A 57,671-nucleotide genomic window follows, 5' to 3' on the forward strand; every position below is an offset into this window, starting at 1 on the left:
TCTAAGGCCGGATACGGCGTCCGGACTGCAGGCAGAAATAACTGGCCGGTTCTTTCTGCACGAGAGGAATAATACAAGGCCGGATAAGCGTAGCGCCATCCGGCAATCACAACATAAACCGATACCCGATCCCGGTCTCCGTCAGAAGGTGTTTCGGCCTTGCCGGATCGACCTCCAGTTTTTGTCGTAAATGCCCCATGTAAATCCGCAGATAGTGGCTGTGCTCCACGGCGTTCGGCCCCCACACCTGGCTTAACAGTTGGCGCTGAGTGAGGACTTTTCCGTGATTATTCAGCAGTACTGCTAACAGGCGAAACTCAATGGGCGTCAGATGGATTTCTTCTCCGGCGCGTTGAATACGGCGGTTAGCGATATCCACCTGTATCTCTGAGAAGCTAAACAGCGGTTGATTCTGTTCCTGGCTGCCATGTCGACGCAGTGCCACGCGCAAACGCGCCTGCAGCTCACCAATGCCGAAAGGTTTACTGAGATAGTCATCCGCACCGGCGTCGAGCGCGGTGATTTTATCTGTTTCTTCGGCGCGGGCTGAGAGCACCAGAATGGGCACCTGGCTCCACTGACGAAAATCGCGGATGAACTCTATGCCGTCGCCATCGGGCAACCCCAAATCGAGGATCACCAGGTCCGGTTTACGCGTTGCCGCTTCAAGGAGCCCGCGTTGCAGCGTGTCGGCTTCATGCACGCGCAGGCCGTCGCCTTCCAGCGCACTGCGCAGAAAACGGCGAATAGCGTGTTCATCTTCGATAATCAGTACGTTAATCACAGTTCCTCAGCGAGTTCATCCAGCTCCGGTGGGGCTTGCAACGGTAAGGTGACCACAAATGCCGCCCCGCCTTGCGGACGGTTATGGGCATGCAGTTCGCCGCCGTGCACTTCAACAATAGCCTGACAAATTGCCAGACCCAAACCGACGCCCGGAATAGCCGATTCTTTATGTCCACGCGAGAATTTAGCAAAGATTGCTTGTTCCTGACCAGCAGGGATACCGGGGCCGGAATCCCAGACTTCCAGCGTTAGCCTTTGTGGCTGACATTCTGCGGCAATCCCTATCGTGGCTGAAGAACCTGCGTATTTCACTGCATTCTCCAGCAGGTTGATCAGAACCCGCTCAAACAGTGGGCCGTCGACATGGATAAGCGTCAACGGGTCACCCAGATCAAGCTGAATATGCCGACCGCCAAGGCCCATCTCCAGCGTGCGAATAGCGCTTCCGACCACTTCTTCCAGGGTCAGCCATTCTCTGCGCAAATTAAAGCCACCGGACTGAATACGTGCCATATCCAGCAGGTTGTTCACCAAGCGGGTGGTGTTGAGCACATGCTGACGAATTTCATTGGCCTGCGGCGCATGCTTAGACCCTTCCGTCGCCAGATCCAGTGTCAGAATTTCTGCTTGCCCAAACAGCACCGTCAGTGGCGTGCGCAAATCGTGAGAAAGGGCTGCCAGTAGCGAGTTACGAATACTCTCTCTTTCACTCGCTAAACGCGATTGCTCTTCGCTGGTGGTCAGCGCCAGGCGTTCAAGCGCACTGGCAACCAGCAACGTGCAGGTTTCCAGCAGGCGCTGCTGTTCCGGGATCATCAACTGGCGCAGATTCCCCGGTTCAACAATCAGCACGCCGTGCGTTTTCTCTGCGGTTTTCAACGGCAGAATAAGATACGGCACGCCTGGCAGCGTGTCGGTTCCCGCTCCGGCAGGCTGGCCTTTATCGTAGCTCCAGCGGGCGATGGCATCGTCCCAAGGCGTAATGTCGTTGCCTTCGGTTATTGCCGCCAGATATCCGTCTTCATTCGGCAGCAAAACCTGACTGCGAGCGTGGAAGGTTGAATGAATAAACTGTTCACTGGTACGGGCGATATCTTGCTGGTTGCGTCCGGTGGACAGGGCTTTCGACATCTCATAAAGATGGCGAGTTCGCTGTTCTCGATAGCGCGCAACTCGCGCCTGATAGCGCACACCGGCAGTAAGATTCCCGATAACCAGCCCGACGGTAAGCATGACGCCAAAGGTCAGAACGTACTGCACATCCGACACCGCAAGCGTGCCGCGAGGGGCGATAAAGAACAAATCAAAGCTGATGACGTTGATGACTGTGGCGAGCACTGACGGCCAACGACCATAGAAAAGCGCCACGATGACCACGCCAAGCAGGTAGAGCATTACCAGGTTAGCGGCATCGAAAGCCATCAAGAAATGGCTGGCGAACAGGGTAATAAAGGCACAAAGCGCCAGGGCAACGACGCAGCCTCGAAGCTGAACGCGCCAGCGATCCAGCCACGGACGGCTGTCAGCATTACGCGAAGGTATGCTGTTTTGATTCTCTTCCAGCGCGACAATCACCAGGTCAAGATCTGGCGCGCGGCGCGCGAGTTTGTCGGCGAAGGATTCGCGACTCCACCAGCGACGCTGACTGCGACGCCCAATAATGATTTTGCCAAGATTATGTTCACGGGCGTATCGCAGGATGGCTTTATCTTCGGCCGGTTCAGAGAGCGTGGCGGTTTCTGCGCCTAACTCTTGAGCCAGGCGCAGGGCTGCGAGAATACTACGGCGTTGATGTTCAGGCAGACGGTGCAGGTCTGGTGTTTCAACATAAACAGCATGCCAGACGCTGCCGAATTTTGCGGCCAGACGTGCGGCCGTGCGAACCAGTTTTTCATTGCCACCGCTATGGCCAACACAAAGCAGGATCGCATCTCGCGTGTGCCAGACTTTTTCTTCCCCTTGGCGATCGCGCCAGGCGCGCATCTGATCGTCGACCCGATCGGCTGTACGCCGCAGCGCCAGCTCACGTAAGGCAATCAGGTTGCCTTTACGGAAGAAATGTTCGATGGCCCGTTCTGCTTGCCCGGCAATATACACTTTGCCTTCATGCAGGCGCTGGCGCAGATCGTCTGGCGGCAGGTCAACCAGCACCACTTCATCGGCAGAATCGAAGAACGGGTCTGGCACCGTTTCACGGACTTTTATGCCTGTCACGCCGCTCACCACGTCGTTCAGGCTTTCCAGGTGCTGAACGTTGACGGTGGTGAAGACATCAATCCCGGCTTCGAGCAGCTCTTCAACGTCCTGCCAGCGTTTCGGGTGACGAGAACCGGGAGCGTTAGTGTGCGCCAGTTCATCCATCAGGATCAGTGCGGGGCGGCGGGCGAGGGCGGCATCGAGGTCAAACTCTTCGACCTGACGTCCGCGATAATGAATACGTTTACGCGGCTGAGTCGCCAGGCCTTTCAGTTGTGCAGCGGTTTCCTGTCGGCCGTGGGTTTCGACCACGCCGACCAGAATATCGAGCCCTTGCGCCCGCAGACGCTGTGCCTCGCTCAGCATCGCGTAGGTTTTGCCTACGCCAGCACAGGCGCCAAAGAAAACTTTTAGCTTTCCACGATGCCAGCCGGAGGACTGCTCCAGCAGGCGGTCGGGATCGGGACGAAAGGGCTCGTCGGTCATGCTCAATCCTTACGGTTTTTTCAGGCCGTCCAGCGCCATATTCAGTTCAACGATATTGACCACCGGCTGGCCGATAAAGCTTGCCAGCGGCTGCTGCGTATACTGCGACACGAGTTTCATTAACGTTTCTTCTGGCAGATTGCGGGCCTTTGCCACTCGCGGGATTTGCCAGATAACGGACTGCGGTAACAGGCTGTAATCCAGACCGCTTGCGGACGTTGTCACCAGTTCTACTGGCACTTTCTTGTCAGCCTGCGGATTATCCTTACGCAACTGCACAATACGCGCCGCCACTTCTTTATCCAGCTCCGGATTACTGCCCGCCAGGTTACTGCCGCCGGATGCTTCTGGATTATAGGGGCTATTGGCGGTGGCGGAAGGGCGGCCGTGAAAATATCCTGCGGCGGAAAATGACTGGCCAATCAGGCGTGAACCTCGAATTTCATTATTCTGTAAAATCAACGAACCGTTGGCCTGATCCTTAAACAGCCATTGTCCAAGCGCTGTCGTCAACAGAGGATAAACGCCCCCTGTTATCACCGTGAGAAAAAGCAGAACCAACAAAGCAGGGCGTAACGTCGCCATTTTTATATCCTCTTACACCAGACCAAACAGAGTCAGCAGCAGATCGATAACTTTGATGCCGATAAACGGCACCAGCAGACCGCCCAGACCATAAACCCACAGATTGCGACGTAACATTGCTGCCGCGGATAAGGGCTTGTAGCTCACGCCTTTCAATGCCAGTGGGATCAGGAACACGATGATCAGCGCGTTAAAAATCACGGCGCTGAGAATGGCTGAAGCAGGTGAGTGCAGATGCATCACATTCAGCGCATTCAGCTGCGGATAAGTTGCGGCGAACGCAGCCGGAATGATGGCGAAATACTTCGCGACGTCATTGGCGATACTGAAGGTGGTGAGCGAACCGCGCGTCATCAGCATTTGTTTACCGATATGCACCACTTCAATCAGCTTGGTCGGGTTGGAGTCGAGATCGACCATGTTCCCGGCTTCTTTCGCCGCCTGTGTCCCCGAGTTCATCGCCACGGCCACGTCAGCCTGCGCCAGGGCTGGTGCGTCGTTGGTGCCGTCACCGGTCATCGCCACCAGGCGACCTTCGGCCTGATACTGGCGAATCAGAGCCAGTTTTGCCTCTGGGGTGGCTTCGGCCAGGAAATCATCGACACCTGCTTCGGCTGCAATGGCCGCAGCGGTCAGACGGTTATCACCGGTGATCATTACTGTTTTGATGCCCATTTTGCGCAGTTGGGCGAAGCGTTCTTTAATGCCGCCTTTGACGATATCTTTCAGCGCGATGACCCCGAGCACCGTTGAGCCTTCAACCACCACCAGCGGTGTGCCACCCAAACGAGCGACACCTTCTACCAGCGTATCAACCTGCGGCGGGAAGTGGCCGTTGTTGGCTTCCACGTGACGACGAATAGCATCCACGGACCCTTTGCGGATCATGCGGTCATGGATGTTAATCCCGCTCATACGTGTTTGTGCGGTGAAGGGGACAAACGTGGCCTGCAATTCCTGCACATCACGAGTGCGGATATTGAAGCGCTGTTTAGCGAGGATAACGATACTGCGACCTTCGGGCGTTTCATCGGCCAGTGACGCGAGCTGCGCGGCATCGGCTAAGGTTTTCTCATCCACGCCGGGCGCTGGCAGGAATTCTGAAGCCTGGCGGTTGCCGAGCGTGATGGTGCCGGTTTTATCCAGCAACAGCACATCCACGTCACCGGCAGCTTCTACTGCACGTCCGCTGGTGGCTATCACGTTTGCGCCCAACATCCGGCTCATCCCGGCCACGCCAATGGCGGAAAGCAAACCGCCGATGGTGGTTGGGATCAGGCACACCAGCAGTGCAACCAGAACCGTCACGCTAACAGCCACACCACCATAAGCAGAGAACGGCCACAGTGTGGCGGTTGCCAGCAGGAACACGATGGTCAGGGCGACTAACAGGATTGTCAGCGCGATTTCGTTAGGCGTTTTACGACGTTGAGCACCTTCGACCATCGCAATCATGCGGTCGAGGAAGGTTTCGCCAGGGTTCACGCTACAGCGAATCACCAGCCAGTCAGAAAGAATGCGTGTCCCGCCGGTTACCGAGGCGAAGTCGCCGCCGGATTCACGAATAACGGGGGCCGATTCGCCCGTAATGGCGCTTTCGTCAACGGATGCTCCGCCTTCAATCACTTCCCCATCGCAGGGAATGATGTCACCCGCTTCGACCAACACGATATCGCCTTTGCGCAGGTCGTCTGCCGGAACGTGGTCCATTTGTGCATCATGCTGTGGCGCACGCAGTTTCCGGGCGAATGCCGTTTTTTGTACGCCTTTAAGGCTGTTGGCCTGGGCTTTACTGCGACCTTCCGCCAGTGCTTCCGCGAAGTTAGCGAACAGAACGGTAAACCACAGCCAAACGCTGATCGCCGCGGTAAAACCAGCATTTCCTGGCAGATGACGAGTCGCCATGGCGACCGCCAGCAGAGTGGTCAGCACGCTGCCCAGCCAGACGATAAACATCACCGGATTATGCCACTGTACCGCAGGGCTCAGTTTTTTGACGGCATCCATCAGCGCCCGGCGAACCAAAGCGGGTTCGAACAGGGCCAGTTGTTTACGACTCATAATACGTGTCTCCGGCAAACTTATAACGAAGAAAGATGTTCAGCCACCGGGCCTAAGGCCAGGGCAGGGATGAAGGTCAGGGCGCCCACCAGAATGACGGTGCCGATAAGCAGGCCGACAAACAGCGGGCCGCAGGTTGGCAAGGTGCCAGGGCTTGCAGGCTGGATTTTCTTACTGACCAGTGAACCTGCAATCGCCATTACCGGAATGATCACCCCGAAGCGACCCACGAACATGCAGAAGCCGAGCAGACAGTTCCAGAACGGTGAGTTGGCGCTGAGGCCTGCAAAGGCGCTCCCGTTGTTGTTGGCGGCGGAAGAAACGGCATACAGCACTTCACTGAAGCCGTGAATGCCCGGGTTGAACATCCCCGCGCGACCAGCTTGCGTCATCATGGCCAACGCGGTGCCGAGCAAGACCAGAGCAGGCGTTACCAGAATCGCCAGTGCTGTCATTTTCATTTCGCGCACGTCGATTTTTTTGCCGAGATATTCCGGCGTGCGGCCAATCATCAGGCCCGCGATAAAGACCGCCAGCAGAACAAACAGCAGCATGCCATACAGGCCGGAACCCACACCGCCGAACACCACTTCACCAATCTGCATCAGCCACATTGGCACCATCCCGCCGAGTGCGGTGAAGGAGTCATGCATGGCATTCACCGCACCGCAAGATGCCGCGGTAGTGATAACCGCAAACAGGCTGCTTTGCAGAATGCCGAAGCGGCTCTCTTTGCCTTCCATATTGGCGGCGCTGTCAGCACCCAGTTGCAGGAAGTGCGGGTTGCCTTTGAGTTCAGCCCACATCACCACCACTACACAAACCACGAAAATGAGGGTCATGGCCCACAGAATGGCGCGTCCCTGACGACCGTCGTTGACGGCTTCGCCAAAGGCAAAGCAGAGTGCGGTCGGGATCAGGAAAATAGCCAACATCTGGACGGCATTGGTCAAAGCCGTTGGGTTTTCAAACGGGTGGCTGGAGTTGGCGTTAAAGAAACCGCCGCCGTTGGTGCCCAGCATTTTAATGGCTTCCTGCGAAGCCACAGGTCCCATTGGTAATACGCCTTTCACGCCTTCCAACGAGGTGAAGTGCTGGTAAGGCAGAAAGTTTTGCAGAGTACCTTGCTGGATCATAAACAAAGCGATGATCAACGAGAGTGGCAGCAGGACCCAAAGCGTCACACGAATAATGTCTTTCCAGGCGTTACCGAGCGTGTCGGTGCTGTGGCGTGAAAAACCACGGATCAGCGCGAACACCACAGCGATGCCGGTGGCAGCTGACAGGAAGTTTTGCACTGCCAGGCCGGTCATCTGGCTGAAATAACTCAGGGTACTTTCGCCGCTATAAGCCTGCCAGTTGGTATTGCTGACAAAGCTGATGGCGGTATTCAGCGCCAGATCCCAGGAAAGTCCGGCGAAGTGTTGCGGATTCAGAGGCAACAGGTTTTGGAACATCAGCATCATAAACAGCAGCGCGACGCCTGCGATATTCAGCCAAAGAATGGCAAACAGATATTGCCGCCAGTTCATCTCCTGAGCAGATATGCCCAGCACTCGCCATAAACCTTGCTCAAGGGTTGCCGTACCCGGCAAAGAGGTATTGGCAATCAGCCGCGCCAGTACAGAACCAAGCGGGCGAGCCAGAAGGAAAAGTACCAGCAGGAAACTGGCTATCAGTAAAAACGCCTGCGCTGCCATCAGAAGGCCTCCGCATTGATCAGGGCATAAATGAGATAACCCAATAACAGGAAAACCAGCACGATGCCGGTTAGCACGCCTGCACTCACAGTCCACCTCCAGGTGTTTAATGATCTGCAGTAACGGTAGGATTTTCGGTGCAAAGATTTCGCAAAAAACGCGGCGGGGGGTGTAAAAAAAGTATAAAAATGCTTAAAAACCACGCGTTAACTCATGGTTAGTTTTAATTTAACACTTTTGTAACTAAGTTACGGCGTGAATGTAAAAAAGCATAAAATAACCAAAAATAAGTGGTCGGATGAGTAGTAAAATTACACGCAAACAGGTACTCTTTTAGCCAGATAACATTTTTACCGGCGCGTATTGCCGGCCATGAAAGGGGAGAGAAATGATGTACAAAGAGTTTCCTGCACATATCGTATTGATGCGCCGCACTTTCGCCGTCGTGGCGGGGGTCGTGGCCTTACCTGTGATGCTGTTCTGGAAAGATCGCGGGCGTTTTTACAGCTACCTGCACCGCGTGTGGTCAAAAACCAGCGACAAACCGGTGTGGATGGATCAAGCAGAAAAAGCGACCTGTGATTTTTACTGATTCGTAAGCAGGCATAAAAAAACCGCCAACGTTAAACGTGGCGGTTTTTTTATGCCCTCAGGATTCGCGGTCCGTTGGGGAAGACTTAAAGTTCCTGCCCAGGAGCGGTGATTTTGTGCCTCTTTTCGTGAATGGTCAAGGGTACCAACCTTGATGAATTCTTAAAAATCGGCTGCATGGTATTCATGGAAATAAAAAGCTCTATCATGACGGCGGCCCTTTCCGCCATCTCGCACATGGGCATCGGTATCTGGAAAGGCTTTCTTATGACCGTAAAGTTCCTGTCCAGGAACTTGCATTCACCGGTTTATCACCGGTGGTAATACGGTGAAGCGGCCCGCTGCAAGGACCGCATGATGACACGCTGGCTTTGTATCGCGTTCATTGTTTCCGGCTCGCTGATGCTGGCGGCAGACAAGCAAACCGTGCTTGATTCTGTCTCCGCGTCACAACCGGGCAAGTAGCTCTCAGGCCGCCTTGTGCGGCCTTTTTCGTTCTCTGGCGTCTACACTTCTTGTATGTGCCTGAGAGGAATTGCTATGAAAGAGAAAATCCCGGTTGGCATCAGCGCCTGTTTGTTGGGTGAAAACGTTCGTTTTGACGGCGGCCACAAACGCCTGACTTTTGCCGTTGAGGAGCTGAGTCCGTGGGTGGCGTTTGAGCCTGTTTGTCCGGAAATGGCCATCGGTCTTCCCGTTCCGCGTCCCGCATTACGGCTGGTAAAAGATGAGCAGGGTAGCCCGCATTTGCGCTTCAGCAATGGCAGCGAAGGTGATTTAACCGATGCCATGAACGAATTTACCCGAAATCGCATTGCTCGTTTTGAAAACCTGTGTGGCTACATCGTGTGCAAAAATTCGCCCAGTTGCGGGATGGAGCGGGTGCGTGTTTACGAAGCCGATGGCAAGAACAACCGCAAAGCGGGGCGAGGTATTTACACTAAGCTGCTGATGGAGGCCTGGCCCTGGCTACCGGTGGAAGAGGATGGCCGGTTACAGGACCCCGTTCTGCGTGAGAACTTTGTGGAACGTATTTACGCGCTGCACGAACTGCATGCTTTAAGAGCGCGCGGTCTGACTCGCGGCGATTTAATGGCTTTTCATAGCCGTTATAAATTACTGCTGTTGGCCCATTCTCAGCCGCTTTACCGCGAACTGGGGCGATTTGTTGCCGCGATGGGTGAGTGGTCTTCACTGGAAGCGTATTTCATCGAATATCGTCTGCGCCTTATGGCGCTGATGGCCCATCCCGCCACCCGCCGCAATCACACCAACGTATTGATGCACGTTCAGGGCTATTTCCGTAACCAGCTTAATAGCCGTCAGCGGCAAGAGCTGGCAAGCCTTATTGACAGGTATCGCCAGGGCACACAACCGCTGCTTGCGCCCGTGACGCTGTTAAAACACTATATGGCTGAATTTCCTGATGCTTACCTGGCCGGACAGCGTTACTTCGACCCGTGGCCGGAGGCTTTACGTTTACGTTACGGACATTAACTGGAGAGTTATGCCCACTCATCTGATCTGGTTTCGTACGGATTTACGTCTGCATGACAACCTGGCTCTCGCCGCCGCTTGCCGCGATAACAAGGCGAACGTTATCGCGCTGTTTATCTCCACGCCGCAACAATGGCATCAACATCACATGGCCTCGCGTCAGGCTGCGTTTATGCAGGCTCATTTGCGGGCGCTGCAAAGTGGCCTTGCTGAAAAAGGCATTCCTTTGTTGTTCCGTGAAGTCCCTGATTTTACGGCGACGGTTGATGAGCTAACCCGGTTCTGTGCTGAACAGGACGTGACACACCTTTTTTATAATTATCAGTATGAAATCAACGAACGTCAGCGTGATGCACTGGTCGAAAAAACGCTGAAAGAAGTGGTCTGCCAGGGCTTCGACGACAGCGTAATGCTGCCGCCGGGTAGCGTGATGACCGGCAATCATCAAATGTACAAAGTCTTCACGCCGTTCAAAAATGCGTATCTGAAGCGGTTAAAGGAAGGACTTCCTGAATGTGTTCGCGCACCTGCCGTGCGTGAGGCGAAGGAAGTCGCGGCAACGAACATCACGCTAAACTACCCGCAGCAAGCTTTTGTTCCGGAATACTTCCCGGCGGATGAAAAAAGTGCGCTCGCCAGATTGCGCCATTTTTGCCAACAACACGCTGCTCAATATGAGCAACAGCGTGATTTCCCGGCAATAGAGGGAACCAGTCGGCTTTCTGCCTGTTTGACGCTCGGTGTACTTTCCCCGCGTCAGTGTCTGCATCGTTTGCTAACGGAATGCCCTGATGCGCTGGAAGGTGGAGCAGGTGCGGTATGGCTCAACGAGCTGATCTGGCGTGAATTCTATCGACATCTGATGACCTTTCATCCTGAGCTATGCCGCCACAAACCGTTCATAAGCTGGACGGATAACGTCAAATGGCAAAACGATTCTCAGGCCTTAAAAGCCTGGCAGGAAGGTCATACAGGGTATCCGATAGTGGATGCAGCCATGCGCCAGTTGAATGAAACAGGCTGGATGCATAACCGTTTGCGGATGATTGTCGCCAGTTTTTTGGTCAAAGATTTACTGATTGACTGGCGGGAAGGCGAACGCTATTTCATCTCGCAACTGATTGATGGCGATTTGGCAGCCAACAATGGCGGCTGGCAGTGGGCTGCCTCAACCGGCACCGATGCCGCGCCGTACTTCCGGATTTTCAATCCAACCACGCAGGGCGAAAAATTCGATAAAGAAGGTGAATTTATCCGCCGCTGGTTGCCGGAGCTGAAAACAGTACCGGGTAAAGCGATTCATTCACCGTGGGAGTGGGCGCAGAAAGAGGGGATTGAGCTGAAGTATCCGCGCCCGATTGTCGATCACAAACAGGCGCGGTTGAACACGCTGGCGGCCTATGAAGCCGCAAGAATTGCTTAAGATTCCAGTGCCAGGCGGCGGGCTCTGACTTTCATCGCATGGCCCAGCCAAATGACCAGCACCATGCCGACACAGGCCAACGCTCCCCAGGTAATCTGGCTGAATACCTCGATGTAGGCGTTGATCGAATAGTTGATCGCGCCTGCGGCATCAAAGGAGCTTTGTGAAGTCTGATCGGCGATGATCCCTGCAACATAGTTGGCAATCGCACCGGAAAGCAGCATGTAGATCCCGGTGAGCACGCCTGTTACGCCTGGAATTTCGATGCGCGTGATTTGTGCCATAGCCACCGGGTCGATAAACAGTTCGGCAAAGCCCATCACCGCCATCCCCAGCACCATCAGCGGCAGGGAAGAGTGGCCGAAGCTTGCAGACCAGCGAGCGCTCAGGGTCAGAATACAGAAACCGGCGCTCATCAGGCCAAGACCCAGTGCGTATTTGCCCCAAATACGTACAGCACGGTTACCCGTCACTGATTCTTTGACTACCCAGGCAAGGAAGACACCGCACATCATGACGGCAAAGCCATTAACCGACTGGAACATCGCCGTTGGCACTTCGTAACCGAAGATATCGCGGTTAACGAAACGGTCGATATACAGGCTGATGGAACTGCCGCCCTGCTGGGCAAAGGCCCAGAACAGCAGGCTGAAGAAGGTCAGAACCACAATCAATCCGAGCTCTTTACGTTGTTTCTGGTTCTCGGCTTTCTTGTAGATTTTGCCGAGCATTGCGAGGCCAATAACGGTGGCGACAACCAGCGCATACAGAGACCACTCTTTCCAGAACAGCACCGCGATCACCACCGGCGACACCACCAGCAGCGCCAGCAACCAACCCCAGACAGGCAAGCCAGCTCTCTTACTGCGAAGCACCGGTTTGTTCACGCCAACGGTGTGGCTGAAATGGCGATTACCGCACAGGAAAATCACCAGACCTGCCAGCATGCCGACCGCCGCAAGCGCGAAGCCCATCGCCCAGCTGTACTCTTCCTGCACGTAGCCGCAGGCGATCGGAGCGATAATAGACCCGACGTTACCGGCAGCATAAAGCAGTGAGAAACCGCCATCGCGACGTGGATCGGTCGGTTCATACAGTTCACCCAGCAGGCAGCTGACGTTCGACTTAAACAAGCCGTAACCGCAAACAATAATTGCCAGTGATAGATAGAGGAACATCGGGGAGATTTCGCTGGCCCCGAGCACCAGATGCCCGACCGCCATCAAAAAGGCGCCAATCATTACCGCCATCCGGTTACCGAGCACTTTGTCGGCCAGCCAGCCGCCGAGGATCGGCGTGACATAGACCAGCGAGCAGTAAGCGCTGAACAAAGCGTAGGCGTGATTGTCGTTGTATTTCAGTTGATTAGTTAAATACAGAATCAGCAGGGCGCGCATGCCGTAAAAACTAAAGTATTCCCAAATTTGCAGTGCGACCACGTAGTAGATAGCGCGTGGTTGTGACGATGGTGTCTTCATGTTGCTCTCAGTCTTGCCAGAATTGCAGAAGATAATCATTCCGCATTATGCGTTTCTTTTATGCTATCCATGGATTTTAAGCATGAATGCTTAATTTATATGCTGTCCTAATGCATAAATATACACGATTGTGCTGGGCGACGTTAAGCGGTTTTTGCTGGGAAAAATCGGGAAGGGCCAAAAGCGTTGTAGACCTGCTATCGACGCGCGGCCCTCTGGCGGCTATGTTATCCCTCAGTATTGAACGTATGTCTGGAGTGACGATGAAAAACAGCGAACTGGAACACCTGATTAATGAAAAACTCAATAGCGCAACCTTCAGCGATTACGGCCCGAATGGGCTGCAGGTTGAAGGGCGTGAAGAGATCCGCAAAATCGTCACCGGCGTGACGGCAAGTCAGGCTCTGCTGGATGAAGCAGTGCGTCTGGAAGCTGATGCCGTCATTGTTCATCATGGTTATTTCTGGAAAGGTGAGTCTCCGGTGATTCGCGGCATGAAGCGCAATCGCCTGAAAACGTTGCTGGCACACGACATTAACCTCTTCGGCTGGCACCTGCCGCTCGATGCGCATCCCGAGCTTGGCAACAATGCGCAACTCGCAGCGCTGCTCGGCATTAATATTCGCGGCGCAATCGAACCGTTAGTGCCGTGGGGAGAGTTGTCTATGCCTGTTTCTGGCCTGGAACTCGCCTCATGGATTGAAGCTCGCCTGGGGCGCAAACCGTTGTGGTGCGGCGACACCGGGCCAGAGAAAGTGACCCGTGTGGCGTGGTGTACTGGCGGCGGTCAGAGCTTTATCGACAGTGCGGCTCGTTTCGGCGTGGACGCCTTTATTACCGGTGAAGTTTCCGAGCAAACTATTCACTCTGCCCGCGAGCAAGGTTTGCATTTTTATGCGGCAGGCCACCACGCGACGGAACGCGGGGGAATTCGTGCCCTCAGCGAGTGGCTGACGGAAACGACCGACCTGGATGTGACTTTTATTGATATCCCCAACCCAGCCTGATGAGAGAGAGTTAAAGTGCAGCGAGCGCGTTGTTATCTGTTAGGTGAAACGGCAGTCGTTCTGGAACTTGAACCGCCTGTGACGCTGGAAAGTCAAAAACGTATCTGGCGACTGACTCAGCGTCTGCCAGACTATCCGGAAGTGGTGGAAGCCATTCCTGGGATGAACAACATTACCGTCATTCTGCGTAACCCGCAGGCGCTGGCGCTGGATGCCATCGAGCGTTTGCAGCGCTGGTGGGAAGAGAGTGAAGTGCTGGAGCCAGATTCCCGCCGCGTCGATATTCCCGTTATTTACGGCGGAAAGCAGGGGCCGGATTTACCGCTGGTGGCGGAACATAGCGGGCTTTCGCCAAAGCAGGTTGTGGAGCTTCATGCTTCAGCGGATTACGTGGTCTGGTTCCTCGGTTTCCAGCCGGGTTTCGCTTATCTCGGCGGACTCTCTGCGAAGCTTGCGATGCCGCGCCGCGCTGAACCACGCGTGCAGGTTCCTGCTGGCAGCGTGGGGATCGGCGGTGAACTGACCGGTATTTATCCGCTGACTACGCCGGGTGGCTGGCAGTTAATTGGCCATACCTCGCTTGCCTTATTTGATGCCAGCCAGTCTGAGCCTGTTCTGTTACGGCCCGGCGATACCGTGCGCTTCGTGCCGCAAAAGGAGGGCGTATGCTGAAAATTCTTCGTGCCGGACTGTATACCTCTGTGCAGGATGGCGGGCGTAATGGGTTTCGTCAGTCTGGCGTAAGTCGCTGTGGCGCGCTGGATAAGCCTGCTCTGATCACCGCGAATTTGCTGGTGGGAAATGAGCCAGAAGCAGCTGCACTGGAAATCACGCTCGGGCAACTGACGGTTCAGTTCGAACAGGATGGCTGGTTTGCGCTTACGGGTGCAGGTTGTGAAGCCATGCTTGATGGCGAAGCTGTGTGGGCGGGTTGGCGGCTTCCTGTTTCGGCAGGGCAAACGCTGGTGCTTAAACGCCCATTACACGGCATTCGTAGCTATCTCGCGGTGGCTGGTGGCATTGATGTGCCTGAGATTTTGGGGTCGAGAAGTACCGATCTTAAAGTCGGTATTGGCGGTCTGGAAGGGCGGCGGTTGCAGGATGGCGATACGCTCAAACTGCTGCCAGCAACAAGAACCTTCACTGGCCCGCAAGGGGTCAAACAGCTGCTGCGCGGGAATCGCATCCGTGCGCTGCCGGGGCCGGAGTATCATGAGTTTGATACCGCCTCGCAGGAAAACTTCTGGCGTGCGCCGTGGAAGCTCAGCCCGCAGAGCAACCGCATGGGATATCGCCTGCAAGGACAACCGCTGGTGCGTACCACCGATCGCGAGCTGCTGTCGCATGGCCTGATACCCGGCGTGGTGCAGGTGCCGCATAACGGTCAGCCTATCGTGCTGATGAATGATGCGCAAACCACCGGAGGCTATCCGCGAATAGCCTGCATTATCGAAGCCGATATGTATCAACTGGCGCAAATTCCGCTAGGTCAGCCGATTCACTTTGTACCTTGCACCCTGGAAGAGGCGCTGAAGGCACGCGAAGATCAGCGTCGCTATCTGGAGCAGCTTGCCTGGCGGTTGAACGGGGAAAGTTAAGGGCAGAATTATGCCGGAAGGGCCGGATATTCGCCGTGCCTTGATGCGCTGTCAGCAGGAAAAGCAAAACGGTAACCCAAAGGTTACCGTTTTTGTATGAACACCCTCTCCACGAGGGAAAGGGTATCAGGCCGCACTTATTTTATTAGTGCTTTTTCAAATCTGAATTGAAATCACGACGGTCGTAGCCAGTGTAAAGCTGACGAGGACGGGCAATTTTCATGCCTTCGTTGTGCATTTCGCTCCAGTGTGCAATCCAGCCCACAGTACGCGCCATCGCGAAGATCACGGTAAACATGGAAGACGGAATGCCCATCGCTTTCAGAATGATGCCGGAGTAGAAGTCTACGTTCGGGTAGAGTTTCTTCTCGATGAAGTACGGATCGTTCAGGGCGATGTGTTCCAGCTCCATAGCAACCTGCAGAAGGTCGTCTTTGGTGCCCAGCTCTTTCAGCACTTCGTGACAGGTTTCACGCATCACAGTGGCGCGCGGATCGTAGTTTTTGTACACGCGGTGGCCGAAGCCCATCAGACGGAACGAATCGTTCTTGTCTTTCGCACGACGGACGAATTCCGGAATGTGTTCTACGGTGCTGATTTCTTCCAGCATCTTCAGTGCGGCTTCGTTTGCACCACCGTGTGCGGGTCCCCACAGGGAAGCGATACCGGCAGCGATACAAGCGAATGGGTTAGCACCAGAAGAACCCGCGGTACGCACAGTTGACGTCGAAGCGTTCTGTTCGTGGTCGGCGTGCAGGATAAGAATTCGGTCCATTGCGCGTTCCAGAACCGGGTTCACTTCATACTCTTCACATGGCGTAGAGAACATCATGTTCAGGAAGTTGCCCGCGTAGGAGAGGTCGTTGCGCGGATAAACGAACGGCTGACCGATGGAGTACTTGTAGCACATCGCGGCCATGGTCGGCATTTTTGACAGCAGACGGAAGGCGGCAATTTCACGATGACGTGGGTTATTCACGTCCATGGCATCGTGGTAGAACGCAGCCAGCGCGCCGGTCACGCCACACATCACCGCCATAGGGTGTGAATCACGACGGAAGCCGTGGAACAGGCGAGTGATTTGCTCGTGGATCATCGTATGACGAGTCACGATGGTTTTGAATTCTTCGTACTGTGCCTGAGTCGGTTTTTCACCGTTCAGCAGGATGTAGCACACTTCGAGGTAGTTAGATTGGGTCGCTAACTGATCGATAGGAAAACCGCGGTGCAGCAGGATGCCTTCGTCACCGTCGATAAAAGTGATTTTAGATTCGCAGGATGCGGTGGAGGTAAAACCTGGGTCGAAAGTAAACATGCCTTTCGAGCCGAGGCTACGAATATCAATAACATCCTCACCGAGCGTGCCTTTTAGCACATCCAGTTCGATAGCAGCATCACCGTTGAGAGTGAGCTTTGCCTTAGTATCAGCCATTTACGGTCTCCTTAGCGCCTTATTTGCATAAGACTGCCGGATGCCGGATTCGCTTCCAGGGTGCAGTTAGACGTTACCAGTTTGTTATTTGGCTCACAGCTCCGCGTCAGAGGGAAACCAGGGTACAGAGCAAAGGGCGCCTGGGGGCATACGTTCAATACACCATGAAAATACAGCAAATCAGGGTCTTAGCAGTCCGTTTATTCAAACCTGTCTATCACTATTCACTGTCAGATTACATCGGTCAATACTTTCTCACTGTTACATAACTTATTGTCAGGTGAAAGCATGACCCCATAACTTTTACGCATTATATGCCTTTTCAGGTGATGGTTGTAACAATAATGTTTAATATTTGTCAAATCAGGTGAGTAAAAATTAAAATAATGTTGTTATCGTGACATCGATCACTGTTCCGCATAAAACCCGACAAACTATATGTAGGTTAATTGTAATGATTTTGTGAACGGCCTATACTGCCGCCAGGTCTCCGGAAACCCCCTGCAATCCCGAGCCACCCAGCGTTGTAATGTGTCGTTTTAGCTCTTGAGATGGAGTTTTTACATGACGCGCAGTTATAGAAAAGGACGCTGTCTGACCCGCACGCAGACCGGAGGAAGGAAACAATAAGAACAGCATGTGGGCGTTATTCATGATAAAAAATGTGAAAAAACAAAGACCTGTCAATCTGGATCTGAAAACGATCCGATTCCCCGTAACGGCGATAGCGTCCATCCTCCACCGCGTTTCAGGCGTGATTACTTTTGTGGCGGTTGGCATTCTGTTGTGGTTATTGGGTACCAGTCTCTCCTCTCCAGAAGGTTTTCAGGTTGCAAGCTCAATCATGAGCGGCTTCTTCGTCAAATTCATCCTGTGGGGCATCCTGACTGCGCTGGCGTATCACGCCGTGCTGGGTATTCGCCATTTGATGATGGATTTTGGCTATCTGGAAGAGACATTCGAAGCAGGTAAAAAATCTGCGAATATTTCCTTTGTTATTACTGTCGTGCTTTCACTTCTCGCAGGAGTCCTCGTATGGTAAGCAACGCCTCAGCACTAGGACGCAACGGCGTACATGACTTCATCCTCGTGCGTGCCACCGCGATTGTCCTGACTCTGTACATTATCTACATGGTTGGTTTCTTCGCGACCCACGGTACCCTCACCTGGGAAGTCTGGACGGGTTTCTTCTCTTCCGCTTTCACCAAAGTCTTCACCCTGCTGGCTTTATTCTCCATCTTGATTCATGCCTGGATCGGCATGTGGCAGGTGTTGACCGACTACGTTAAACCGCTGGCAATTCGTTTGCCGCTGCAACTGGCTATCGTCGTTGCACTGGTGGTTTACGTCATTTATGGATTTGTTGTGGTGTGGGGTGTGTAATGAAACTGCCAGTCAGAGAATTTGATGCTGTTGTTATAGGCGCAGGTGGCGCAGGTATGCGTGCCGCCCTGCAAATCTCCCAGAGCGGCAAAACCTGTGCGCTGCTCTCGAAAGTCTTCCCGACCCGTTCCCATACCGTTTCTGCGCAGGGTGGCATCACCGTGGCGCTCGGTAATACCCATGAAGATAACTGGGAATGGCACATGTATGACACCGTAAAAGGGTCAGACTACATCGGTGACCAGGACGCCATTGAGTATATGTGTAAGACCGGCCCGGAAGCGATTCTGGAGCTGGACCACATGGGTCTGCCTTTCTCGCGTCTCGACAATGGCACCATTTATCAACGTCCGTTTGGCGGCCAGTCGAAAAACTTCGGCGGCGAGCAGGCGGCACGTACTGCGGCGGCGGCTGACCGTACCGGTCACGCACTGCTGCACACCTTGTATCAGCAGAACCTGAAAAACCACACCACGATTTTCTCCGAGTGGTATGCGCTGGATCTGGTGAAAAACGCCGATGGCGCAGTGGTCGGTTGTACCGCGCTGTGCATCGAAACCGGTGAAGTCGTTTACTTCAAAGCGAACGCCACCGTGCTGGCGACCGGCGGCGCAGGCCGTATTTATCAGTCCACCACCAACGCCCACATCAACACCGGTGACGGCGTTGGCATGGCAATCCGCGCAGGCGTGCCTGTGCAGGATATGGAAATGTGGCAGTTCCACCCGACAGGTATCGCGGGCGCAGGCGTTCTGGTAACAGAAGGCTGCCGTGGTGAAGGTGGTTACCTGCTGAATAAACACGGCGAGCGCTTCATGGAGCGTTATGCGCCAAACGCAAAAGACCTGGCGGGTCGCGACGTGGTGGCACGTTCCATCATGATTGAAATCCGTGAAGGTCGTGGCTGCGATGGTCCATGGGGTCCGCACGCCAAGCTGAAACTCGACCATCTGGGTAAAGATGTTCTCGAATCCCGTCTGCCGGGCATCCTCGAACTCTCCCGCACCTTCGCTCACGTTGACCCAGTCAAAGAACCGATTCCGGTTATCCCAACCTGCCACTATATGATGGGCGGTATTCCGACCAAAGTGACCGGTCAGGCGCTGACGGTGAACGAAAAAGGCGAAGACGTGGTGATCCCTGGTCTGTTCGCAGTGGGTGAAATCGCGTGTGTATCCGTACACGGTGCGAACCGCCTGGGCGGTAACTCTCTGCTTGACCTGGTGGTGTTTGGTCGTGCGGTTGGTCTGCATCTGCAAGAGTCTATTGCTGAGCAGGGCGTGCTGCGTGATGCAACCGAAGAAGAGATTGATGCTTCTCTGGAACGCCTGAACCGTTGGAACGGCAACCGTAACGGTGAAGATCCGGTCGAAATCCGCAAAGCACTGCAAGAATGTATGCAGCACAACTTCTCGGTATTCCGCGAAGGTGACGCCATGGCGAAAGGGCTTGAGCAGCTGAAAGTGATCCGCGAGCGCCTGAAAAATGCGCGTCTGGATGACACCTCCAGCGAGTTCAACACCCAGCGCGTTGAGTGTCTGGAGCTGGATAACCTGATGGAAACCGCTTATGCCACCGCGGTATCGGCAAACTTCCGTACCGAAAGCCGTGGCGCGCACAGCCGCTTCGACTTCCCGGAAAGGGACGATGAAAACTGGCTCTGCCACTCCCTGTACCTGCCGCAATCGGAATCCATGACGCGTCGTGAAGTGAACATGGAACCGAAACTGCGTCCGGCATTCCCGCCGAAAGTGCGTACCTACTAATTGCGGAGACAGGAAAATGAGACTCGAGTTTTCAGTTTATCGTTATAACCCGGATGTCGACGATGCTCCGCGTATGCAGGATTACACCCTCGAAGCGGAAGAAGGGCGCGACATGATGCTGCTGGATGCGTTAATCCAGCTGAAAGAAAAAGATCCGACACTGTCATTCCGTCGCTCTTGCCGTGAAGGCGTGTGCGGGTCTGATGGCGTGAACATGAACGGCAAGAATGGCCTGGCGTGCATCACCCCGATTTCTGCGTTGCAACGTGCCGGGCAGAAAATTGTGATTCGCCCGCTGCCGGGTTTACCGGTGGTGCGTGATTTGGTGGTGGACATGGGGCAGTTCTATGCCCAATATGAGAAGATTAAGCCTTACTTGTTGAATAATGGGCAAAATCCACCCGCTCGCGAGCATTTACAGTCGCCTGAGCAGCGTGAAAAACTGGACGGTCTGTACGAGTGTATTCTCTGTGCCTGCTGCTCCACGTCTTGCCCGTCCTTCTGGTGGAACCCGGACAAGTTCATCGGCCCGGCCGGTCTGTTAGCGGCTTACCGCTTCCTGATCGACAGCCGTGACACTGAAACCGACAGCCGCCTGGAAGGGTTAAGTGATGCTTTCAGCGTATTCCGCTGCCACAGCATCATGAACTGCGTCAGTGTATGCCCGAAAGGGCTTAACCCGACGCGCGCCATCGGCCATATTAAGTCGATGTTGCTGCAGCGCAGTGCGTAAGATGTAGTGGTTGCCGGATGGCGACTGATGTCTTATCCGGCCTACTGGGTGTGGACCTTGTAGGCCTGATAAGCAAAGCGCCATCAGGCAAATAATTGCAGGAAACCTTTAAAAACTGCCGATGTACTTCCCCTTTACCGGTATGGCGAGGGCAGGGAAGAGGGCAAAGGCCCTAAGACAGTTTCTAAAGGTTCCTTCGCGGGCCCCAATAGAAAAGAGCTCGCAAGTGAACCCCGGCACGCAGACCAGGTACCCCGGTGTGCGTGGTAGTTTCTACGGCGAAAGTAAGCATAAAAATGCTTAAGGGATCACGATGCAGAACGGCGCAATGAAAGCCTGGCTGGACTCTTCTTACCTCTCTGGATCTAACCAGAGCTGGATAGAACAGCTCTATGAAGACTTCTTAACCGATCCTGACTCTGTTGACGCTAACTGGCGTTCACTGTTCCAGCAACTGCCTGGCACGGGAGTCAAACCCGATCAATTTCACTCTACAACGCGTGATTATTTCCGTCGTCTGGCGAAGGATGCCTCACGTTACTCCTCCTCGATTTCCGATCCTGATACCAACGTCAAGCAGGTTAAAGTCCTGCAGCTGATCAACGCCTGGCGTTTCCGTGGTCATCAGGCGGCGAATCTCGATCCGCTCGGGCTTTGGAAGCAGGAGTCTGTGGCCGATCTGGATCCTGCGTTCCACGATTTAACCGACGCCGATCTTCAGGAAAGTTTTAACGTGGGTTCTTTTGCTATCGGCAAAGACACGATGAAACTGGCTGACCTGGTTGCTGCGCTGAAGCAAACCTATGGCGGCTCCATCGGCGCGGAATATATGCACATTACCTCCACGGAAGAAAAACGCTGGATCCAGCAGCGTATCGAGTCCGTGGTCGGTCACGCCAGCTTCACCGCTGATGAGAAAAAACGTTTCCTCAGCGAACTGACCGCAGCTGAAGGTCTGGAGCGCTATCTGGGTGCGAAATTCCCAGGTGCGAAACGCTTCTCGCTGGAAGGTGGCGACGCGCTGGTGCCGATGCTGAAAGAGCTTATCCGCCACGCCGGTAAGAATGGCACCCGTGAAGTGGTGCTGGGCATGGCGCACCGCGGTCGTCTGAACGTGCTGATCAACGTACTGGGTAAAAAACCTCAGGACCTGTTCGACGAATTCGCCGGTAAACATAAAGAACATCTGGGCACCGGTGACGTGAAGTACCACATGGGCTTCTCGTCAGATATCGAAACCGAAGGCGGCCTGGTCCACCTGGCGCTGGCCTTCAACCCGTCACACCTCGAAATCGTGAGCCCGGTGGTTATCGGTTCCGTCCGTGCGCGTCTGGACCGTCTGGAAGAGCCAAGCAGCAACAAAGTGCTGCCAATTACCATTCACGGTGATGCGGCCGTTGCGGGTCAGGGCGTGGTTCAGGAAACCCTGAACATGTCCAAAGCGCGTGGTTATGAAGTGGGCGGTACCGTTCGCATCGTTATCAACAACCAGGTCGGCTTTACCACGTCTAACCCACTGGATGCGCGTTCCACACCGTATTGCACCGATATCGGTAAGATGGTGATGGCACCGATTTTCCACGTGAACGCGGATGACCCGGAAGCGGTGGCTTTTGTGACCCGTCTGGCGCTTGATTTCCGTAACACCTTTAAACGCGACGTGTTTATCGATCTGGTCTGCTACCGCCGTCATGGTCACAACGAAGCAGATGAGCCAAGTGCGACTCAGCCGCTGATGTACCAGAAAATCAAAAAACACCCGACCCCACGCAAGCTGTACGCTGACAAACTGGAAAGCGACAAAGTCTCCACGCTGGAAGATGCCACCGAGATGGTCAACCTTTACCGCGACGCGCTGGATGCTGGCGAGTGTGTGGTGAAAGAGTGGCGTCCGATGAACATGCACTCCTTTACCTGGTCGGCGTACCTCAACCACGAGTGGGATGAGAGCTACCCGAACAAGGTCGAGATGAAGCGCCTGCAAGAGCTGGCTAAGCGCATCAGCACTGTGCCAGAAGCGGTTGAAATGCAGTCTCGCGTGGCGAAAATCTACGGCGATCGCCAGGCCATGGCTGCCGGTGAGAAGCTGTTCGACTGGGGCGGCGCAGAAACGCTGGCTTACGCAACGCTGGTGGATGAAGGCATTCCTGTACGTCTGTCTGGTGAAGACTCCGGTCGTGGGACGTTCTTCCACCGCCACGCGGTCATTCACAACCAGACTAACGGTTCCACTTATACCCCACTGCAGCACGTGCATAACGGTCAGGGCCAGTTCAAGGTCTGGGACTCCGTGCTGTCTGAAGAAGCGGTCCTGGCGTTTGAATACGGTTATGCCACAGCAGAGCCACGTATTCTGACCATCTGGGAAGCGCAGTTCGGTGATTTCGCCAACGGCGCACAAGTGGTTATCGACCAGTTCATCAGCTCCGGCGAGCAGAAGTGGGGCCGTATGTGTGGCCTGACCATGCTGCTGCCGCACGGTTACGAAGGTCAGGGTCCGGAGCACTCCTCCGCACGTCTGGAACGTTACCTGCAGCTGTGTGCTGAACAAAACATGCAGGTTTGCGTGCCGTCCACTCCGGCTCAGGTTTACCACATGCTGCGTCGTCAGGCGCTGCGCGGTATGCGTCGTCCGCTGGTGGTGATGTCACCGAAATCTCTGCTGCGTCACCCGCTGGCCGTCTCTTCCCTGGAAGAACTGGCTGACGGCACCTTCCTGCCAGCCATCGGTGAAATCGACGAGCTGGATCCGAAGGCCGTGAAACGCGTGGTGATGTGCTCCGGTAAGGTGTACTACGACCTGCTGGAACAGCGTCGCAAAAACGATCAAAAAGATGTCGCCATTGTGCGTATCGAACAGCTCTATCCGTTCCCGCATCAGGCGATGCAGGACGTGCTGAAAGCTTATGCTCACGTGCATGATTTTGTCTGGTGCCAGGAAGAGCCGCTCAACCAGGGCGCATGGTACTGCAGCCAGCATCACTTACGTGAAGTGATTCCTTTTGGGGCTGCTCTGCGTTACGCAGGTCGCCCGGCCTCTGCCTCTCCGGCAGTAGGGTATATGTCCGTTCACCAGAAGCAGCAACAAGATCTGGTTAATGACGCGCTGAACGTCGAATAATTTAAGGATACAAAATGAGTAGCGTAGATATTCTTGTTCCCGACCTGCCAGAATCTGTAGCCGACGCAACGGTTGCAACCTGGCACAAGAAGCCAGGCGACGCGGTTGTTCGCGATGAAGTTCTGGTCGAAATCGAAACTGACAAAGTGGTACTGGAAGTACCGGCGTCGGCTGACGGCATTCTGGATGCAGTGCTGGAAGATGAAGGCACGACCGTGACCTCTCGCCAGATTCTGGGTCGTCTGCGTGAAGGCAACAGCTCAGGTAAAGAGTCTGGTGCGAAAGCTGAAGCGAAAGAGTCTACCCCGGCTCAGCGTCAGCAGGCTTCACTGGAAGAGCAGAGCAACGATGCCCTGAGCCCGGCGATCCGTCGCCTGCTGGCTGAGCACAGCCTCGACGCCAGCGCCATCAAAGGCACCGGTGTCGGCGGTCGTCTGACTCGCGAAGATATCGAGAAGCACCTGGCGAAAGCTCCGGCGAAAACCGAAGCCAAAGCACCAGCCGCTGCGGCTGCTGCCCCGGCACCGCTGGCTGGTCGTTCAGAGAAACGTGTTCCAATGACTCGTCTGCGTAAGCGTGTGGCTGAGCGTCTGCTGGAAGCGAAAAACTCTACCGCGATGCTGACCACCTTCAACGAAGTCAACATGAAGCCAATCATGGACCTGCGTAAGCAGTACGGTGATGCGTTTGAAAAACGTCACGGTATTCGTCTGGGCTTCATGTCCTTCTACGTGAAAGCCGTGGTTGAAGCGCTGAAACGTTACCCGGAAGTGAACGCGTCTATCGATGGCGAAGATGTGGTTTATCACAACTACTTTGATGTGAGCATGGCGGTATCCACTCCACGTGGTCTGGTCACGCCAGTTCTGCGTGACGTTGACGCACTGGGCATGGCTGACATCGAGAAGAACATCAAAGAGCTGGCGCTGAAAGGCCGTGACGGCAAGCTGACCGTTGAAGACCTGACCGGCGGTAACTTCACCATCACCAACGGTGGGGTGTTCGGTTCCCTGATGTCTACGCCAATCATCAACCCACCGCAGAGCGCGATCCTGGGCATGCACGCCATCAAAGATCGTCCGATGGCGGTCGATGGCAAAGTTGAAATTCTGCCAATGATGTATCTGGCACTGTCCTACGATCATCGCCTGATCGATGGTCGTGAGTCCGTGGGCTTCCTCGTGGCCATTAAAGAGCTGCTGGAAGATCCGACTCGTCTGCTGCTGGACGTGTAGTTTCAAAGTAAAGCATCACCTGCCCTGTAGGCCGGGTAAGCGAAGCGCCACCCGGCGTGATAATCGCACCGACCTACAGGCTTAATGATAACGATTACCTGAAAAGTGGATAGAACGCATGAACTTACATGAATACCAGGCCAAACAGCTGTTTGCCCGCTACGGTTTACCTGCGCCAGTCGGCTATGCCTGCTCAACTCCGCGTGAAGCAGAAGAAGCGGCTTCTAAAATCGGTGCAGGCCCATGGGTCGTTAAATGCCAGGTTCACGCTGGCGGCCGCGGTAAAGCGGGCGGCGTAAAAGTAGTTAACAGCAAAGAAGACATTCGCGCTTTCGCTGAACACTGGCTGGGTAAACGCCTGGTAACCTATCAAACAGATGCGAGCGGCCAGCCGGTAAACCAGATTCTGGTTGAAGCGGCGACCGACATCGCGAAAGAACTCTACCTGGGTGCAGTCGTTGACCGTAGCTCCCGTCGCGTAGTGTTCATGGCTTCCACCGAAGGTGGCGTGGAAATCGAAAAAGTGGCGGAAGAAACCCCGCACCTGATCCACAAAGTCGCCATCGATCCACTGGCAGGCCCAATGCCTTACCAGGGACGTGAGCTGGCGTTCAAACTGGGTCTGGAAGGGAAACTGGTTCAGCAGTTCACCAAAATCTTCATGGGTCTGGCTAACATTTTCCTGGAGCGCGACCTGGCGCTGATCGAAATCAACCCGCTGGTTATCACCAAACAGGGTGACCTGATCTGCCTCGACGGCAAACTGGGTGCTGATGGCAATGCCCTGTTCCGCCAGCCTGATCTGCGTGAAATGCGCGACCAGTCTCAGGAAGATCCACGTGAAGCTCAGGCTGCACAGTGGGAACTGAACTACGTGGCGCTGGATGGCAACATCGGCTGTATGGTTAACGGTGCAGGCCTGGCAATGGGCACCATGGACATCGTAAAACTGCACGGTGGCGAACCGGCTAACTTCCTCGACGTGGGCGGCGGCGCAACCAAAGAGCGCGTCACCGAAGCGTTCAAAATCATCCTCTCTGACGAAAATGTGAAGGCCGTACTGGTCAACATCTTCGGCGGTATCGTGCGTTGTGACCTGATCGCTGACGGCATCATCGGTGCGGTCGAGGAAGTCGGCGTGAACGTACCGGTCGTGGTGCGTCTGGAAGGTAACAACGCCGAACTCGGCGCGAAGAGACTGGCTGACAGCGGCCTGAATATTATTGCAGCGAAAAGTCTGACCGATGCGGCTCAGCAGGTCGTTGCCGCAGTGGAGGGGAAATAATGTCCATTTTAATCGATAAAAACACCAAGGTTATCTGCCAGGGTTTCACCGGTAGCCAGGGGACTTTCCACTCTGAACAAGCTATTGCTTACGGCACCAACATGGTTGGCGGCGTAACACCAGGCAAAGGCGGCACCACGCATCTGGGTCTGCCAGTGTTCAACACCGTGCGTGAAGCTGTAGAAGCGACTGGCGCAACTGCCACCGTTATCTACGTTCCAGCACCGTTCTGCAAAGATTCCATCCTGGAAGCGATCGACGCAGGCATCAAACTGATCATCACCATCACCGAAGGTATCCCGACGCTGGATATGCTGACCGTGAAGGTGAAACTGGATGAAGCTGGCGTACGCATGATTGGCCCGAACTGCCCAGGTGTTATCACCCCGGGTCAGAGCAAAATCGGCATCATGCCGGGTCACATTCACAAGCCAGGTAAAGTGGGTATCGTTTCCCGTTCCGGTACGCTGACGTATGAAGCGGTTAAGCAGACCACCGATTACGGTTTCGGCCAGTCCACTTGTGTGGGCATCGGCGGTGACCCGATCCCAGGTTCTAACTTCATCGATATCCTGAAGATGTTCGAGGAAGACCCACAGACTGAAGCGATCGTGATGATCGGTGAGATCGGTGGTAGCGCAGAAGAAGAAGCGGCTGCTTACATCAAAGAGCACGTGACCAAACCTGTTGTGGGTTACATCGCGGGTGTGACGGCGCCGAAAGGCAAACGTATGGGTCACGCAGGCGCAATTATCGCGGGCGGTAAAGGCACGGCAGACGAGAAGTTTGCTGCGCTGGAAGCAGCCGGTGTCCGCACTGTTCGCAGCCTGGCCGACATCGGCGAAGCGCTGAAAACCATCATTAACTAATGATCCTCTCTGCTCCCCGAACGGGGAGCCTTATATGTCCGTTTTCGACATGGTTGGCCATCTTCGGATGGCCTTTTTTCATGGTTTATTGCAGGAAATCCTCACGTATTGGGGTGAAGGTATCCAGCAAAACGCCTTTCTGCAGGCACACACAGCCGTGCATGACATGAGGCTTTTTGTAGAGGGTGTCGCCTGCTCTGACGATATGTGTTTCATCGGCGATAGTGAATTCAAATTCACCGGATAACACATACGTCAATTGCTCGTGAGGGTGATTGTGGAGAGGGCCGATGGCGCCTTTCTCGAAGTGCACTTCCACCGCCATCATCTTGCCTGCATGGGCAAGGATCCGACGCGTTACGCCATTACCTACTTCTTCCAGTTGAGTCTGATTGTTGAAAACAAACATTTTTTCACCTTGGTTGAGGAGTCAATTTTTTAGCCCTGACTGTGTTATCAGAGGCGGTATTGCTGCTTTGATGTCATGTCGATAACTGTGATGCCCTCGTCGGTTTCCACAATATCAATTTTGCCACTGCCCGTGAAATCAGTAACAAAGACAGCGCAAAATTGCTTATCGTGGCTGCGTAATAACAGGTAGTCGATCAGGGATGTTGAAGGGTTATTCGGCCCCTGAGCGTTGATTAACGTGGTCGTGTTCGTTGAATAGCAGGTGACAGAAACCGGGGTATCGCTCTGGTAGCGGACCTCAATTTTCCCCTTCAGTGGCTGCTCTGTTGCCTGGCTAACGTAGGGATAACCTGTTTTCGCGTCTTTCTGTGGCTCAGTCTGAGTGGCCGGGGCATCAATATGGTAGACCGCATCCATACACTGACAATGAGGATTGTCGACGTCCCATTTATCAATAAGCAGATTTTCAGTCACCACAACCGTGCGACGAAAGACGATATCCCGGTAAGACTCTTCATCCCATTCCACCCGAGTTTTGCTGTCAGGTAACGCTGCGTGGCTGCACCAGTCTACCTCGGCAATGAGACGCGTCTCTTTTTCCTGTGACTGGTAAGCTATCACCCGAGGGCGTGCCGGGGGCTGGTTGAGTCCATTGACGCACAGCGTGTTGTGCGAAAATGTATTTTTGTAATACCCATAATGCAGCGGAGCGCCATAGCCAGTCGTGCCTAAATCCGGAAACAGCGCTCTGTCGTTGTTGAAGACAATGAGATTAAGCCTGTCGTAATGATCATGCTCGCCGCCATAGGGGCCATGTTTAATGCACACGGCCCGTCCTGGCGTTGGGCGGAGTAGCGTGAAGCCAGCCTCGGGGTTGTGCTCATTGCCCTCGGGAGCGCTCAACGCCATCTCAGGAAGTGGTTGGCCGTAGAAAAGAGCGTCAATGTTATCGCGCGGTCTGGCTGTGTAGAGATACGCCAGCAACTGACCATACTCTTGTTTCCCATAGTAGCTGTATGCAAATTCATAGAGATCAACGTGGCTCAGTTTCTCCTGGCCGTTAACACAATCATTCACCTTTGGCAGCGTCATATCTGGCATCAGCAGCGTGAGCGGCAGCGACAACATCTCGGGGTAGAAGGGGTTATCCAGCAGACTCCAGGCACTGTTCCGGGCAAATTTCTCAAAGGCCATAAACCCCTGCAGGGCGTAGTAGTGATAATGCAGTGAGCCTTCAAACCACAGGCCACCGGGCAACAGGGCATGCTCCAGTTGATATCGCAAACCGTAGCGGCTGTTAACCGCAACATTCAAATAGCGCTCGTCATCCAGCAGGACGCCGATGATGCCAATCGTCGAATTGATTTTGACTTCATGATTGTGGATCTGATCGCTGCGATGTTGCATCAGGAAGTCTGCCCCGCAGCGGAGCAAGCGGTGTGAAATGTAGTCGTGCTGTTCGGCGGTTAATCCTGTGCTGACAATATCGAACCCGCGGGCAAAATCAGCGTGACAATTGGCTTCACAGAGCGTCTGCGCATTGGCTTTCCCCGGGCCATTGTAGGGGATGCCGCCATGTTCCTCGTAATCAGGGTAGTACCTGGCGTACTGCATCAGAATATCAATGACCTTGTGGAGATAACGCTCGTCATCGGTCAATAGCCAAAGAAGCCCTAGCTCATAGCAGGCTTTGGCATTGAGTCCATTAAGCCATCGCCACCAGGCACCAGAGTAAGGCTCACCGGTAAATTCAGCGCCATCTACAGGACAACGGTGTTTATTCGGAGAATGCCGGTCCCAGAGCAGGCGCACGCTGTGTTCAGGGCAATAAAAATAGTGGTTCCAGGTGGCGCAGCCCGTTTGCGGAACCAGGGTGTCATTGTTGATTACCTCGCGGTTGCCCTCGATAAGCCCCTGGATTATCTCCGGGGTGACGTTCTGGCGCGCGCTTTCAATCTGTTGGGCGGTGAATTGTTTCATCATTTACCTGTCAGGAACGAATTATCTGACCAGCGCGGAGCCGGGCGTCAGGAGGTTGATATTCTTTGCGTCCACTTTGCGAAGGATGTCGACGCTTTGCACGAAGGTGGCATCCTTGTACGCGCGGGCAGCGGCGAGCATCGGGCCGATCGCCTCTTCCGGCGTGTATTTCAGCTCCGGGTATTGCCACTCGCTGGCAGGTTTACCCACCTGGCTGCTGATGAACGCGAAGGCACTTTTGGTGGTGCGGCTGTCGAGCTGGAAATTCCACACATCGTTGCCGGTTTGTTCGCCGTAGCGGCCCATCCGGGCATAGGCGGCGAGAGCAAAGTTGGAGTAATGGAATGAGCGGGTGCGCTCCAGTTCAGCGGAGAGCTCGCCGTTGCTGTTGATTTGCGAAATCAGATGACGATGCTTAAACACCTCAATTTGCTGGTCGGCTTGCTTTTTGTTGCCGCTGAACAGGGAAAAGGCGGTGACTTGCGTGTCATACCAGGCGCCGTGATTGTTGTACCAGTTTGCTTCTTCCTGACCGTTAGGGCTGGTCAAGAGCCAGCTTGTGTAGGCTGAGTACCAGTGCTTGTAACCCTGAACCTGCTCGTCAGACAGAAAACCTGCATAGTGCAGCAACGCGATACTGTCGGCGACGTCTATCAGCACGCGGGTATCAATAATGCCAATCCCCCGGCCATTCACTCTTCCCGGGATCGCCTGAGCATAATTCAGGTTGGGGTTCATTCGGGTTTGTTGATTAACAAACCAGGTATTCAGCATGACTTCGGCTTTTTGTGCATAGCGCTTATCGGCACGGTAAAACGCGGCCAGCGCCAGCACCCGAACATCGTCAGAAAACTGCACCATGCGCTTACTGTCGGTGTCATCGGTTTTTGATGACGGATTTATCTGGCCGTCTTTGCGCACATACGGGAGAGCATCTTTGGTCTCCGGGTTCGGCCACCAGTAAGGGCCGAAACTGTAGTAATCATGCTTATCCCCGGAGGCCGGCAGCAGCTTTTTCTGCGTGACCGAATAGGGCTGGTGCGTTAACGCCTCGTCGGCTTTTTTCTGTAAAGCCTGCCAGGCCGGAGCCAGAGTCGTATCGCCTTCGACGAGGTGCGCTTTGATCACCTCCATTTGCGCGCAGTCATAGGTCAGACAGGCGCTTTTCTGCGCGTAAAGCGAGGAAGATCCCAGCAGCGCGGTCAGCAGCAAGAACTTAACTTTCATCACGATATCCTTATTAACGAGAACAATCAGGCCACGGCAGGGGTAAAGGCCGTTGTCGGACGTTTGATCAGCACCCACAGGAACGCCGCGCCGATGAGATCGAAAATCCCTAATCCAATGAAGAACATATTGTAGCCAACCACCGCGACCATCGCGCCGAGGAACAGGCTGAAAGCGAAGTTGCCCATGCTACCGGTAAAGGCCGCAAAGCCTGTGGCAGTGGCGACTTTCTGTTTCGGGAACAGATCGGATGACATGCTGATCACGGTGATCGACAGACACTGGTGAGCAAACCCGGCAATGCAGAACAGGGCGATAGCCACATAGACGTTGTCGACGTAGCCCACCGCCGCCATCGCCAGCATCAGCAGAGCCGCAAAAGTAAAGGTGATGCGCTTGGCGTTGATGATATGCACGCCGCGGTTGTTGAGAAATTTCGAGATATAGCCAGCGGCCAGACAGCCTAAATCAGCGGTCAGAAAGGGCAGCCAGGCGAACATGGCGATTTCACTCAGGTTCATGTGACGGACAGTCACCAGATACAGCGGCATCCAGTAATGCAGAGTGCCCCAGGCCGGATCGGCCATAAAGCGCGGCAGCGAAATGGCCCACAGATTTTTGTCTCTTATCATCGACCCGAGCGTCGCTTTTTCCGTGGTCTCCGTCAGTCTGTGGTCCGCCAGGACTTCGTCATACTCCTCCTGAATGAGAGCCGGGTGCTGCTCCGGCGCACGATAACAGGCCAGCCACAAAAGACTCCAGAGGATCCCCAGTGCGCCGGTGACAACGAAGGACATTTCCCAGTTGTAGTTGAGGATCGCCCACACCACCAGCGGCGGCGCCAGCATCGCGCCCAGCGAGGTGCCGAGACTGTAAATGCCGCAGGCGAGCCCACGCTCTTTGGCCGGGAACCACTCCGCGGTCACTTTCATCCCCGCCGGGTTAAACGCCGCTTCTGTCAGGCCGAGGCCGCCGCGCAGGCAGGCAATTGGCAGCCAGCTGCTAAAAAGTGCGGTCAGCATATTACACAATGACCACAGCGTTGCCAGCACCGCGAAGCTGATGCGCAGGCCAAACTTGTCGATGATGAAACCACAGGCAATCCCGCCGATGGCGTAGGTGAATGGAAACACCGAGACAATCCACGAATATTGCTCGCTGGAAAGATGCAGGGTTTTCATCATCTCCGGGGCGGCGACACCGAGGGTGCTGCGCGCCAGATAATTGATGATTGTCCCCAGCATGACCAGGGAAATAATATACCAACGCAGTTTTTTTATCTTCATGATGTCGTTGTCCGTAGGGTGTGCTGGAATTAGGTTGCTTTAAAAATAAAACGCAATTTCATTTTATGCTATGGCAATTTTCGATCGCCGTTCATGACGTTCATCACAGTTTTATGTTTATAAAAAAAGGCGATGCCCACATCGTTTGGAGCATGAATATAAAATTTAAGTATCGTGTTTTATGACAATTTTGTTTTTTTAAATAAACGCATTGAAAACGTGAATGCTTCTATTTTGGGTATTGACTGGAATGATCTGTTTTTCATTAAAATAAAAATAAAACGTTATTTCAATAAAAATTGTGGCGGTGATCTTGTTTTGGCTATATCTCGCGTGACCTGGTTTTTTTAATGAATATTATCCGTCCGGCATGAAATGTTGATTCAGGACTGAAAAGTCAGGGTGAAGTCTATAGTTAAAAATACAAAGGGAATGCATTATGCAAAAAAAATGGTTAGGCATAGTATTGTCAGTGGCAGCGGCTTATCCTTGCGTCAGTCAGGCGCTGACCTTTGATGTTCGTGGGGGCTACCGGGAAGGCAGCCACTCCTATGAATCGCGCTACAAGGTTAGCCAGGGATGGAAAACGGGCTGGTGGGCGAGTATCGAAACCGACAACAAGAACAACAAGAACAATGGCCGAGGGAGTAATGAAACGGATAAGTCAGACGGCGCGCATTCTTTCGGTGACAGCAAAACGGATTATAACGAAATAGAGTCTAACTACACGATCCCGTTAAGTGATAAATGGAGTTTTCAGCCAGGCGGTATTTATCACTGGAGCAGCAGCGGCACGCAAATTCGACCTTATTTACGTCTGAATTATAAAATCACCCAGGATTTAAATACCAGCATACGCTACCGCTACGATTATAACACCTACGAAACCAGCAATGGCGAAGGGGAATCGCACCGCGACAGCGTGAACCGTCTGGATGTGTATCTTGGTTACAAAGTTAATCCGCAATGGAGTGTGCTGTGGCAGGGAACGGTGTATAAACACGTCAATGATAATTATAAATATAAAAACGATAAGTCATGGGCTATCGAAAATGCTTTTACGCTGCGTTATAAATGGAACAGCTGGTTTAGCCCGTATGTGGAATATGATTATCTGGATAAACAGGGGTTTTATGAAGGGGAGAACTGCATCGCCGAATCTCGCTACCGTATCGGGATGACCTTTACCCTTTAGGCCATGAAGCGTTCCTGCCCGGCAGTTGAGCGCCGGGCAGGGCTTTCAGCGGTGACGCTTCGCCACCAGGGTGAATTTGTAGTCGTCGCTTTTGAACGCGTTACGGCTGTATTCGAAAACACGCCCGTCACTCAGATAGCCGCGGGAAATTTTCTCCAGTATCGGGCGGGTCGGATCTAATCCCAACAGACTTACTGTTTCGGAGGAGGGCATCACCGGCACAATTTCCTGCTCGCTGCGGTCGATAGCCATCTTCTTCACCTTCTCGATGAAGTGATATTTGGAGTTTTCCATCACTTCCCAGGTTAAATCCGGAAACAGCGCCAGCGGCATCCAGGTCTCTTCCAGAGTGACGGGTTTTTGCTTAATAAAGCGCACTCGTTTCACGTGCCAGACTTTCTCCCCTGACGAGATTTGCAGGGTGTCGGCCAGCTCATCATCAGCGTTGATGGCTTCAAACACTTTTACGTCGCTGTGGGTATCGACATTTCTGTCGGCCAGTTTTTCATATAAGCTGGTGAGCTGATAGATATCGTAATTCACCCGCTCTTCTTTGACGTAGGAGCCGCTGCCCTGAATGCTTTCGATGATCGCTTCCTGGGTGAGCTGTTTCAGCGCCTGACGCACGGTTACGCGGCTGACGGCAAACTCTTCCTGCAGTGCAGACTCAGTGGGCAGCGCATCGCCTGGTTTTAGCACGCCTTGCTGTACGCGTTCACGCAGAGTGTCTGCAATCTGCCGGTACATCGGTTTCCTGGTCATCGTTTTACTGCTCCCGGATGCAATACATCAATAATACCAATGGCAGGATTATGCCTGGGTTATTGAAGTTGTAAATAATACAATTTAGATACAAATTGTGCGCAATAGAGAAAGTGATCACATAAATGTATTATTTTATCTGGCAGGATAAAGGCAACTTAACAGCTCTGGGGCTGTTTTTTCACCTTCACAGTGAGGATCGTGATGAACCTGACAGCATTAACGCACCCGAATGCCCTCTGTCTGCAAGCGACGTTTAACAGTCGTGACGAGGCCATCCGCGCGCTGGCCGAACGGCTGGCTGCGCTCGGCAAAATTAACAATCTGGAGGATTTCCTCCGCGATGTGCACCTTCGCGAAAGTGAAGGTCCAACGGCGCTCGGCGAAGGGCTTGCCGTTCCACACGGTAAAAGTTTGGCGGTGAACGAGGCCGCCTTCGCCGTCGCCACGCTGCCACGCCCGATCCTCTGGGAAGGCGTTGACGGTGAAGAAGACGTTAACCTGATTGTGCTGCTGGCCATCCCACCGGCGGAAGCGGGTTCAACACACATGCAGTTGCTGACTGAGTTGACGACCCGGCTGGTGGACGATGACGTTCGAGCGGCCGTCTGTTCGGCAACCACCGCTGAAGCACTCTTTGCCGCACTGGAAGCGCCACAGAGTGAATCGAACAGCGCGATGGATAAGAACGCGCCGACTCTCGTCTGTGTGACGGCCTGTCCGGCGGGAATTGCCCACACTTATATGGCGGCTGAATACCTTGAGAAAGCAGGGCAGAAGCTTGGCATCAATCTGTATGTCGAGAAGCAGGGCGCGAACGGGATTGAAGGGCGCTTGACGGCTGAGCAACTTAACGCTGCTCAGGCCTGTATTTTCGCGGCGGAAGTTGCCATCAAAGAATCGGAGCGTTTCGCCGGAATTCCTTCCCTCACCGTGCCGGTAGCTGAGCCGATTCGTCATGCTGAAAAACTCATTGAGCAAGCGCTGGCACTGAAGCCCTCAAGCGAAACTCGCGAAGTTCAGCAAGACACTCAGCAAAAACAGAGTGTGAAGACTGAATTGAAACAGGCGTTGCTGAGCGGGATCTCTTTCGCCGTGCCGCTGATTGTTGCTGGCGGCACTGTGCTGGCGGTGGCTGTGTTGCTGGCACAAATGCTTGGGCTTCAGCATCTGTTCGATCAGGAAAATTCGTGGCTGTGGATGTACCGCAAATTAGGCGGAGGCATGCTGGGCACCCTGATGGTGCCGGTGCTGGCTGCTTATACCGCGTATTCACTGGCGGATAAACCTGCTCTGGCCCCGGGATTTGCCGCCGGGCTTGCGGCCAACATGATTGGTTCAGGGTTCCTGGGCGCAGTCGCGGGCGGTTTGATTGCCGGTTACCTGATGCGCTGGGTCAAGTCACATATTCGCCTGAGCAATCGCTACAACGGCTTCCTGACTTTCTACCTCTATCCTGTACTGGGGACGCTTGGCGCGGGCAGCCTGATGCTGTTTGTGGTCGGGGAACCGGTCGCGTGGATTAACAACGGCTTGACCGCCTGGCTCAATGGGTTGTCAGGTGCCAACGCGTTGCTGCTGGGCGCAATCCTCGGGTTTATGTGTTCCTTCGACCTTGGCGGCCCTGTCAACAAAGCCGCCTACGCCTTCTGCCTTGGCGCGATGGCGAACGGGGTTTATGGCCCGTATGCGATTTTTGCCTCTGTCAAAATGGTCTCAGCCTTTACCGTCACGGCCTCGACGATGATTGCGCCGCGTCTGTTTAAAACCTTTGAAATTGAAACCGGAAAATCCACCTGGCTGCTGGGCTTAGCGGGGATCACCGAAGGGGCCATTCCGATGGCGATTGAAGATCCGGTACGTGTCATTGGCTCGTTTGTGATGGGCTCGATGGTTACTGGCGCGATGGTTGGCAGCATGAATATTGGGCTCTCTACTCCAGGGGCAGGCATTTTCTCCTTGTTCCTGCTGCACGATGGCGGCCTCGGTGGCGTGCTTGCCGCTGTTGGCTGGTTTGCTTCTGCCCTTATCGGCGCCGCCATCTCCACCTGCATCTTGATTCTCTGGCGTCGCCAGGCGGTCAAAACCGGGAAATACATTCCAGACAGCGTAATGCCTTAACAGAACTGAACAGGAAACGAAGATGAAAGCTGTATCTCGCGTTCACATCACCCCGCACATGCACTGGGACCGTGAGTGGTATTTCACCACCGAAGAGTCGCGCATTCTGCTGGTCAATAACATGGAAGAGATCCTGACTCGCCTGGAGCAGGATGAGGAGTACAAGTACTACGTCCTCGATGGACAAACGTCGATTCTTGAGGACTATTTCGCGGTTAAACCGGAAAACAAAGAGCGGCTGAAAAAGCTGGTAGAGGCCGGGAAATTGATTATCGGCCCATGGTATACGCAGACGGACACCACCGTTGTGGCCGGTGAGTCGATAGTGCGTAACCTGATGTACGGCATGCGTGATTGCCTGGCGTTTGGCGAACCGATGAAGATTGGCTATCTGCCGGATTCGTTTGGGATGTCCGGACAATTGCCGCACATCTATAACGGTTTCGGCATTAAACGCGCGATGTTCTGGCGCGGCTGTTCTGAGCGTCACGGCACCGACAAAACAGAGTTCCTCTGGCAGAGCCAGGACGGTAGCGAAGTGGTCGCGCAGGTGCTGCCGCTGGGCTACGCGATTGGTAAGTACTTACCGGAGGACGAAGCGGGGTTACGCAAACGTCTCGACAGCTACTTTGAAGTGCTGGAAAAAGCCTCGCAAACCAAAGAAATTTTGCTGCCAAACGGCCATGACCAGATGCCGCTCCAGCAGAACGTTTTCGTGGTGATGAATAAGCTGCGTGAAATTTATCCGCAGCGCGAGTTCGTGATGAGCCGCTTTGAGGAAGTATTCGAACGTATCGAACAGCAGCGTGAGCAACTGGCGACGCTGAACGGTGAATTTAACGACGGCAAATACATGCGCGTTCACCGCACCATCGGTTCAACGCGTATGGACATCAAAATCGCCCACGCGCGGATTGAGAACAAAATCGTTAACTTGCTGGAACCGCTGGCCACACTAGCCTGGACGCTGGGCTTTGAGTATCACCATGGTCTGCTGGAAAAAATGTGGAAAGAGATCCTCAAAAACCACGCGCACGACAGCATCGGCTGCTGCTGTAGCGACAAGGTTCACCGGGAGATCATGAGCCGCTTCTGGCTGGCGGAAGACATGGCCGACAGCCTGATAACCTTCTATATGCGTAAAATCGTCGACAACATGGCGCAGAGCGAGGGCGACAAACTGACGCTGTTCAACCTGATGCCGTGGTCGCGTGATGAAGTGGTGAATACCACTCTCCGCCTGCGCGCCAGTCAATTCCGTATTGTGGATGGGGAAGGGCAGGACGTGCCGTACTTCATCCGTGCTAAACGTGAAATAGACCCTGGGCTGGTGGACCGTCAGATTGTCCATTACGGCAACTACGAGCCGTTCATGGAGTATGACATTCAGCTGCGTCAGGTGTTGCCCGCGATGGGCTGGCTGACGTTGCACATCGTGGCTGGCGAAGCGGGGCCGCAAGTGCCGGTGCCGAAGGCCAGCGATGCGCTGCTGGAAAACAGCTACTGGCGAATCACGCTCAACGGTGACGGTACGCTGAAGCTGGAAGATAAAGAGAGCGGTCTGGTTTATGACCGCGTACTGGAGTTTGAAGACGGCTCTGATGATGGCGATGAGTACGACTACTCGCCTTCACGTGAAGAGTGGTTGCTGACCAGCGCTCAGGGGAAACATCGTCATACCGTCACTCACGATGCCTGGCAGAGCAGGGCAGTCTTGCGCACGACGATGGCGGTGCCAGCTAATCTGGCCGAACGTTCCGCTCGCAAAACCAGCGGTTCTCTGACGTTTGAAACCACGATTGTGTTGAGCCATCACAGCCGCCGGGTGGAATTTGACGTCAAGGTTGTTAATCAGGCCGATGATCACCGCGTACGCGTGCGTATTCCTGTGCCTTATAAAACGGACCGTGTGCTGACAGACACTCAGTTCGGATCGCTCTCTCGCCCGGTTCAGGATGAAGCGATGAACGTCTGGGAAGCGGAAGGCTGGAAAGAAGCGCCGGTGCCTGTGTGGAATTTCCTTAACTATGCCGCTTTGCAAAATGGCCGTTTCGGTCTGGCGTTGTTCAGTGAAGGTCTGCGTGAAGTTGAAGTTATCGGCGAAGAGAAAAGTACGTTTGCGCTCACGCTGCTGCGCGGGGTAGGGCTGCTGGGCAAAGAAGATCTGTTGCTGCGCCCGGGTCGTCCTTCTGGCATTAAAATGCCGGTGCCAGACTCGCAGGTTCACGGAGAGCTGGTCTGTCGCTTTAGTCTGCTGCCCTTCAGCGGCTCGCCGTTAGAGGCTGGCGTGGCTCAGCAGGCGAAAAGCTGGCTGACGCCGGTGCAGTGCTACAACAAAATCCCGTGGGATGCGATGAAACTCAACCGCACCTCGATCACGGTGCCAGAAAGCTACTGCCTGTTTACGTTGCCGGCCACAGGTTGCCAGTTGAGTGCCATGAAGAAGGCTGAAGACAGCGAAGCGTTGGTTCTGCGTTTGTTCAACCCGTCTGACAGCGAAACGTGTGAAACACGCGTGACGTTCAACGAACGCCAGTTGCAAGGCATCGAGACCGGAATGGATGAGCATCCGTTGCCACAGGGTTGTGAGATGGCAGATAAGCCGGTGGCGTTTGCTGCCAGCCAGTCGCGTACCTGGCGTTTTGAGATTGCTTAATATCCCGGCAAACGAGTCAAGGCCGCGCACTGTGCGGCCTTTTTTGTTTTCTGAGGTAGTCACGCTGCGGTGTTAATTATTAAATTCTTTACGGTGAATGAAATGTAATAAAAAGAAGCTATACTTAGCCGCCCGCTAAAAAACATCTGTTTTCCGCTCTCTTTTTATTGCCTCGCGGTTCCTTACCGTTTCGCTTGTGTCGTTAAATTTGAATCACCTCACACCTTAATTCCCTCTTATTTGATAACCATCAATGTCATGCTGAAAACATGTTTTTAACATTGATTTTACTATGCACTATCAAACGCATACACAATTAACATGTGAATGTAAAATTGATTTAAATCAAAGTGTAATCCTTGGAAAAGAGTCATCAAAAGCGGTAAATTGTCGTCGATCAAAGTGGTCGAAAACTGGCATCTTAGCTATAAATTGATCAGCGTCGAAAAACGCAAAAATGGGTCAAGAAAAACCTGTTTCTTGTAAGGGTTTTACGGCGTAATATATTGACGGGATCAATTTGGGTTTTTTATTAACGTATTTGCAACCTTTGCTCAGGTTTTTTTTCACATTGTGGGGAATGCCGTGGGGCGGGGAGCAAATCATTTTGTATTGGGGCATGTGTGTGAATCCTTTCTAACGGGAATCACTCTCGGAGTCTTCATGCGATGAGCAAGGAGTCATGATGTTAGATATAGTCGAACTGTCGCGCTTACAGTTTGCCTTGACCGCGATGTACCACTTCCTTTTTGTGCCACTGACGCTCGGTATGGCGTTCCTGCTGGCCATCATGGAAACGGTTTACGTCCTTTCCGGCAAACAGATTTATAAAGATATGACCAAGTTCTGGGGCAAGTTGTTTGGTATCAACTTCGCTCTGGGTGTGGCAACCGGCCTGACCATGGAGTTCCAGTTCGGGACTAACTGGTCTTACTATTCCCACTACGTGGGCGATATCTTCGGTGCGCCGCTGGCCATTGAAGGGCTGATGGCCTTCTTCCTCGAATCCACCTTTGTAGGTCTGTTCTTCTTCGGTTGGGATCGTCTCGGTAAAGTTCAGCATATGGCGGTGACCTGGCTTGTGGCATTAGGGTCTAACCTGTCCGCGCTGTGGATCCTCGTCGCTAACGGCTGGATGCAAAACCCCGTCGCCTCTGACTTCAACTTCGAAACCATGCGCATGGAAATGGTGAGCTTCTCCGAGCTTATCCTGAACCCGGTTGCTCAGGTGAAATTCGTTCACACTGTCGCTTCTGGCTATGTGACTGGTGCGATGTTCATCCTTGGCATCAGCTCCTACTACATGCTGCGCAATCGTGATTTTGCCTTTGCCAAACGCTCCTTTGCGATTGCTGCAAGCTTCGGTATGGCGGCAATCCTCTCTGTTATCGTGCTGGGTGATGAATCCGGTTACGAAATGGGCGATGTGCAGAAAACCAAACTGGCCGCCATCGAAGCCGAGTGGGAAACTCAACCTGCGCCTGCCGCGTTTACCCTGTTCGGTATTCCGGATCAGGATGCGCAGAAAAACCACCTTCAGATTCAAATTCCTTACGCATTGGGCATCATTGCCACCCGTTCGGTCGACACGCCGGTTATCGGTCTGAAAGACTTGATGGCTCAGCATGAAGATCGTATCCGTAACGGGATGAAAGCGTACAAACTGCTGGAAGAGCTGCGCTCAGGCTCAACCGATCAGTCCGTGCGTGACGAATTCAACAGCGTGAAGAAAGACCTGGGCTACGGTCTGCTGCTCAAGCGTTATACCCCGAACGTCTCTGACGCCACGGAAGCGCAAATCCAGCAGGCAACCAAAGACTCCATTCCTCGCGTTGCTCCGCTGTACTTCGCGTTCCGTATCATGGTGGCGTGCGGCATCCTGATGCTGGGTATTATCGCGGCCTGTTTCTGGACGGTGATTCGTAACCGTATCGGCAGCAAAAAATGGCTGCTGCGTGCCTGTCTGTACGGGATCCCTCTGCCGTGGATTGCCGTGGAATCGGGCTGGTTTGTCGCTGAATATGGCCGCCAACCGTGGGCGATTGGTGAGGTGTTACCTACCGCTGTCGCGAACTCTTCGCTGACACCTGGTGACCTGATCTTCTCGATGGTGCTGATTTGCGGCCTGTACACCGTGTTCCTGGTGGCTGAATTGTTCCTGATGTTCAAATTTGCGCGTCTGGGACCAAGCAGTCTGAAAACCGGTCGTTACCACTATGAGCAGACCCCAGCGTCTACTCAGCCGGCACGCTAAGACAGGAGTCGTCAAATGTTCGATTATGAAGTATTGCGTTTTATCTGGTGGCTGCTGGTTGGCATTCTGCTGATCGGTTTTGCGGTCGCCGACGGGTTTGATATGGGGGTGGGCATGCTCACCCGTTTCCTCGGTCGTAACGACACCGAGCGTCGAATCATGATTAACTCCATCGCCCCACACTGGGACGGTAACCAGGTATGGCTTATCACCGCGGGCGGCGCACTGTTCGCTGCCTGGCCGATGGTGTATGCCGCTGCGTTCTCCGGCTTCTATGTGGCGATGATCCTGGTGCTGGCGTCTTTGTTCTTCCGTCCGGTTGGTTTTGACTACCGTTCTAAGATTGAAGACACCCGCTGGCGTAACCTGTGGGACTGGGGCATCTTCGTCGGGAGCTTCGTGCCGCCGTTGGTTATCGGCGTGGCCTTCGGTAACCTGCTGCAGGGTGTACCGTTCCATGTGGATGAGTATCTGCGTTTGTACTACACCGGTAACTTCTTCCAGCTGCTGAATCCGTTTGGCCTGCTGGCGGGGATTGTCAGTGCGGCAATGATCCTGACTCAGGGCGCAACCTATCTGCAAATGCGTACTGTAGGTGAACTGCACCTGCGTACTCGTGCGGTCTCTCAGGTTGCCGCGCTGGTCACTCTGGTGTGCTTCGCACTGGCAGGTGTTTGGGTTTACTACGGCATTGACGGTTATGTGGTGAAATCCGTACTGGATCATCACGCAGCCTCTAACCCGCTGACCAAAGAAGTGGCGCGTGAAGCAGGTGCATGGATGGTGAACTTTAACAACATGCCAGCGCTGTGGGCAATTCCTGCTCTGGGTGTGGTTCTGCCACTGCTGACTGTTGTCACGTCTCGTGCGGATAAGGGCGCCTGGGCGTTCCTGTTCTCCTCACTGACGCTGGCGTGCATCATCCTGACTGCCGGGATTGCGATGTTCCCGTTCATCATGCCGTCCAGCACTATGCTGAATGCGAGCCTGACAATGTGGGATGCGACATCTAGCCAGCTGACGCTGAACGTCATGACCTACGCGGCGATGGTGTTCGTGCCGATTATCCTGCTGTACACCACCTGGTGTTACTGGAAGATGTTCGGGCGTATCACCAAAGAAGATATCGAACGCAACACCCATTCTCTGTACTGAGTAAGGAGCAACATATGTGGTACTTCGCATGGATTCTGGGGACGCTTCTGGCCTGTGCATTTGGTGTCATCACCGCGCTGGCGCTGGAGCATGTTGAGTCCGGACAGCAAGAAGATCATTAATGACTAAAATTATCGCAACGTTATATGCGGTAATGGACAAGGGCCCTTTAAGGGCCCTTTCCTTACTGATGGCATTGGTGTTGGCGGGCTGTATTTTCTGGGACCCCTCACGCTTTGCGGCCAAAACCAGTGCGCTTGAAATCTGGCACGGCTTTCTCATCATGTGGGCTGTTTGTGCTGGCGTGATCCACGGCGTGGGTTTTCGTCCGAAAGCGGTTCACTGGCAGGGGATTTTTTGCCCGCTGTTGGCAGACCTTGTTCTCCTTGCCGGGCTAATTTTCTTTTACGCCTGATTCAGATACATCCGTTAATCACTATGGGCTTGTACAAGCCCATAAAAATTTACTCTCCGTTTACTTTCCCCCATTCCAAACCATCATTGCCGCGCGTATAGTAGCGAAGTTTGAAAGCCCTAAATTTTTTTTTGCATTACCGGGATGTAAAGTGAATACAACGCTGTTTCGATGGCCGGTTCGTGTCTATTACGAAGACACCGATGCCGGTGGTGTGGTTTACCACGCCAGCTACGTCGCTTTCTATGAAAGAGCACGCACTGAGATGCTGCGCCACCATCACTTTAGCCAGCAAGTCCTGCTGGCTGAACGCGTTGCCTTCGTGGTACGCAAGATGACGCTGGAGTATTTTGCCCCCGCCAGACTCGACGATATGCTCGAAGTCCAAACGGAAATTACAGCGATGCGTGGCACCTCTCTGGTTTTCACGCAGCGGATTGTCAACGCGGAAAATACAGTACTCAACGAAGCTGAAGTGCTGATTGTCTGTGTTGATCCACTCATAATGAAGCCTCGTGCGCTTCCCAAGTCTATTGTCGCGGAGTTTAAGCAGTGACTGACATGAATATCCTTGATTTGTTCCTGAAGGCTGGCCTTCTGGTTAAACTTATCATGTTGATCTTGATTGGTTTTTCTATCGCTTCCTGGGCCATCATTATCCAGCGAACGCGTATCCTCAATGCGGCTGGCCGCGAAGCTGAAGCCTTCGAAGACAAGTTCTGGTCCGGCATTGAACTGTCTCGTCTGTATCAGGAAAGCCAGGGGCGTCGCGATAATCTCACGGGGTCAGAGCAGATTTTCTACAGCGGCTTTAAAGAGTTCGCTCGACTGCACCGTGCCAACAGCCATGCTCCGGAAGCGATTGTGGAAGGGGCGTCGCGTGCGATGCGTATCTCCATGAACCGCGAACTGGAAAACCTCGAAAACCACATTCCTTTCCTCGGTACCGTAGGCTCCATCAGTCCTTATATCGGTCTGTTTGGTACGGTGTGGGGGATCATGCACGCCTTTATCGCGCTCGGCGCGGTAAAAGTGGCCACGCTGCAGATGGTTGCTCCGGGTATCGCCGAAGCGCTGATCGCCACCGCGATTGGTCTGTTTGCCGCAATCCCTGCCGTTATGGCGTATAACCGCCTGAACCAGCGCGTGAACAAACTGGAACTGAATTACGACAACTTTATGGAAGAGTTCACCGCGATCCTGCACCGTCAGGCGTTTACCACCAGCGAAAGCAACAAGGGGTAAACCATGGCCAGACGTGGACGCGGACGTCGCGAACTGAAGTCCGAAATAAACATCGTTCCGCTGCTGGATGTGTTGCTGGTGCTGCTGCTGATCTTCATGGCGACAGCGCCGATCATTTCGCAGAGCGTGGATGTGAATCTGCCTGATGCAACCGAATCGCAGGCCGTCAGTACCAATGACGATCCGCCGGTTATCGTGGAAGTCTCTGGCGTCGGTCAGTACAGCGTCAATGTGGGTCCGGATAAGATGCCACAGTTGCCGCCAGAGCAGGTGGTGGCGGAAGCTCAGCGCCGTCTGCAGGCGAATCCGAAAACGATCTTCCTGATCGGTGGCGCAAAAGACGTGCCGTACGATGAAATTATTAAAGCGCTAAACCTGTTGCACAGCGCAGGCGTGAAATCCGTGGGTTTAATGACCCAGCCGATTTGACCTGGCTAACAGGCTAACAGTTTTTGGGAACCGAGTGTGTTAAAGGCAACCGAACAAAACGACAAGCTTAAACGCGCGATCATCATCTCGGTCGTACTGCATATCATCTTGATAGCAATACTGATTTGGGGTTCGTTCGATGAGCACATTGACGCATCGGCAGGCGGCGGTGGGGGTTCCTCCATTGACGCTGTGATGGTCGATCCGGGTGCTGTCGTGCAGAACTACAACCGTCAGCAAAATCAGCAGGCGAGTGCTCGCCGGGCTGAAGAGCAGCGCGAGAAGCAAGCTCAACAGCAAGCGGAAGAGATGCGTGAGAAACAGGCTGCTGAGCAGGAACGTCTGAAGCAGCTTGAACAGGACCGTTTGAAGGCGCAGGAAGAGGCCGCGAAGCAAGCTGATGCGCAGAAACAGGCAGAAGAAGCCGCGAAGCAAGCGCAACAGCAGCAGAAGCAAGCCGAAGAAGCGGCGGTGAAAGCGGCTGCCCTGGCGAAAGCGAAAGCTGACGAACAGGCTAAAGTGGCGGCTGAAGCCGCGAAGAAAGCGGCTGCGGATGCACAGAAAAAGGCGCAAGCCGAGGCAGCAAAAGCTGCTGCGGATGCGCAGAAGAAAGCCGAAGCGGAAGCTGCGAAGAAAGCTCAGCAGGATGCAGAGAAAAAAGCGCAGCAAGAAGCCGAGAAGAAAGCCGCTGCAGAGGCTGCGAAAAAAGCTGCCGCTGCTGAGAAGGCTGCCGCGGCAAAAGCTGCTGCTGCCGAGAAGGCCGCCGCAGAAAAAGCCGCTGCTGATAAAGCTGCCGCCGATAAAGCGGCTGCGGATAAAGCTGCTGCTAAAAAGGCCGCTGCTGCGAAGAAAGCGGCGGAAGCCAAAGAAGCTTCAGGTGTTGACGATCTGCTGGGCGATCTTAGCTCTGGTAAGAATGCACCGAAAACCGGCGGTGGGGCGAAAGGAAACAATGCAGCCGCAGCCGGAAGTGGTAACACTAAAAACAACGGCGCGTCAGGCGCGGATATCAGCAACTATGCCGGACAGATTAAATCGGCTATTGAGAGTCGTTTTTACGATGCCTCTTCCTATGCAGGTAAAGTTTGTACCCTGCGTGTGAAGCTGAATCCGGATGGCACATTGGCGAGTATCACTTCTGAAGGTGGCGATCCGGCGCTTTGTACTGCCGCACTGGCAGCCGCAAGGCAAGCACGGTTCCCGAAACCGCCATCAGAAGCCGTGTATGAAGTGTTTAAAAATGCGCCACTGGACTTCAAACCTTAAGGCAGATTTCCTCGTGCAAACGGGGAAAAATGTACCAGGCTGGTCACAGGGTTTTGGTAGTTTTGTGTATTTGAGTTTGTTAACATTCTGCTAAATTATCGTGGGCTTTCCGCCTGGATAAGGGAGAAATGATGAAGCAGGCATTAAAAGTAGCATTTGGTTTTCTGATGCTGTGGGCAACCGTGTTGCACGCAGAAGTACGTATCGAGATCACCCAAGGGGTCGACTCGGCACGCCCAATCGGCGTTGCGCCGTTTAAATGGGCTGGCCCGGGCGCGGCACCTGAAGATGTCGGTGGCATTGTGGCGGCTGACTTGCGCAACAGTGGTAAATTCAACCCGCTTGATCGCTCTCGTCTGCCTCAGCAGCCGGGTTCCGCTCAGGAAGTTCAGCCAGCGGCCTGGTCTGCGCTCGGTATTGATGCCGTTATCGTGGGGCAGGTAACGCCTAACCCAGACGGTTCCTACACCGTGGCTTATCAGCTGGTCGATACTGGCGGTGCGCCAGGTACCGTTCTGGCTCAGAACTCATACAAAGTGAACAAGCAGTGGTTGCGTTACGCTGGCCACACCGCGAGTGACGAAGTGTTTGAGAAGCTGACCGGGATTAAAGGGGCATTCCGTACTCGTATCGCCTACGTGGTTCAGACCAACGGCGGTCAGTTCCCGTATGAACTGCGCGTGTCTGACTACGACGGTTACAACCAGTTTGTTGTTCACCGTTCACCACAGCCACTGATGTCTCCGGCCTGGTCTCCAGACGGATCTAAACTGGCTTACGTGACCTTCGAAAGCGGCCGTTCTGCACTGGTTGTACAGACTCTGGCAAATGGTGCTGTTCGCCAGATTGCTTCCTTCCCGCAGCACAACGGTGCACCGGCGTTCTCTCCGGATGGGACTAAACTGGCGTTCGCTCTGTCGAAAACCGGTAGCCTGAACCTGTACGTGATGGATCTGGGTTCTGGTCAGATTCAGCAAGTGACCAACGGTCGCAGCAACAACACCGAACCAAGCTGGTTCCCGGACAGCCAGACCCTGGCCTTTACTTCTGACCAGGCGGGTCGTCCACAGATTTATAAAGTCGGCATTAACGGCGGTACTCCACAGCGTATTACCTGGGAAGGTTCTCAGAACCAGGACGTTGACGTGAGTTCTGACGGCAAATTTATGGTAATGGTGAGCTCGGCCGGTGGCCAGCAACACATTGCTAAACAAGATCTGGCAGCGGGTGGCGTACAGGTTCTGTCGTCAACGTTCCTGGATGAAACGCCAAGTCTGGCACCGAACGGCACAATGGTTATCTACAGCTCTTCTCAGGGGATGGGATCTGTGCTGAATCTGGTTTCTACGGATGGGCGTTTCAAAGCGCGTCTTCCGGCAACTGATGGACAGGTAAAATCACCTGCCTGGTCGCCGTATCTGTAATAATAATTAATTGAATATTATAGGAATCAAAGAAATGCAACTGAACAAAGTGCTGAAAGGACTGATGATCGCTCTGCCTGTTATGGCTATCGCGGCGTGTTCTTCCAACAAGAATGCCAGCAACGATCAGAGCGGTGAAGGCATGATGGGTGCCGGCACTGGTATGGATGCTAACGGTAACGGCAACATGTCTTCCGAAGAGCAAGCTCGTCTGCAGATGCAGCAGCTGCAGCAGAACAACATCGTTTACTTCGATCTCGACAAGTACGATATCCGTTCTGACTTCGCTGCCATGCTGGACGCGCACGCTAACTTCCTGCGTAGCAACCCGTCTTACAAAGTCACCGTAGAAGGTCATGCTGACGAACGTGGTACTCCTGAGTACAACATCGCCCTGGGCGAACGTCGTGCTAACGCCGTTAAAATGTACCTGCAGGGTAAAGGCGTTTCTGCTGACCAGATCTCCATCGTTTCTTACGGTAAAGAAAAACCTGCAGTACTGGGTCACGACGAAGCGGCTTACTCCAAAAACCGTCGTGCCGTACTGGTTTACTAAGAGAATTGCATGAGCAGTAACTTCAGACATCATTTGTTGAGTCTGTCGTTACTGGTTGGCATAGCGGCCCCCTGGGCCGCTTTTGCTCAGGCGCCAATCAGTAGTGTCGGCTCTGGCTCGGTCGAAGACCGTGTCACTCAACTCGAGCGTATTTCTAACGCTCACAGTCAGCTTTTAACCCAACTTCAGCAGCAACTTCAGGACAACCAGGCCGATATCGATGCCCTGCGTGGTCAAATCCAGGAAAGCCAATACCAGCTTAATCAGGCAGTTGAACGCCAGAAGCAGATCCAAACGCAGTTGGATGGTATGAGCTCTGGTGGAAGTGCAGCAGCACAACCCGCAGCGGGTGATCAGAGCGGGGCGGCCGCAGCGGCTACCGCAGCCCCTGCTGCTGGCGCTGCCGCAACAGGTGCGCCTGTTCAAAGCGGTGATGCCAATACGGATTACAACGCGGCCATTGCGCTGGTGAAAGATGCCTCGCGCCAGGATGACGCTATCGCTGCGTTTCAAAACTTCATCAAAAAATACCCTGATTCGACTTACCAGCCGAACGCCAATTACTGGCTCGGACAGTTGAATTACAACAAGGGTAAAAAAGATGATGCGGCGTATTATTTTGCCTCTGTGGTGAAAAACTACCCAAAATCACCGAAAGCGGCGGATGCGATGTTTAAAGTCGGCGTGATCATGCAGGACAAAGGTGACACGGCAAAAGCCAAAGCGGTTTACCAACAGGTTGTGACTAAATTTCCTGGCACCGAAGGTGCAAAACAGGCGCAAAAACGTCTGAATGGTCTCTGATGCTTATGGCATGACCTGAAATCGTCCTATTTCTGGTCATGCCGCATGAATCATAAGCAGTTAGCGCTTCTTCTTCGAAATTTTTGTTGCGCTCAATTCTGAAACCAGTAATATATGCCGCCGTTGCCAAGGGATATCAAACATCCTGAAAGCCGCGGAAATAGTGGGTCGTTAGCTCAGTTGGTAGAGCAGTTGACTTTTAATCAATTGGTCGCAGGTTCGAATCCTGCACGACCCACCACTAATGAGTAGGGTGGTACGGTAGTAAAACGTGAAGGATAACGTTGCTTTAGCAACGGCCCGTAGGGCGAGACTTTAGTCTAGTCATCCTGCACGACCCACCAACTATTTCGGCGAAGGCAATTGTAGTATCCAGCGCAGTATCGGGTGATTAGCTCAGCTGGGAGAGCACCTCCCTTACAAGGAGGGGGTCGGCGGTTCGATCCCGTCATCACCCACCACTCGGGTCGTTAGCTCAGTTGGTAGAGCAGTTGACTTTTAATCAATTGGTCGCAGGTTCGAATCCTGCACGACCCACCACTATTTTGGTGGACACCGAGTTTCAGCAGTATCTCTTCGAAGCAACACCCTATGGGTCGTTAGCTCAGTTGGTAGAGCAGTTGACTTTTAATCAATTGGTCGCAGGTTCGAATCCTGCACGACCCACCACTTCGAAGAAATCCCCATAAGGGGTCGTTAGCTCAGTTGGTAGAGCAGTTGACTTTTAATCAATTGGTCGCAGGTTCGAATCCTGCACGACCCACCAATGTAAAAAAGCGCCCTAAAGGCGCTTTTTTGCTATCTGCAGATTTCAAAGATTCGAACCTGCTGCAGGTTAGACAAAATCGTCGGGAACGATTTTGCATCACCGCTGGCGGTGACCCGAAGGGCGAGTCTCAGGATGAGACGAGTGTAATCCTGCACGACCCACCAAATTCAGACAAAAGCGCCTTTCGGCGCTTTTGTTGTTTCTGGGCACCGTGCTGAATGTGCAGGATAACGTTGCTTTAGCAACGGCCCGAAGGGCGAGCGGAGCGAGTCATCCTGCACGACCCACCAATGTAAAAAAGCGCCCTAAGGGTAACACCGTTAGTTTAAGACCGAGATATCCGGGGCGACCACCGGGTTTGGCGTCCCTCCGGGAACCAAATCCCGGTGTTTCCCCTAATTCATTGGCTTAAGTGAACGGTGTTAGCCCTAAAGGCGCTTTTTGCAACCACATCTCAACGCTATCAAAACAACGTCTCAAGCTCTTCAATCACGTTGTATTCATCATCTGTGAGCAGCAACGCTTTCCATTTGTCGAAGGTCAGGCAAGGGTGCGAGGTGCCGAACACCAGAATATCGCCCACCTGAACATCACTCCCTGGTGCGAGCTTCAGCATGCAGTGCTGATCCATAATGCCTGTGCTGGTGATGGCACCGGGTGCCAACGTCAGCGGTTTACCAGCACGGTAATGCGCCGTTGGCTGAGGAAGACCCGCATCGAAAGCACAATCGCGTTTCCCAAAATTCACGATGGCACGATCGTTTTCAGGCACCGACTGCACGAGGGCCACCAGTTCCAGTGCTGAGGTTAAGTCTCCGCCCAGATCACAGGCGACAGAGTCACGCGCCATCAGCTCTTGCTGGGCGACATTGTAAATCCCTTCATCGTGCGTGATGTAGCAACCCGGACGGATAACTATCCGGCACTGGGCTGGCTTGTGTGCTGCCAGCCAGATATTGCAGACCACGTCATACCAGACCGTTCCTGCGCCGGTAAGGATAAACTCGCCTTCAACAAAAGGCTCAAGTTCACAGGCCAGCTCTGCGGCTTCGCGCAGCAGTTGCTCAACCTGTGGCTGAGGGTTATCGCCGTGCAGAACGCCCTCATAAAGCTCCAGACCACGCAAACGCAGCCCAGGCAACTCATTGATGTGTTTAGCCAGTTCAAGCGCTTGTGAAGCGTTACGGCAGCCACAGCGGCCACCGGGTACGCCCAACTCAACCATCACGTCCAGAATTTGCCCCTGTTGGTGGAAAAATGCGCTCAATGTGGCGGCATTGCTCAGGCTATCCACACAACACAGGTAATCAACATCTGGATACTGATTTTTGAGCCGGGAAACCGTCAGCATATTGGCTTTCCCAACCAGTTGGTTCACCATCAGCACTCGCTTCACACCGCTGACCATAGCTGCCGCGGCTTGCCAGGCGCTGCCCACGCCAATTCCCCATGCACCCGCTTTCTGCTGAGCCTGGAAAACCCAGGGCGTCATGGTGGTTTTCCCGTGTGGGGCGAGTGACACTCCGCGCCTGTCGGCATAACGCTGCATCCAGGCTATGTTGTTTTCCAGTGCTGATTTTTTGATGATTGCCGCAGGCAGGCAAACGTCCTCTTGCAGCACATTCGCCTGCGGGAAAAGCAGGGCAGATTTATGGGGGACAAGGACTTCGCTCTGGTATTTCATATCTCATTCCTTCTGCGTTATCGGTTTTCTGTATCGTAATTATTTATCTGATAAATAAGGTTATTTTGTTTTTATTGCTTTGTTTGTGAATAAAAGTACCACTAATTAATCCTATTTCTGTGTGCTTTTCCACTGTTTTCTTGCCTCAGGAAGGATACAGTGGCAACAGAACAGAAAGGGAGTGTGGTGTCATGAAGCTCGACTGGCTTTTCAAAAATGTAACGGTAATCGACGGCAGCGGCGGCCCAGAGTATCGCGCAGATGTCGCGGTTAGCGGCGAACGTATTGTCGATATTGCGCCCGCTATTCACACTGCGGCCGAGCAAGTTGTCGAAGGTAACGGGCTGGTGCTCGCGCCTGGGTTTATTGATGTTCACACGCATGATGATTTGAACGTCATCCGCATCCCTGAATATCTGCCAAAAATAAGCCAGGGGATAACCACGGTGATCGTGGGGAACTGCGGCATTTCAGCGGCTACGGCGACGATGAAAGGGGAGGTTCCGGACCCGATGAATCTGTTGGGCGAACAGGCCCAGTTTATCTATCCGACCGTCAACGCTTACGCTGATGCCATTGAAACAGCGCAGCCCTGCATTAATGTCGGGACGCTTATCGGGCACACGGCTTTGCGTAACAATCATATGGACGATCTCTTCCGCACGGCGACTGAAAGTGAAATTGTGGCCATGCGTGAACAATTGCGTCTGGCGCTCAGTCAGGGCGCACTCGGTATGAGCACCGGCCTTGCCTACGCCAGCGCGTTCCAGTCTTCCACCGAAGAAGTGATGGCGCTGGCAGAAGAACTGGCAGGCAGCAGCGCGGTTTATACCACCCATTTACGCTCTGAATTTGAACCCATTCTGGATGCGCTGGATGAAGCTTTTCGTATTGGCCGTCATGGGAAAGTGCCTGTCGTTGTCTCCCATCACAAATGCGCAGGGGCGAAAAACTGGGGGCGTACCAAAGAAACACTGGCCTTTATCGATAAGATGCGTCAACACCAGGAGATCGCCTGCGACTGCTACCCTTATTCGGCGAGTTCCTCGACGCTGGATTTAAAACAGGTCACCGATGAGTTTGATATCGTGATCACCTGGTCTGAGTCTCGCCCTGAACAGGCCGGAAAAACGCTGAAAGAGATTGCCGATCACTGGCAGGTCACACTGCACGAAGCGGCAAAACAGTTGATGCCAGCGGGCGCAATTTACTACAACATGGATGAACAGGATGTGCGCCGGGTGATGCAGTACCCGGTCACAATGATTGGCTCCGACGGTTTACCTAACGACCCAATGCCGCATCCACGCCTTTGGGGCGCATTTCCTCGCGTGCTGGGTCATTACAGTCGCGATGAAAAGCTCTTCCCGCTGACGACGGCTATCCACAAAATGACGGGGTTGTCCGCCGCACGCTTTGGTCTTGCCGGGCGTGGGCAAATAAAAACAGGCAACTTTGCCGATCTGGTGTTGTTCAACCCCGAGACGGTGCGTGATGTCGCGAGTTTCAGCGATCCTAAACGGCCTGCACAAGGCATTGAAGCGGTGATGGTAAATGGCGTCATGAGCTATCGCCCTGAGCAAAAAATTATCGGAAGAGCAGGGCGATTCCTGCGCCGACAGCCTTAAAAAGAAGGAGAAAATATGAGCATTAAACGTTATGGCACCGAAGGCGGTACCGGCACAGGAGGCCAGCACCTGCCATTTTCACGCGCGGTAGAAGCGGGCGGCTGGCTGTATGTCTCCGGTCAGACACCCATGACCAACGGTGAAGTGGTGGAAGGGGGGATCGTCGATCAATCCCGTCTCGCCATCCAGAACTGCGTCGATATCATGACCGAAGCGGGTTATACCCTGGCGGATGTGGTGCATGTCAAAGTTATCCTGACCGACGCCCGCTATTTCCAGTCGTTCAATAAAGTCTTCCGTGAATTCTTCGGCGATCATCCTCCGGCGCGTATCTGCTGTGTGGCTGACCTGGTCGTGGATTGCAAAGTCGAAGTTGACGTGACGTGCTATAACGCCGCACGGAATAAGTAAGAAATAAGCCCTTCGTCAGAAGGGCTGATACTGATAATAAAAGCAGTAACGTTATAAAAATATAAATTGAATCCATTCTCTGGAACCTGTTTATTCAGGTGCCAGTCTTGTCAACACCCTCATGTTTTTTTAAGAACATGACTTACTGTACCTGGACGAGAGCTATGAATAATTTATCCTTTTTAATCTGGTTTGCGATATATGCCTGCGCGATGATTGCCCTGGGCTGGTATGTTTCGCGCAACCAAAAGAACGGCGACGATTTTCTTTTAGGCGGGCGTTCCCTGCCAATGATCCTGACGTTGGGTTCCACAGTGGGCACCATGGTCGGAACTGGCTCCAGCGTAGGTGCCGTCGGTTTCGGTTATACCAACGGCTGGGCGGGCATGTTATATGGTCTGGGCGGGGCGGTCGGCATTTTGCTGGTGGCCTGGTTATTTGCGCCAGTACGCAAAATGCGTTTTATGACCATGAGTGAAGAAATATCGTATTACACCGGTGGCAGTAAAATAATTAAGAACCTGGTGGCGATATTAATTTTCATTGCTTCCATTGGTTGGCTTGGGGCACATATATTAGGCGGCGGGTTATATCTCGCGTGGGCCAGTGGTATCGATATTAATACGGCAAAAATTATTATTGCCCTGGCATTTATTGTTTATGTCGGCATCGGCGGTTATTCCGCGGTGGTATGGATTGATACTATTCAGTCGATTGTCCTGTTCGCCGGTTTCATCATTATGGCGGTGTTAGCTGTTCATCATGCAGGTGGATGGACCGAAATAAAGCACACGGTAGACCCTGCTGCGCAAAGCCTTTTTGCCGTCGATAAGTTGGGTGTTCTTCCTGCGCTTTCACTGGCCTTCGTGATTTGCGTTGGGGTACTGGCGACGCCGTCTTACCGTCAGCGAATTTACTCGGCAAAAACGGTGTCCTCTGTTCGTCAGTCCTTCACCATCACCGGCGTGCTGTATCTGATGTTCTCGTTCCTGCCTGCGATTATCGGCATGGCGGTGTGGACGATGAACTCGCACCTTGAAAACAGTGGGTTTGCCTTCCTGTTCGCGACGCAAGTTCTGCCGCCGGTACTGGCGATGGCCGTCCTGATTGCCGGGATGTCCGCCAACATGTCTTCGGGCAGTTCAGACGCCATTGCTGCAGTGTCTATCATGCTGCGAGACCTCTACACCCTGATAACCGGACACATGCCTGCCCCGGAAAAAGCAATCAAGATGTCGCGTATTTTCCTGGTGCTGGTGATTGCCCTGGCGCTGGTATTTGCGCTGACCTCCAACGACATCATCAGCTACATCACCAAAATGATCTCGATGATCATGTCAGGCATGTTCATCTGCTCCATGCTCGGCCGCTTCTGGACTCGCTTCAACTGGCAAGGGGCGCTGGCCTCACTGCTCGGCGGGGCCGTGGCTTCCATGGTGGTATTGATGGACAGCAGCTGGCTCGCCTTCTGGGGTAACCCTTGTATTCCTTCGGTCCTGACAAGCCTGATCGGTGGCGTGGTGGTGACTCTGGTTACGCCAGCTCCGCGCATGAGCCGTGAAGCAGCGCTGGAAATGATTACCCGTGAGCGTGAAAGTCAGCCTGAAGCGCCGCAGGTAGCCGTCGGTATCCGTAAAGTGTCAGAGAGCTGAGAGCATGATGGAGAATTGGATTGCCGTTGACTGGGGCTCCACGCACCTTCGGGCGTGGCACTGGCAGAACGATGTCTGTGTGAATCAGGTGCAGATTGCCGCAGGTATTTCTCAGCTCAACGGGCGTACGCCGGAAGAAGTCTTCCGGCAGCACATCGCCCCGTGGCGTGAAGAAAACAGTGTTCCGGTCTTTATGGCCGGAATGATCGGCAGCGATGCGGGCTGGCAAGTGGCCCCTTATCTGCCCTGTCCGATAACGACCCATCAATTGGGCAGCAAATTGACAGAAGTGGCCGGGCAGGTCTGGATTGTGCCGGGGCTTAAAGTCCAGCAAAACGGCGAGTGTAACGTGATGCGTGGCGAAGAAACTCAGCTAGCCGGCGCGATGGCGATGTCACCCGCTGATGTGTACGTAATGCCGGGAACTCACAGTAAATGGGTAAGTGTCGATGGCGAGCGTATACAACATTTCTCTACTGTGATGACCGGTGAGCTTTTCCATTTGCTGCTTAACCAGTCGCTGATAGGCACAGGGCTGCCTGAACAGCAAGCGGACGACGAAGCTTTCGAGCGTGGCCTCAAGCGAGGGATCACAACCCCTTCGCCAGTTGCCTCATTATTTAGCGCTCGCGCTGCACGCGTGTTGGGTGAGTTAGCCCCCACTTCGGTGGCGGACTATCTCTCAGGGTTGCTGATAGGCGCTGAAGTGGCGGAAATGTATCCGCAACACACTCAGCCCCGAGTCACTTTGGTTGGCGGTTCCTCGCTAAATGCGCGCTACCTTCGTGCCTTTGCCGCACTCGGCGTTCAGGCGAATTGCTGCGAGGGCGATGACGCTTTTCTGCAAGGAATAAGGAGTATTTTTCATGGCCGACACTAAACTGGTCGCTATTCTTCGTGGCATAACGCCTGCTGAAGCGGGAGCCCACACCTCGGCGCTGATTGAAGCAGGGTTTCGCTATATCGAAATCCCGTTGAACTCGCCTGACTGGCAGCAAAGCATTCCGGCTCTGGTGAGTGAGTACGGACATCAGGCGATGATTGGCGCAGGTACCGTCCTCAACGTTGAGCAGGTGGATATTCTGGCGGAAGCAGGAGCGAAGTTGGTGGTCACTCCGAACACACAACCTGCGGTGATTCGTCAGGCGGTGAATAAAGGCATGCTGGTTTGTGCCGGGTGCGCTACCGCAACCGAAGCGTTTACCGCGCTGGATGCGGGTGCTCAATGGCTCAAAATCTTCCCGTCTTCCGCTTTTGGCCCGGCGTATATTCAGGCGTTAAAAGCGGTATTGCCTGCCTCGGTACCGGTGCTGGCTGTCGGGGGGATCACTCCTGAAAATCTTTCGGAGTATTTGCGGGCTGGCTGTGCAGGCGCAGGGCTTGGTAGCGACTTATACCGGCCAGGGCAGGCTGTCTCACGAACCGCAGAGCAGGCGGCTCGTTATCTGGCGGCGTTTGCGCAAGCGGTTTAATCGCCCAACGGCTGGCGATCAATGCCTCCACGCAGGTTATGCAAAGAGAGTTTAATACGGCGCAGGCGGTCTTTAGCCTGCGCTTTATTGGCCATTGCAAGCTCCGTCGCAAGCACATCAATCATTGCCAGCATCGCATAGCGCGAGGTGCTCGGTTTAAAGATGTAGTCGTTTTCTGTAACCACCAACGGCAGCACCAAATCGGCCTGTTTCGCCAGCGGCGTGTCTTCCGGGGTAATGGCGATAACTTTAGCGCCGTACTGTCTGGCGATGGCTGCACTGTCTGTCACTTCAGGCGTATAACCGCCAAGCGACAGCGCAATCACCACATCCTGAGGCGCGACCGCAGAACACATCATTCGCACCAGCAAACCGTCATTCTGACTGGCAACCGGCAACCCTAAACGGAAAAGACGATACTGAAGTTCCTGAGCGCATATCGTCGACCCACCGCCCATGCCAATCGCCAGAATTTGTCGTGACTGGGTTAACCAGCCCACCGCTTTTTGCAGCGAGTCAGGATCAAGCGCGCGACGGTTCGTTTCCAGCACGCTGATAATCGACTCATAAATTCCCTGAACACCTTCCAGATCCGGCACATCCAGAATAAAGCGTTGCCCGACAGCGAGGGACTGCGCCAGCTTCACTTTCAAATCACGCACATCTTTGCAGCCCAGCGTTCGGGCAAAACGCGTCACCGAAGCCTGGCTGGTATTGGTCTGACGGGCGAGTTCGGCAATCGGCAATTCTGCCGCCGCGGCGACATCATCCAGAATGAACTGAGCAATGCGTTTTTCGGTGGCGGTGAGCGCCACAAACTGTTCGGTGATACAGGAGATGATATCGATGGTGTACGCCATGGCAGCAAGTATCGTCAGTCGTCAAATGTTGATACTTTGTACCACAAAAAAGCCTGATTGGCACAGACGGAAAATCTGCACGACTTTTCGGCAGCAATTCGCTATCTTGTTTAGCATATAAAACACCACTGTCTGATTAACGCGATTCAGGCCATTAAATCGACAGTTTTGTTAAGCCAGTAAAACGAGAAGCCATGATGAGCGTAATGTTTGATCCTGAAACCGCAATTTATCCTTTTCCGCCTAAGCCAGCGCCGTTGAGCGCCGAAGAAAAACAGTTCTATCGCGAGAAAATTAAGCGATTGCTGAAAGAGCGTAATGCGGTGATGGTTGCCCATTACTACACCGACCCGGAAATCCAGCAACTGGCGGAAGAAACCGGCGGCTGTATCTCAGATTCTCTGGAGATGGCGCGCTTCGGTGCCCGCCATGAAGCGACGACGCTGCTGGTGGCTGGCGTGCGTTTTATGGGCGAAACCGCGAAGATCCTCAGCCCGGAAAAAACCATCCTGATGCCTACGCTCAACGCCGAGTGTTCACTGGATCTCGGCTGTCCCATCGACGAATTTAACAAGTTTTGTGATGCGCACCCGGATCGCACGGTCGTGGTGTATGCCAACACTTCGGCTGCGGTAAAAGCACGTGCTGACTGGGTGGTGACCTCAAGTATTGCCGTTGAGCTTATCGAGCATCTCGACAGCTTGGGTGAAAAGATCATCTGGGCGCCGGATCGTCACTTAGGTCGCTATGTGCAAAAGCAGACGGGCGCAGATGTGC

49 protein-coding genes and 5 tRNA genes (1 of these 54 running past the window's edge) are annotated in these 57,671 nt (G+C 53.8%); 39 read left to right on the forward strand and 15 right to left on the reverse strand.

Features of this window, described 5'->3' with window-relative positions; all coding sequences use genetic code 11:
- Positions 1–106: 106 nt before the first annotated feature.
- Genes kdpE through kdpF form a run of 6 tightly spaced genes read right to left on the reverse strand, consistent with a single transcriptional unit; the run spans position 107 to position 7,903 of the window.
- Positions 107–784 carry a two-component system response regulator KdpE gene (kdpE, locus tag ACI2I2_RS14225; RefSeq protein WP_404658492.1) on the reverse strand — a complete coding sequence of 226 codons (678 nt, stop codon included), beginning with the start codon at positions 782–784 and terminating at the stop codon, positions 107–109.
- The gene (gene kdpD, locus ACI2I2_RS14230) at positions 781–3,468 is read right to left on the reverse strand and encodes a two-component system sensor histidine kinase KdpD (RefSeq protein WP_404658493.1); all 2,688 of its coding nucleotides are present in this window, start codon (positions 3,466–3,468) and stop codon (positions 781–783) included. The genes kdpE and kdpD overlap by 4 nt, the downstream gene beginning before the upstream one ends.
- A 9-nt stretch (positions 3,469–3,477) precedes the next feature.
- Positions 3,478–4,053 (reverse strand): potassium-transporting ATPase subunit KdpC, encoded by a 576-nt coding sequence (gene kdpC / locus ACI2I2_RS14235; RefSeq protein ID WP_404658494.1) that lies wholly within the window; start codon positions 4,051–4,053, stop codon positions 3,478–3,480.
- 12 nt (positions 4,054–4,065) lie between these two features.
- A complete protein-coding gene (gene kdpB / locus ACI2I2_RS14240; RefSeq protein WP_404658495.1) occupies positions 4,066–6,114 on the reverse strand; it encodes a potassium-transporting ATPase subunit KdpB in 2,049 nt (682 codons plus the stop codon).
- Between the two features lie 20 nt (positions 6,115–6,134).
- The gene (gene kdpA / locus ACI2I2_RS14245; RefSeq protein WP_404658496.1) at positions 6,135–7,814 is read right to left on the reverse strand and encodes a potassium-transporting ATPase subunit KdpA; all 1,680 of its coding nucleotides are present in this window, start codon (positions 7,812–7,814) and stop codon (positions 6,135–6,137) included.
- Positions 7,814–7,903 carry a K(+)-transporting ATPase subunit F gene (gene kdpF, locus ACI2I2_RS14250; RefSeq protein ID WP_404658497.1) on the reverse strand — a complete coding sequence of 30 codons (90 nt, stop codon included), beginning with the start codon at positions 7,901–7,903 and terminating at the stop codon, positions 7,814–7,816. The genes kdpA and kdpF overlap by 1 nt, the downstream gene beginning before the upstream one ends.
- A 299-nt stretch (positions 7,904–8,202) precedes the next feature.
- On the opposite strand from kdpF, the gene ACI2I2_RS14255 reads away from it, so the two are divergent.
- The 3 genes from ACI2I2_RS14255 to phrB all read left to right on the forward strand — a co-directional run bounded on the left by ACI2I2_RS14255 (position 8,203) and on the right by phrB (position 11,325).
- Positions 8,203–8,406 carry a YbfA family protein gene (locus ACI2I2_RS14255; protein ID WP_404658498.1) on the forward strand — a complete coding sequence of 68 codons (204 nt, stop codon included), beginning with the start codon at positions 8,203–8,205 and terminating at the stop codon, positions 8,404–8,406.
- Positions 8,407–8,945: 539 nt separating this feature from the next.
- Entirely contained in the window at positions 8,946–9,902 is a 957-nt protein-coding gene (locus tag ACI2I2_RS14260; protein WP_404658499.1) for a YbgA family protein, read from the forward strand.
- A 10-nt stretch (positions 9,903–9,912) separates the two neighbouring features.
- Positions 9,913–11,325, forward strand: coding sequence for a deoxyribodipyrimidine photo-lyase (gene phrB, locus ACI2I2_RS14265; protein ID WP_404658500.1), 1,413 nt, complete (start codon positions 9,913–9,915; stop codon positions 11,323–11,325).
- Here phrB and dtpD read toward each other — a convergent pair.
- The gene (gene dtpD, locus ACI2I2_RS14270) at positions 11,322–12,803 is read right to left on the reverse strand and encodes a dipeptide permease DtpD (protein ID WP_404658501.1); all 1,482 of its coding nucleotides are present in this window, start codon (positions 12,801–12,803) and stop codon (positions 11,322–11,324) included. The genes phrB and dtpD overlap by 4 nt on opposite strands.
- A 263-nt stretch (positions 12,804–13,066) precedes the next feature.
- On the opposite strand from dtpD, the gene ACI2I2_RS14275 reads away from it, so the two are divergent.
- The 3 genes from ACI2I2_RS14275 to pxpC are packed head-to-tail and all read left to right on the forward strand — an operon-like array spanning position 13,067 to position 15,408.
- Entirely contained in the window at positions 13,067–13,810 is a 744-nt protein-coding gene (locus ACI2I2_RS14275; protein WP_404658502.1) for a type 2 GTP cyclohydrolase I, read from the forward strand.
- A 15-nt stretch (positions 13,811–13,825) separates the two neighbouring features.
- Entirely contained in the window at positions 13,826–14,482 is a 657-nt protein-coding gene (pxpB, locus tag ACI2I2_RS14280; protein ID WP_404658503.1) for a 5-oxoprolinase subunit PxpB, read from the forward strand.
- Complete coding sequence (gene pxpC, locus ACI2I2_RS14285) at positions 14,476–15,408, forward strand: 5-oxoprolinase subunit PxpC (protein WP_404658504.1); 933 nt, start codon at positions 14,476–14,478, stop codon at positions 15,406–15,408. Before pxpB ends, pxpC begins: the two co-directional genes overlap by 7 nt.
- Before the next feature lie 145 nt (positions 15,409–15,553).
- Here pxpC and ACI2I2_RS14290 read toward each other — a convergent pair whose 3' ends face one another.
- Positions 15,554–16,840 carry a citrate synthase gene (locus ACI2I2_RS14290; protein ID WP_404658505.1) on the reverse strand — a complete coding sequence of 429 codons (1,287 nt, stop codon included), beginning with the start codon at positions 16,838–16,840 and terminating at the stop codon, positions 15,554–15,556.
- A gap of 637 nt (positions 16,841–17,477) precedes the next feature.
- Here ACI2I2_RS14290 and sdhC point away from each other — a divergent pair.
- The 8 genes from sdhC to sucD all read left to right on the forward strand — a co-directional run bounded on the left by sdhC (position 17,478) and on the right by sucD (position 27,232).
- Entirely contained in the window at positions 17,478–17,882 is a 405-nt protein-coding gene (gene sdhC, locus ACI2I2_RS14295; protein WP_404658506.1) for a succinate dehydrogenase cytochrome b556 subunit, read from the forward strand.
- Positions 17,876–18,223, forward strand: coding sequence for a succinate dehydrogenase membrane anchor subunit (gene sdhD, locus ACI2I2_RS14300; protein WP_404658507.1), 348 nt, complete (start codon positions 17,876–17,878; stop codon positions 18,221–18,223). Before sdhC ends, sdhD begins: the two co-directional genes overlap by 7 nt.
- Entirely contained in the window at positions 18,223–19,989 is a 1,767-nt protein-coding gene (gene sdhA / locus ACI2I2_RS14305; protein WP_404658508.1) for a succinate dehydrogenase flavoprotein subunit, read from the forward strand. The genes sdhD and sdhA overlap by 1 nt, the downstream gene beginning before the upstream one ends.
- A 16-nt stretch (positions 19,990–20,005) precedes the next feature.
- A complete protein-coding gene (gene sdhB / locus ACI2I2_RS14310; RefSeq protein ID WP_404658509.1) occupies positions 20,006–20,722 on the forward strand; it encodes a succinate dehydrogenase iron-sulfur subunit SdhB in 717 nt (238 codons plus the stop codon).
- A gap of 313 nt (positions 20,723–21,035) precedes the next feature.
- The gene (gene sucA, locus ACI2I2_RS14315) at positions 21,036–23,843 is read left to right on the forward strand and encodes a 2-oxoglutarate dehydrogenase E1 component (protein ID WP_330985657.1); all 2,808 of its coding nucleotides are present in this window, start codon (positions 21,036–21,038) and stop codon (positions 23,841–23,843) included.
- Between the two features lie 14 nt (positions 23,844–23,857).
- Positions 23,858–25,078 carry a 2-oxoglutarate dehydrogenase complex dihydrolipoyllysine-residue succinyltransferase gene (gene odhB, locus ACI2I2_RS14320; protein WP_404658510.1) on the forward strand — a complete coding sequence of 407 codons (1,221 nt, stop codon included), beginning with the start codon at positions 23,858–23,860 and terminating at the stop codon, positions 25,076–25,078.
- A gap of 118 nt (positions 25,079–25,196) precedes the next feature.
- Positions 25,197–26,363 carry an ADP-forming succinate--CoA ligase subunit beta gene (sucC, locus tag ACI2I2_RS14325; RefSeq protein WP_330985655.1) on the forward strand — a complete coding sequence of 389 codons (1,167 nt, stop codon included), beginning with the start codon at positions 25,197–25,199 and terminating at the stop codon, positions 26,361–26,363.
- Positions 26,363–27,232, forward strand: coding sequence for a succinate--CoA ligase subunit alpha (sucD, locus tag ACI2I2_RS14330; protein ID WP_404658511.1), 870 nt, complete (start codon positions 26,363–26,365; stop codon positions 27,230–27,232). Before sucC ends, sucD begins: the two co-directional genes overlap by 1 nt.
- Positions 27,233–27,317: 85 nt before the next feature.
- On the opposite strand, the gene ACI2I2_RS14335 is transcribed toward sucD, so the two are convergent.
- From ACI2I2_RS14335 to ACI2I2_RS14350, 4 genes are read right to left on the reverse strand one after another with little or no spacing between them, the layout of a single operon-like run.
- Positions 27,318–27,641 carry a cupin domain-containing protein gene (locus tag ACI2I2_RS14335; protein ID WP_404658512.1) on the reverse strand — a complete coding sequence of 108 codons (324 nt, stop codon included), beginning with the start codon at positions 27,639–27,641 and terminating at the stop codon, positions 27,318–27,320.
- A gap of 47 nt (positions 27,642–27,688) precedes the next feature.
- Positions 27,689–29,623 carry a heparinase II/III family protein gene (locus ACI2I2_RS14340; RefSeq protein ID WP_404658575.1) on the reverse strand — a complete coding sequence of 645 codons (1,935 nt, stop codon included), beginning with the start codon at positions 29,621–29,623 and terminating at the stop codon, positions 27,689–27,691.
- 21 nt (positions 29,624–29,644) lie between these two features.
- Positions 29,645–30,850, reverse strand: a complete 1,206-nt coding sequence (locus ACI2I2_RS14345) for an alginate lyase family protein (RefSeq protein ID WP_404658513.1) — start codon at positions 30,848–30,850, stop codon at positions 29,645–29,647.
- Between the two features lie 26 nt (positions 30,851–30,876).
- Complete coding sequence (locus ACI2I2_RS14350) at positions 30,877–32,136, reverse strand: MFS transporter (protein WP_404658514.1); 1,260 nt, start codon at positions 32,134–32,136, stop codon at positions 30,877–30,879.
- A gap of 439 nt (positions 32,137–32,575) precedes the next feature.
- Here ACI2I2_RS14350 and ACI2I2_RS14355 point away from each other — a divergent pair, with 439 nt between their 5' ends.
- Complete coding sequence (locus tag ACI2I2_RS14355; protein ID WP_404658515.1) at positions 32,576–33,331, forward strand: oligogalacturonate-specific porin KdgM family protein; 756 nt, start codon at positions 32,576–32,578, stop codon at positions 33,329–33,331.
- Between the two features lie 45 nt (positions 33,332–33,376).
- On the opposite strand, the gene ACI2I2_RS14360 is transcribed toward ACI2I2_RS14355, so the two are convergent.
- On the reverse strand, positions 33,377–34,093 hold the full coding sequence (locus tag ACI2I2_RS14360; RefSeq protein ID WP_404658516.1) for a GntR family transcriptional regulator: 717 nt from the start codon (positions 34,091–34,093) through the stop codon (positions 33,377–33,379).
- A gap of 204 nt (positions 34,094–34,297) precedes the next feature.
- Here ACI2I2_RS14360 and mngA point away from each other — a divergent pair, with 204 nt between their 5' ends.
- From mngA to ACI2I2_RS14450, 18 genes are all read left to right on the forward strand, one after another.
- The gene (gene mngA, locus ACI2I2_RS14365) at positions 34,298–36,214 is read left to right on the forward strand and encodes a PTS 2-O-a-mannosyl-D-glycerate transporter subunit IIABC (RefSeq protein WP_404658517.1); all 1,917 of its coding nucleotides are present in this window, start codon (positions 34,298–34,300) and stop codon (positions 36,212–36,214) included.
- 22 nt (positions 36,215–36,236) lie between these two features.
- Positions 36,237–38,870 (forward strand): mannosylglycerate hydrolase, encoded by a 2,634-nt coding sequence (gene mngB, locus ACI2I2_RS14370; RefSeq protein WP_404658518.1) that lies wholly within the window; start codon positions 36,237–36,239, stop codon positions 38,868–38,870.
- 685 nt (positions 38,871–39,555) lie between these two features.
- Entirely contained in the window at positions 39,556–41,124 is a 1,569-nt protein-coding gene (cydA, locus tag ACI2I2_RS14375) for a cytochrome ubiquinol oxidase subunit I (RefSeq protein ID WP_404658519.1), read from the forward strand.
- Positions 41,125–41,139: 15 nt separating this feature from the next.
- Positions 41,140–42,279, forward strand: a complete 1,140-nt coding sequence (cydB, locus tag ACI2I2_RS14380; RefSeq protein ID WP_404658520.1) for a cytochrome d ubiquinol oxidase subunit II — start codon at positions 41,140–41,142, stop codon at positions 42,277–42,279.
- Positions 42,280–42,293: 14 nt separating this feature from the next.
- Complete coding sequence (cydX, locus tag ACI2I2_RS14385) at positions 42,294–42,401, forward strand: cytochrome bd-I oxidase subunit CydX (RefSeq protein ID WP_330985742.1); 108 nt, start codon at positions 42,294–42,296, stop codon at positions 42,399–42,401.
- Positions 42,401–42,694 (forward strand): cyd operon protein YbgE, encoded by a 294-nt coding sequence (gene ybgE, locus ACI2I2_RS14390; protein WP_330985743.1) that lies wholly within the window; start codon positions 42,401–42,403, stop codon positions 42,692–42,694. Before cydX ends, ybgE begins: the two co-directional genes overlap by 1 nt.
- A gap of 151 nt (positions 42,695–42,845) precedes the next feature.
- The gene (ybgC, locus tag ACI2I2_RS14395; RefSeq protein ID WP_330985744.1) at positions 42,846–43,250 is read left to right on the forward strand and encodes a tol-pal system-associated acyl-CoA thioesterase; all 405 of its coding nucleotides are present in this window, start codon (positions 42,846–42,848) and stop codon (positions 43,248–43,250) included.
- Positions 43,247–43,939, forward strand: a complete 693-nt coding sequence (gene tolQ, locus ACI2I2_RS14400; RefSeq protein ID WP_330985745.1) for a Tol-Pal system protein TolQ — start codon at positions 43,247–43,249, stop codon at positions 43,937–43,939. Before ybgC ends, tolQ begins: the two co-directional genes overlap by 4 nt.
- Before the next feature lie 3 nt (positions 43,940–43,942).
- A complete protein-coding gene (gene tolR / locus ACI2I2_RS14405) occupies positions 43,943–44,368 on the forward strand; it encodes a colicin uptake protein TolR (RefSeq protein ID WP_097164733.1) in 426 nt (141 codons plus the stop codon).
- Positions 44,369–44,404: 36 nt separating this feature from the next.
- Positions 44,405–45,634: a cell envelope integrity protein TolA gene (tolA, locus tag ACI2I2_RS14410; RefSeq protein WP_404658521.1), complete on the forward strand. Its 1,230-nt coding sequence runs from the start codon at positions 44,405–44,407 to the stop codon at positions 45,632–45,634.
- 131 nt (positions 45,635–45,765) lie between these two features.
- Positions 45,766–47,058 carry a Tol-Pal system protein TolB gene (gene tolB, locus ACI2I2_RS14415; RefSeq protein ID WP_404658522.1) on the forward strand — a complete coding sequence of 431 codons (1,293 nt, stop codon included), beginning with the start codon at positions 45,766–45,768 and terminating at the stop codon, positions 47,056–47,058.
- A gap of 34 nt (positions 47,059–47,092) precedes the next feature.
- A complete protein-coding gene (gene pal / locus ACI2I2_RS14420) occupies positions 47,093–47,614 on the forward strand; it encodes a peptidoglycan-associated lipoprotein Pal (RefSeq protein ID WP_013367056.1) in 522 nt (173 codons plus the stop codon).
- Between the two features lie 9 nt (positions 47,615–47,623).
- Positions 47,624–48,418 carry a cell division protein CpoB gene (cpoB, locus tag ACI2I2_RS14425; protein WP_404658523.1) on the forward strand — a complete coding sequence of 265 codons (795 nt, stop codon included), beginning with the start codon at positions 47,624–47,626 and terminating at the stop codon, positions 48,416–48,418.
- Between the two features lie 165 nt (positions 48,419–48,583).
- Positions 48,584–48,659, forward strand: a tRNA-Lys gene (locus ACI2I2_RS14430).
- Positions 48,660–48,803: 144 nt separating this feature from the next.
- Positions 48,804–48,879, forward strand: a tRNA-Val gene (locus tag ACI2I2_RS14435).
- 3 nt (positions 48,880–48,882) lie between these two features.
- Positions 48,883–48,958 (forward strand) — tRNA-Lys (locus ACI2I2_RS14440).
- Between the two features lie 53 nt (positions 48,959–49,011).
- Positions 49,012–49,087 (forward strand) — tRNA-Lys (locus ACI2I2_RS14445).
- A gap of 21 nt (positions 49,088–49,108) precedes the next feature.
- Positions 49,109–49,184 (forward strand) — tRNA-Lys (locus tag ACI2I2_RS14450).
- Positions 49,185–49,650: 466 nt separating this feature from the next.
- Here ACI2I2_RS14450 and ACI2I2_RS14455 read toward each other — a convergent pair.
- Entirely contained in the window at positions 49,651–50,871 is a 1,221-nt protein-coding gene (locus tag ACI2I2_RS14455; RefSeq protein ID WP_404658524.1) for an amino acid deaminase, read from the reverse strand.
- A gap of 191 nt (positions 50,872–51,062) precedes the next feature.
- Here ACI2I2_RS14455 and ACI2I2_RS14460 point away from each other — a divergent pair, with 191 nt between their 5' ends.
- The 5 genes from ACI2I2_RS14460 to ACI2I2_RS14480 all read left to right on the forward strand — a co-directional run bounded on the left by ACI2I2_RS14460 (position 51,063) and on the right by ACI2I2_RS14480 (position 56,034).
- Complete coding sequence (locus ACI2I2_RS14460; RefSeq protein ID WP_404658525.1) at positions 51,063–52,499, forward strand: amidohydrolase family protein; 1,437 nt, start codon at positions 51,063–51,065, stop codon at positions 52,497–52,499.
- Positions 52,500–52,514: 15 nt separating this feature from the next.
- The gene (locus ACI2I2_RS14465; protein ID WP_330985752.1) at positions 52,515–52,910 is read left to right on the forward strand and encodes a RidA family protein; all 396 of its coding nucleotides are present in this window, start codon (positions 52,515–52,517) and stop codon (positions 52,908–52,910) included.
- A 164-nt stretch (positions 52,911–53,074) separates the two neighbouring features.
- A complete protein-coding gene (locus ACI2I2_RS14470) occupies positions 53,075–54,562 on the forward strand; it encodes a sodium:solute symporter family protein (protein ID WP_330985753.1) in 1,488 nt (495 codons plus the stop codon).
- A 7-nt stretch (positions 54,563–54,569) separates the two neighbouring features.
- Entirely contained in the window at positions 54,570–55,442 is an 873-nt protein-coding gene (locus ACI2I2_RS14475) for a 2-dehydro-3-deoxygalactonokinase (protein ID WP_404658576.1), read from the forward strand.
- Entirely contained in the window at positions 55,429–56,034 is a 606-nt protein-coding gene (locus ACI2I2_RS14480; RefSeq protein ID WP_404658526.1) for a 2-dehydro-3-deoxy-6-phosphogalactonate aldolase, read from the forward strand. Before ACI2I2_RS14475 ends, ACI2I2_RS14480 begins: the two co-directional genes overlap by 14 nt.
- Here ACI2I2_RS14480 and ACI2I2_RS14485 read toward each other — a convergent pair.
- Complete coding sequence (locus ACI2I2_RS14485) at positions 56,031–56,894, reverse strand: MurR/RpiR family transcriptional regulator (protein WP_330985756.1); 864 nt, start codon at positions 56,892–56,894, stop codon at positions 56,031–56,033. The genes ACI2I2_RS14480 and ACI2I2_RS14485 overlap by 4 nt on opposite strands.
- Positions 56,895–57,091: 197 nt before the next feature.
- On the opposite strand from ACI2I2_RS14485, the gene nadA reads away from it, so the two are divergent.
- Positions 57,092–57,671 carry the 5' portion of a quinolinate synthase NadA gene (nadA, locus tag ACI2I2_RS14490; RefSeq protein ID WP_404658577.1) on the forward strand. The gene runs 464 nt beyond the window's last position, so 580 of the gene's 1,044 nt are visible here — the first part of the coding sequence; its start codon is at positions 57,092–57,094; the stop codon falls past the right edge of the window.

This window comes from Scandinavium sp. NPDC088450 (assembly GCF_044900545.1).
Classification (GTDB): domain Bacteria; phylum Pseudomonadota; class Gammaproteobacteria; order Enterobacterales; family Enterobacteriaceae; genus Scandinavium.

Coding starts and splice junctions, on each gene's coding strand:
- kdpD (WP_404658493.1), bottom strand. CDS start 3,468: ATGACCGACGAGCCCTTTCGTCCCGATCCCGACCGCCTGCTGGAGCAG.
- kdpC (WP_404658494.1), bottom strand. CDS start 4,053: ATGGCGACGTTACGCCCTGCTTTGTTGGTTCTGCTTTTTCTCACGGTG.
- kdpB (WP_404658495.1), bottom strand. CDS start 6,114: ATGAGTCGTAAACAACTGGCCCTGTTCGAACCCGCTTTGGTTCGCCGG.
- kdpA (WP_404658496.1), bottom strand. CDS start 7,814: ATGGCAGCGCAGGCGTTTTTACTGATAGCCAGTTTCCTGCTGGTACTT.
- ACI2I2_RS14255 (WP_404658498.1), top strand. CDS start 8,203: ATGATGTACAAAGAGTTTCCTGCACATATCGTATTGATGCGCCGCACT.
- ACI2I2_RS14260 (WP_404658499.1), top strand. CDS start 8,946: ATGAAAGAGAAAATCCCGGTTGGCATCAGCGCCTGTTTGTTGGGTGAA.
- phrB (WP_404658500.1), top strand. CDS start 9,913: ATGCCCACTCATCTGATCTGGTTTCGTACGGATTTACGTCTGCATGAC.
- dtpD (WP_404658501.1), bottom strand. CDS start 12,803: ATGAAGACACCATCGTCACAACCACGCGCTATCTACTACGTGGTCGCA.
- ACI2I2_RS14275 (WP_404658502.1), top strand. CDS start 13,067: ATGAAAAACAGCGAACTGGAACACCTGATTAATGAAAAACTCAATAGC.
- pxpC (WP_404658504.1), top strand. CDS start 14,476: ATGCTGAAAATTCTTCGTGCCGGACTGTATACCTCTGTGCAGGATGGC.
- ACI2I2_RS14290 (WP_404658505.1), bottom strand. CDS start 16,840: ATGGCTGATACTAAGGCAAAGCTCACTCTCAACGGTGATGCTGCTATC.
- sdhC (WP_404658506.1), top strand. CDS start 17,478: ATGTGGGCGTTATTCATGATAAAAAATGTGAAAAAACAAAGACCTGTC.
- sdhD (WP_404658507.1), top strand. CDS start 17,876: ATGGTAAGCAACGCCTCAGCACTAGGACGCAACGGCGTACATGACTTC.
- sdhA (WP_404658508.1), top strand. CDS start 18,223: ATGAAACTGCCAGTCAGAGAATTTGATGCTGTTGTTATAGGCGCAGGT.
- sdhB (WP_404658509.1), top strand. CDS start 20,006: ATGAGACTCGAGTTTTCAGTTTATCGTTATAACCCGGATGTCGACGAT.
- sucA (WP_330985657.1), top strand. CDS start 21,036: ATGCAGAACGGCGCAATGAAAGCCTGGCTGGACTCTTCTTACCTCTCT.
- odhB (WP_404658510.1), top strand. CDS start 23,858: ATGAGTAGCGTAGATATTCTTGTTCCCGACCTGCCAGAATCTGTAGCC.
- sucC (WP_330985655.1), top strand. CDS start 25,197: ATGAACTTACATGAATACCAGGCCAAACAGCTGTTTGCCCGCTACGGT.
- sucD (WP_404658511.1), top strand. CDS start 26,363: ATGTCCATTTTAATCGATAAAAACACCAAGGTTATCTGCCAGGGTTTC.
- ACI2I2_RS14335 (WP_404658512.1), bottom strand. CDS start 27,641: ATGTTTGTTTTCAACAATCAGACTCAACTGGAAGAAGTAGGTAATGGC.
- ACI2I2_RS14340 (WP_404658575.1), bottom strand. CDS start 29,623: ATGAAACAATTCACCGCCCAACAGATTGAAAGCGCGCGCCAGAACGTC.
- ACI2I2_RS14345 (WP_404658513.1), bottom strand. CDS start 30,850: ATGAAAGTTAAGTTCTTGCTGCTGACCGCGCTGCTGGGATCTTCCTCG.
- ACI2I2_RS14350 (WP_404658514.1), bottom strand. CDS start 32,136: ATGAAGATAAAAAAACTGCGTTGGTATATTATTTCCCTGGTCATGCTG.
- ACI2I2_RS14355 (WP_404658515.1), top strand. CDS start 32,576: ATGCAAAAAAAATGGTTAGGCATAGTATTGTCAGTGGCAGCGGCTTAT.
- ACI2I2_RS14360 (WP_404658516.1), bottom strand. CDS start 34,093: ATGACCAGGAAACCGATGTACCGGCAGATTGCAGACACTCTGCGTGAA.
- mngA (WP_404658517.1), top strand. CDS start 34,298: ATGAACCTGACAGCATTAACGCACCCGAATGCCCTCTGTCTGCAAGCG.
- mngB (WP_404658518.1), top strand. CDS start 36,237: ATGAAAGCTGTATCTCGCGTTCACATCACCCCGCACATGCACTGGGAC.
- cydA (WP_404658519.1), top strand. CDS start 39,556: ATGTTAGATATAGTCGAACTGTCGCGCTTACAGTTTGCCTTGACCGCG.
- cydB (WP_404658520.1), top strand. CDS start 41,140: ATGTTCGATTATGAAGTATTGCGTTTTATCTGGTGGCTGCTGGTTGGC.
- cydX (WP_330985742.1), top strand. CDS start 42,294: ATGTGGTACTTCGCATGGATTCTGGGGACGCTTCTGGCCTGTGCATTT.
- ybgE (WP_330985743.1), top strand. CDS start 42,401: ATGACTAAAATTATCGCAACGTTATATGCGGTAATGGACAAGGGCCCT.
- tolR (WP_097164733.1), top strand. CDS start 43,943: ATGGCCAGACGTGGACGCGGACGTCGCGAACTGAAGTCCGAAATAAAC.
- tolB (WP_404658522.1), top strand. CDS start 45,766: ATGAAGCAGGCATTAAAAGTAGCATTTGGTTTTCTGATGCTGTGGGCA.
- pal (WP_013367056.1), top strand. CDS start 47,093: ATGCAACTGAACAAAGTGCTGAAAGGACTGATGATCGCTCTGCCTGTT.
- cpoB (WP_404658523.1), top strand. CDS start 47,624: ATGAGCAGTAACTTCAGACATCATTTGTTGAGTCTGTCGTTACTGGTT.
- ACI2I2_RS14455 (WP_404658524.1), bottom strand. CDS start 50,871: ATGAAATACCAGAGCGAAGTCCTTGTCCCCCATAAATCTGCCCTGCTT.
- ACI2I2_RS14460 (WP_404658525.1), top strand. CDS start 51,063: ATGAAGCTCGACTGGCTTTTCAAAAATGTAACGGTAATCGACGGCAGC.
- ACI2I2_RS14465 (WP_330985752.1), top strand. CDS start 52,515: ATGAGCATTAAACGTTATGGCACCGAAGGCGGTACCGGCACAGGAGGC.
- ACI2I2_RS14470 (WP_330985753.1), top strand. CDS start 53,075: ATGAATAATTTATCCTTTTTAATCTGGTTTGCGATATATGCCTGCGCG.
- ACI2I2_RS14475 (WP_404658576.1), top strand. CDS start 54,570: ATGGAGAATTGGATTGCCGTTGACTGGGGCTCCACGCACCTTCGGGCG.
- ACI2I2_RS14480 (WP_404658526.1), top strand. CDS start 55,429: ATGGCCGACACTAAACTGGTCGCTATTCTTCGTGGCATAACGCCTGCT.
- ACI2I2_RS14485 (WP_330985756.1), bottom strand. CDS start 56,894: ATGGCGTACACCATCGATATCATCTCCTGTATCACCGAACAGTTTGTG.